The 57,671-nt window shown below is 64.4% G+C and carries 42 protein-coding genes and 6 pseudogenes (1 of these 48 running past the window's edge); 18 read left to right on the plus strand and 30 right to left on the minus strand.

Annotation, left to right across the window (positions count from 1 at the left end; translation table 11 throughout):
* Nucleotides 1-124 precede the first annotated feature (124 nt).
* The 8 genes from hslU to XBLMG947_RS07395 all read right to left on the minus strand — a co-directional run bounded on the left by hslU (nucleotide 125) and on the right by XBLMG947_RS07395 (nucleotide 8,381).
* Nucleotides 125-1,492 carry an ATP-dependent protease ATPase subunit HslU gene (hslU, locus tag XBLMG947_RS07360; RefSeq protein WP_065467324.1) on the minus strand — a complete coding sequence of 456 codons (1,368 nt, stop codon included), beginning with the start codon at nucleotides 1,490-1,492 and terminating at the stop codon, nucleotides 125-127.
* A gap of 100 nt (nucleotides 1,493-1,592) precedes the next feature.
* Nucleotides 1,593-2,144, minus strand: coding sequence for an ATP-dependent protease subunit HslV (gene hslV / locus XBLMG947_RS07365; protein WP_005997221.1), 552 nt, complete (start codon nucleotides 2,142-2,144; stop codon nucleotides 1,593-1,595).
* A gap of 404 nt (nucleotides 2,145-2,548) precedes the next feature.
* Nucleotides 2,549-3,466, minus strand: coding sequence for a tyrosine recombinase XerC (xerC, locus tag XBLMG947_RS07370; protein ID WP_065467326.1), 918 nt, complete (start codon nucleotides 3,464-3,466; stop codon nucleotides 2,549-2,551).
* A gap of 208 nt (nucleotides 3,467-3,674) precedes the next feature.
* Nucleotides 3,675-4,346 (minus strand): DUF484 family protein, encoded by a 672-nt coding sequence (locus tag XBLMG947_RS07375; protein WP_065467328.1) that lies wholly within the window; start codon nucleotides 4,344-4,346, stop codon nucleotides 3,675-3,677.
* A complete protein-coding gene (dapF, locus tag XBLMG947_RS07380; protein WP_065467330.1) occupies nucleotides 4,343-5,197 on the minus strand; it encodes a diaminopimelate epimerase in 855 nt (284 codons plus the stop codon). Before dapF ends, XBLMG947_RS07375 begins: the two co-directional genes overlap by 4 nt.
* Complete coding sequence (lptM, locus tag XBLMG947_RS07385; RefSeq protein ID WP_065467332.1) at nucleotides 5,187-5,432, minus strand: LPS translocon maturation chaperone LptM; 246 nt, start codon at nucleotides 5,430-5,432, stop codon at nucleotides 5,187-5,189. The genes dapF and lptM overlap by 11 nt, the downstream gene beginning before the upstream one ends.
* A 67-nt stretch (nucleotides 5,433-5,499) precedes the next feature.
* Nucleotides 5,500-5,898: a YbaN family protein gene (locus tag XBLMG947_RS07390; RefSeq protein ID WP_065467334.1), complete on the minus strand. Its 399-nt coding sequence runs from the start codon at nucleotides 5,896-5,898 to the stop codon at nucleotides 5,500-5,502.
* A gap of 368 nt (nucleotides 5,899-6,266) precedes the next feature.
* Complete coding sequence (locus tag XBLMG947_RS07395; RefSeq protein WP_065467336.1) at nucleotides 6,267-8,381, minus strand: S9 family peptidase; 2,115 nt, start codon at nucleotides 8,379-8,381, stop codon at nucleotides 6,267-6,269.
* Nucleotides 8,382-8,490: 109 nt separating this feature from the next.
* On the opposite strand from XBLMG947_RS07395, the gene XBLMG947_RS07400 reads away from it, so the two are divergent.
* Nucleotides 8,491-9,675 (plus strand): pyridoxal phosphate-dependent aminotransferase, encoded by a 1,185-nt coding sequence (locus XBLMG947_RS07400; protein ID WP_065467338.1) that lies wholly within the window; start codon nucleotides 8,491-8,493, stop codon nucleotides 9,673-9,675.
* Nucleotides 9,676-9,775: 100 nt separating this feature from the next.
* Here the strand turns inward: XBLMG947_RS07400 and XBLMG947_RS23570 are convergent, their stop codons facing one another.
* The 4 genes from XBLMG947_RS23570 to XBLMG947_RS07420 form a co-directional block, all read right to left on the minus strand.
* On the minus strand, nucleotides 9,776-10,318 hold the full coding sequence (locus tag XBLMG947_RS23570) for a P-loop NTPase family protein (RefSeq protein WP_065467340.1): 543 nt from the start codon (nucleotides 10,316-10,318) through the stop codon (nucleotides 9,776-9,778).
* 71 nt (nucleotides 10,319-10,389) lie between these two features.
* Complete coding sequence (locus XBLMG947_RS07410) at nucleotides 10,390-10,869, minus strand: hypothetical protein (RefSeq protein WP_065467342.1); 480 nt, start codon at nucleotides 10,867-10,869, stop codon at nucleotides 10,390-10,392.
* A 117-nt stretch (nucleotides 10,870-10,986) separates the two neighbouring features.
* Nucleotides 10,987-13,080, minus strand: coding sequence for a prolyl oligopeptidase family serine peptidase (locus XBLMG947_RS07415; RefSeq protein WP_065467344.1), 2,094 nt, complete (start codon nucleotides 13,078-13,080; stop codon nucleotides 10,987-10,989).
* A gap of 68 nt (nucleotides 13,081-13,148) precedes the next feature.
* Nucleotides 13,149-13,460, minus strand: coding sequence for a hypothetical protein (locus XBLMG947_RS07420; RefSeq protein WP_065467346.1), 312 nt, complete (start codon nucleotides 13,458-13,460; stop codon nucleotides 13,149-13,151).
* Between the two features lie 385 nt (nucleotides 13,461-13,845).
* On the opposite strand from XBLMG947_RS07420, the gene XBLMG947_RS07425 reads away from it, so the two are divergent.
* Entirely contained in the window at nucleotides 13,846-14,415 is a 570-nt protein-coding gene (locus XBLMG947_RS07425; RefSeq protein WP_065467348.1) for a lipocalin family protein, read from the plus strand.
* Between the two features lie 179 nt (nucleotides 14,416-14,594).
* Here the strand turns inward: XBLMG947_RS07425 and XBLMG947_RS07430 are convergent, their stop codons facing one another.
* Nucleotides 14,595-15,560 (minus strand): helix-turn-helix transcriptional regulator, encoded by a 966-nt coding sequence (locus XBLMG947_RS07430; protein WP_065467350.1) that lies wholly within the window; start codon nucleotides 15,558-15,560, stop codon nucleotides 14,595-14,597.
* A 390-nt stretch (nucleotides 15,561-15,950) separates the two neighbouring features.
* Between XBLMG947_RS07430 and XBLMG947_RS07435 the strand changes: the two genes are divergently transcribed.
* Nucleotides 15,951-16,763 carry a DUF481 domain-containing protein gene (locus XBLMG947_RS07435; protein WP_065467353.1) on the plus strand — a complete coding sequence of 271 codons (813 nt, stop codon included), beginning with the start codon at nucleotides 15,951-15,953 and terminating at the stop codon, nucleotides 16,761-16,763.
* Nucleotides 16,764-17,116: 353 nt separating this feature from the next.
* Here XBLMG947_RS07435 and hemC read toward each other — a convergent pair whose 3' ends face one another.
* From hemC to XBLMG947_RS07475, 8 genes and pseudogenes are all read right to left on the minus strand, one after another.
* Nucleotides 17,117-18,031: a hydroxymethylbilane synthase gene (hemC, locus tag XBLMG947_RS07440; protein WP_065467355.1), complete on the minus strand. Its 915-nt coding sequence runs from the start codon at nucleotides 18,029-18,031 to the stop codon at nucleotides 17,117-17,119.
* 30 nt (nucleotides 18,032-18,061) lie between these two features.
* Nucleotides 18,062-18,799, minus strand: coding sequence for a LytR/AlgR family response regulator transcription factor (locus tag XBLMG947_RS07445; RefSeq protein WP_065467357.1), 738 nt, complete (start codon nucleotides 18,797-18,799; stop codon nucleotides 18,062-18,064).
* Nucleotides 18,800-18,828: 29 nt separating this feature from the next.
* Nucleotides 18,829-19,881 carry a sensor histidine kinase gene (locus XBLMG947_RS07450; RefSeq protein ID WP_065467359.1) on the minus strand — a complete coding sequence of 351 codons (1,053 nt, stop codon included), beginning with the start codon at nucleotides 19,879-19,881 and terminating at the stop codon, nucleotides 18,829-18,831.
* Between the two features lie 4 nt (nucleotides 19,882-19,885).
* Nucleotides 19,886-20,554, minus strand: a complete 669-nt coding sequence (locus XBLMG947_RS07455) for an alpha/beta hydrolase (protein WP_065467361.1) — start codon at nucleotides 20,552-20,554, stop codon at nucleotides 19,886-19,888.
* A 134-nt stretch (nucleotides 20,555-20,688) separates the two neighbouring features.
* Nucleotides 20,689-22,626 (minus strand): glucans biosynthesis glucosyltransferase MdoH, encoded by a 1,938-nt coding sequence (gene mdoH, locus XBLMG947_RS07460; protein WP_065467363.1) that lies wholly within the window; start codon nucleotides 22,624-22,626, stop codon nucleotides 20,689-20,691.
* A gap of 807 nt (nucleotides 22,627-23,433) precedes the next feature.
* Nucleotides 23,434-25,083 (minus strand): annotated as a pseudogene (locus XBLMG947_RS07465) (M28 family metallopeptidase).
* Between the two features lie 173 nt (nucleotides 25,084-25,256).
* Nucleotides 25,257-26,237 (minus strand): GGDEF domain-containing protein, encoded by a 981-nt coding sequence (locus XBLMG947_RS07470; RefSeq protein WP_065467365.1) that lies wholly within the window; start codon nucleotides 26,235-26,237, stop codon nucleotides 25,257-25,259.
* 220 nt (nucleotides 26,238-26,457) lie between these two features.
* The gene (locus XBLMG947_RS07475) at nucleotides 26,458-27,945 is read right to left on the minus strand and encodes a SulP family inorganic anion transporter (RefSeq protein ID WP_065467367.1); all 1,488 of its coding nucleotides are present in this window, start codon (nucleotides 27,943-27,945) and stop codon (nucleotides 26,458-26,460) included.
* 207 nt (nucleotides 27,946-28,152) lie between these two features.
* On the opposite strand from XBLMG947_RS07475, the gene XBLMG947_RS07480 reads away from it, so the two are divergent.
* The 4 genes and pseudogenes from XBLMG947_RS07480 to XBLMG947_RS07495 all read left to right on the plus strand — a co-directional run bounded on the left by XBLMG947_RS07480 (nucleotide 28,153) and on the right by XBLMG947_RS07495 (nucleotide 31,951).
* On the plus strand, nucleotides 28,153-29,511 hold the full coding sequence (locus XBLMG947_RS07480) for a glycoside hydrolase family 5 protein (protein WP_065467369.1): 1,359 nt from the start codon (nucleotides 28,153-28,155) through the stop codon (nucleotides 29,509-29,511).
* Nucleotides 29,512-29,890: 379 nt separating this feature from the next.
* Nucleotides 29,891-30,175 (plus strand): annotated as a pseudogene (locus XBLMG947_RS07485) (cache domain-containing protein); the annotation flags it as partial.
* 62 nt (nucleotides 30,176-30,237) lie between these two features.
* Complete coding sequence (locus tag XBLMG947_RS07490; protein WP_167352009.1) at nucleotides 30,238-30,891, plus strand: TetR/AcrR family transcriptional regulator; 654 nt, start codon at nucleotides 30,238-30,240, stop codon at nucleotides 30,889-30,891.
* A gap of 172 nt (nucleotides 30,892-31,063) precedes the next feature.
* Complete coding sequence (locus XBLMG947_RS07495) at nucleotides 31,064-31,951, plus strand: SDR family oxidoreductase (RefSeq protein WP_065467374.1); 888 nt, start codon at nucleotides 31,064-31,066, stop codon at nucleotides 31,949-31,951.
* 175 nt (nucleotides 31,952-32,126) lie between these two features.
* Here the strand turns inward: XBLMG947_RS07495 and XBLMG947_RS07500 are convergent, their stop codons facing one another.
* The gene (locus XBLMG947_RS07500; RefSeq protein WP_425479258.1) at nucleotides 32,127-34,904 is read right to left on the minus strand and encodes a PAS domain S-box protein; all 2,778 of its coding nucleotides are present in this window, start codon (nucleotides 34,902-34,904) and stop codon (nucleotides 32,127-32,129) included.
* Nucleotides 34,905-34,962: 58 nt separating this feature from the next.
* On the opposite strand from XBLMG947_RS07500, the gene XBLMG947_RS07505 reads away from it, so the two are divergent.
* Both XBLMG947_RS07505 and XBLMG947_RS07510 read left to right on the plus strand, forming a co-directional pair.
* On the plus strand, nucleotides 34,963-37,842 hold the full coding sequence (locus tag XBLMG947_RS07505) for a M16 family metallopeptidase (RefSeq protein ID WP_065467378.1): 2,880 nt from the start codon (nucleotides 34,963-34,965) through the stop codon (nucleotides 37,840-37,842).
* Nucleotides 37,843-38,394: 552 nt separating this feature from the next.
* A complete protein-coding gene (locus XBLMG947_RS07510) occupies nucleotides 38,395-39,324 on the plus strand; it encodes a GAF domain-containing protein (RefSeq protein WP_065467380.1) in 930 nt (309 codons plus the stop codon).
* Nucleotides 39,325-39,361: 37 nt separating this feature from the next.
* Here XBLMG947_RS07510 and XBLMG947_RS07515 read toward each other — a convergent pair whose 3' ends face one another.
* Both XBLMG947_RS07515 and XBLMG947_RS07520 read right to left on the minus strand, forming a co-directional pair.
* The gene (locus tag XBLMG947_RS07515; protein WP_065467382.1) at nucleotides 39,362-40,366 is read right to left on the minus strand and encodes a hypothetical protein; all 1,005 of its coding nucleotides are present in this window, start codon (nucleotides 40,364-40,366) and stop codon (nucleotides 39,362-39,364) included.
* Nucleotides 40,367-40,733: 367 nt separating this feature from the next.
* Nucleotides 40,734-41,036, minus strand: a pseudogene (locus XBLMG947_RS07520) (endonuclease); the annotation flags it as partial.
* Here XBLMG947_RS07520 and XBLMG947_RS07525 point away from each other — a divergent pair.
* Nucleotides 41,020-41,265: pseudogene (locus XBLMG947_RS07525) on the plus strand (DUF72 domain-containing protein); the annotation flags it as partial. The pseudogenes XBLMG947_RS07520 and XBLMG947_RS07525 overlap by 17 nt on opposite strands.
* Nucleotides 41,266-41,532: 267 nt before the next feature.
* Nucleotides 41,533-43,206 carry an alpha,alpha-trehalase TreA gene (gene treA, locus XBLMG947_RS07530; RefSeq protein ID WP_065467386.1) on the plus strand — a complete coding sequence of 558 codons (1,674 nt, stop codon included), beginning with the start codon at nucleotides 41,533-41,535 and terminating at the stop codon, nucleotides 43,204-43,206.
* Between the two features lie 50 nt (nucleotides 43,207-43,256).
* Here treA and XBLMG947_RS23160 read toward each other — a convergent pair whose 3' ends face one another.
* A complete protein-coding gene (locus XBLMG947_RS23160) occupies nucleotides 43,257-44,765 on the minus strand; it encodes a type III effector (RefSeq protein WP_209437469.1) in 1,509 nt (502 codons plus the stop codon).
* Between the two features lie 279 nt (nucleotides 44,766-45,044).
* On the opposite strand from XBLMG947_RS23160, the gene XBLMG947_RS07535 reads away from it, so the two are divergent.
* The gene (locus tag XBLMG947_RS07535) at nucleotides 45,045-45,743 is read left to right on the plus strand and encodes an AIM24 family protein (RefSeq protein ID WP_065467388.1); all 699 of its coding nucleotides are present in this window, start codon (nucleotides 45,045-45,047) and stop codon (nucleotides 45,741-45,743) included.
* A gap of 115 nt (nucleotides 45,744-45,858) precedes the next feature.
* Entirely contained in the window at nucleotides 45,859-46,080 is a 222-nt protein-coding gene (locus XBLMG947_RS07540; RefSeq protein WP_083992944.1) for a hypothetical protein, read from the plus strand.
* Between the two features lie 58 nt (nucleotides 46,081-46,138).
* On the opposite strand, the gene XBLMG947_RS07545 is transcribed toward XBLMG947_RS07540, so the two are convergent.
* The gene (locus tag XBLMG947_RS07545; RefSeq protein WP_065467392.1) at nucleotides 46,139-47,050 is read right to left on the minus strand and encodes a CorA family divalent cation transporter; all 912 of its coding nucleotides are present in this window, start codon (nucleotides 47,048-47,050) and stop codon (nucleotides 46,139-46,141) included.
* Nucleotides 47,051-47,290: 240 nt separating this feature from the next.
* Between XBLMG947_RS07545 and xopV the strand changes: the two genes are divergently transcribed.
* Entirely contained in the window at nucleotides 47,291-48,283 is a 993-nt protein-coding gene (gene xopV / locus XBLMG947_RS07550; protein ID WP_167352010.1) for a XopV/AopV family type III secretion system effector, read from the plus strand.
* 82 nt (nucleotides 48,284-48,365) lie between these two features.
* Here the strand turns inward: xopV and cycA are convergent, their stop codons facing one another.
* From cycA to XBLMG947_RS07560, 3 genes and pseudogenes are all read right to left on the minus strand, one after another.
* Entirely contained in the window at nucleotides 48,366-49,796 is a 1,431-nt protein-coding gene (gene cycA / locus XBLMG947_RS07555) for a D-serine/D-alanine/glycine transporter (RefSeq protein WP_181093278.1), read from the minus strand.
* A gap of 399 nt (nucleotides 49,797-50,195) precedes the next feature.
* The gene (locus XBLMG947_RS22530) at nucleotides 50,196-50,414 is read right to left on the minus strand and encodes a hypothetical protein (RefSeq protein ID WP_167352011.1); all 219 of its coding nucleotides are present in this window, start codon (nucleotides 50,412-50,414) and stop codon (nucleotides 50,196-50,198) included.
* Nucleotides 50,415-50,440: 26 nt separating this feature from the next.
* Nucleotides 50,441-50,772 (minus strand): annotated as a pseudogene (locus XBLMG947_RS07560) (hypothetical protein).
* 201 nt (nucleotides 50,773-50,973) lie between these two features.
* Here XBLMG947_RS07560 and XBLMG947_RS07565 point away from each other — a divergent pair.
* Nucleotides 50,974-52,620 carry a glycoside hydrolase family 6 protein gene (locus XBLMG947_RS07565; protein WP_167352013.1) on the plus strand — a complete coding sequence of 549 codons (1,647 nt, stop codon included), beginning with the start codon at nucleotides 50,974-50,976 and terminating at the stop codon, nucleotides 52,618-52,620.
* A 412-nt stretch (nucleotides 52,621-53,032) separates the two neighbouring features.
* Nucleotides 53,033-54,805 (plus strand): expansin EXLX1 family cellulose-binding protein, encoded by a 1,773-nt coding sequence (locus XBLMG947_RS07570; RefSeq protein ID WP_065467434.1) that lies wholly within the window; start codon nucleotides 53,033-53,035, stop codon nucleotides 54,803-54,805.
* A gap of 278 nt (nucleotides 54,806-55,083) precedes the next feature.
* Here XBLMG947_RS07570 and XBLMG947_RS07575 read toward each other — a convergent pair whose 3' ends face one another.
* A complete protein-coding gene (locus XBLMG947_RS07575) occupies nucleotides 55,084-55,959 on the minus strand; it encodes a DMT family transporter (protein ID WP_065467398.1) in 876 nt (291 codons plus the stop codon).
* 197 nt (nucleotides 55,960-56,156) lie between these two features.
* Between XBLMG947_RS07575 and XBLMG947_RS07580 the strand changes: the two genes are divergently transcribed.
* Nucleotides 56,157-57,041, plus strand: coding sequence for a class I SAM-dependent methyltransferase (locus XBLMG947_RS07580; protein ID WP_065467436.1), 885 nt, complete (start codon nucleotides 56,157-56,159; stop codon nucleotides 57,039-57,041).
* Between the two features lie 215 nt (nucleotides 57,042-57,256).
* Nucleotides 57,257-57,671, plus strand: a pseudogene (locus tag XBLMG947_RS07585) (hypothetical protein) (it continues 136 nt past the right edge of the window).

The following is a 57,671-nucleotide window of genomic DNA, read 5'->3' on the forward strand; positions in this document are numbered from 1 at the left end:
GGGCACAAAAAATCCGATACCAGAGGTCTGGCATCGGATTTTGAAGGCATCAAATTCTTAAGTGAACAGCATTACGCCAACGGCGGGTCTTTTCCATCGCAAACGCGGGATGCAGTGCAACCGATCAGAGGATGTAGCGGCTCAGGTCCGGGTCCTGCACCAACTCACCTAACTGCGCGTCCACATAGGCAGCATCGACGGTGACGCTCTGGCCATCGCGGTCCGGCGCCTCGTAACTCAACACATCGAGCAGACGTTCCAGCACCGTGTGCAGGCGACGCGCGCCGATATTTTCCTGGCGCTCGTTGACCTGCGCGGCAATTTCGGCAAGCCGATCCACCGCGTCGGACGCAAACGTCAACGCCACACCTTCGGTCTGCAACAAGGCTTCGTATTGCTTGATCAACGCGGCTTTGGGCTCGGTGAGGATGCGCACGAAATCGGCCTTGGTCAGCGCAGTCAATTCCACCCGGATCGGGAAGCGGCCCTGCAACTCCGGAATCAAGTCGCTGGGCTTTGCCAGATGGAAGGCACCCGAGGCGATGAACAGGATGTGGTCGGTCTTGACCGTGCCGTACTTGGTCGACACGTTGGAGCCTTCCACCAGCGGCAACAGATCGCGCTGCACACCTTCGCGACTGACATCGCCGCCATTGGAGCCGGCTTCGCCGCGCTTGGCCACCTTGTCGATCTCATCGATGAACACGATGCCGTGCTGCTCGCACGCTTCGATCGCTGCGGTGCGCACGTCGTCTTCGTTGACCAGCGCGCCCGCTTCTTCTTCGATCAGCAGCGGGCGCGCCGCCTTGATGGTGAGCTTGCGCTTCTGCGACTTGCCGCTGCCCAGATTGGAAAACATCTGACGCAATTGCTGGCCCATTTCTTCCATGCCCGGCGGAGTCATGATGTCCATGCTGGCGTTGACGGCCACGTCCAGTTCGATCTCGCGCTCGTCCAGCTCGCCGTTGCGCAGCATGCGGCGAAACTTGATACGGGTTTCATTGTCCTGCGACGAGGGTTCATTGCGCGCCGCTTCCGGATCGAAGCCGATGCCGGCCGCGCGACGCGGCAACAGCGCATCCAGGATACGGTCTTCGGCACGTTCTTCGGCCTGGCTGCGCACGCGCACCTTGGCCTGCTCGCGATACAGCTTGACGGCGGTGTCGGCCAGGTCGCGAATGATCTGCTCCACGTCCTTGCCCACATAGCCCACTTCGGTAAAGCGCGTGGCCTCGACCTTGACGAACGGCGCATTGGCCAGCGTAGCCAGGCGCCGCGCGATTTCGGTCTTGCCCACGCCGGTGGGGCCGATCATCAGGATGTTCTTGGGCATCACTTCGTTGCGCAGTTCTTCCGGCAACTGCATCCGGCGCCAGCGATTACGCAGCGCGATGGCAACCGCACGCTTGGCGTCGTGCTGGCCAACGATATGACGGTCGAGCTCCTGCACGATTTCGCGCGGAGTCATGGTGGCGGTATCGATGTTTGGCATTGGGGGTCGGGGATTCGTAAAAGCGGAGTAGGAACGATCGGTGCATGTCCGGGTACAGGGAAAGGAGCGCTTTTGCGAATCCCCAATCCCCACTCCCGATTCACAGCTCTTCGACCACCACGTTGCGATTGGTATAGATGCAGATATCGCCGGCGATATTGATCGCTTCGGTGGCGATGGTCTTGGCATCCAGCTCGGTGTGCGCCAGCAAAGCGCGTGCGGCCGACAACGCGTACGAGCCGCCGGAACCGATGGCGATGATGCCGTCTTCCGGCTCAATCACATCGCCGGTGCCGCTGATGATCAGCGAAGTCTCTTTATCGGCCACGGCCAGCAGCGCTTCGAGCTTGCCCAGGCGGCGCTCGGTGCGCCAATCCTTGGCCAGCTCCACGGCGGCGCGTGTCAACTGCCCGTGCTTGTCGAGCTTGGCTTCGAACAGTTCGAACAGGGTGAACGCATCGGCGGCGGCACCGGCGAAACCGGCAAGCACCTGACCCTCGCGCCCGAGCCGACGCACCTTGCGCGCGTTACCCTTCATGACCGTATGGCCAAGGGTCACCTGACCATCGCCAGCAACGGCGACATGCCCACCACGTCGAACCGAAATGATGGTGGTGGCGTGAACGATGTTGGGGTTCTGACTGGGGTCCATGGATCCTCCGGGGGTTTCCAAGGAGGTGGGGACGCCCCTGCCGGGTTCAAGCGCGCTGCGTCCATGCGCCGCATCGAGCGGGCAAGCGCGCCCACACGCGAGCCAGGTGTGCGTGTGTCCGTTGCCGCCACCGGCACGTGTGCGGCAGATCAGTGCTCGCCGGCCTGCTTCGAGCAGATGTGCTGCAGGTTCCTGCGTGGCATCCGGCTTGCCGTTGGCCGATCCATCGCCCAAGCCCACTCTTGAGCCACACGTCTGGTTTTCAATCAGGCTCAGCGCCTGCAGCGCGATCCGCGCGATCCGCGCGACACGCGTAACAGCCCTGACGCGCGTTCGGTCAGCGACGTGCATCAACTCCTCCCGTTGCCCACCACGCAGCTGGCAGCGTCAGGCGCCGGCACCACTCACTCGGCAGCCTTCTTGCGCCTGGCCCGTGGATGCGCGGCATCGTAGACCTTGGCCAGATGCTGGAAATCCAGGTGCGTGTAGATCTGCGTGGTCGCGATATCCGAGTGACCCAGCAACTCCTGCACGCCGCGCAGATCGCCGGACGATTCCAGGATATGACTGGCGAAACTGTGGCGCAGCATGTGCGGGTGCACGTCCTTGAACATGCCCTGGCGCACGGCCAGTTGCTTGATCCGGATCTGCACCGCGCGTTGCGAAATCGCGCCGCCCGCACGCCCGGGAAAGACGTGCGTGTCGGCGCGTCCGCCGCTGTCGCGCTGCCACTCGCGCAAGGCAGCGATCGCGTGCGAGCCCACCGGCACCAAGCGCTGCTTGCTGCCCTTGCCGAGCACCATCACCAGGCCGCTGTCCAGATCCAGATCGCGCCAGCACAACGCGCACAATTCGCTCAGGCGCAGCCCGGACGAATAGAACAATTCCAGCAGCGCGCGATCGCGCAAGCCCAAGGGCGCATCGGTCGGCACTTCCACCAGACGCACGGCTTCGTCGGCATCCAGCACTTGCGGCAACTTGCGCGGCGCCTTGGGCGCACGCAGCGCCGCCGCCGGGCTGGCCGCAATGCGGCCATGCTTGAGCAACCAGGCGTAATAACTGCGGCATGCCGACAAGCGCCGCTGCAGGCTCTTGGGCGAGAGGCCACGTCGATGTTCTGCCGCAACGAACTGCCGCACGTGCGCGCTATCGAGTTGTGTGGTGTCGTCGGGCACGGCAGCTTGCTGGGCGCCATCGTCCGTCCTCTGCTCGGCCGTCCACGCCTCCAGCGCCGCAAGATCGCGCCGATACGCGTCCAGCGTGTGCGCCGACACCTGCCGCTCGACCTGCAGATACGTGAGGAACTCATCAACCGATGACACGTCAGGATTCTCGATATCGCAGCGTGCAGGCCGTCATCGGCGTATTCGGGCAGGCTAGAGACATGCGCGCACACCGCATCTCTTGCAGTTGCAGTTGCAGTTGCACGCGACATTCTTCGACTGCCAACACCTCACGCTCCCCGCCGCTGAAGCAGCGCAATCACCATTGGCAGCATGTCGCCAACGTCGGTGCGCGCAACCATCCCCATCACGCGTCGAAGCGTTGCAATGCCACGCCCAGCGATTCGCCCATCATGCGCAGGAACAACGTGCCCATCCCGGGATAGAACCGGTTGGCGTCGCTGCTGCCCACCGCGATCAGGCCGATACCCGGCAGCGGCAACAGCGCGGTGGATTGCACGTCGCCGGCCTGGGCGCCATAGAGCAGCGCGTGTTTGTCGGCTTGCAGACGGCCGCAGATAGGCTCGCCATCGCTCAGGCAATCGCGAAACGGGGCCAGCCGGGCATCATCGGTTGCGATGATCTGCAGCCAGTCGGCGTCCAGCGCGTCGACCGGCTTGAGCAGCACCAGGCGCACCAATTCGCCATTGAAATCCTCGGCCAACGAAGCCGCCATGGCCTTGAGCGTTTCGGCCACGCTGGTCTGGCGCATCAACGCCAGCGTCAGTTGATGCGTGCGCACCGCCAGCCGCTCGTTCTCCTGCGCATTGCTGCCCAGTTCGTGCAGGCGGCGCGACAGTTCGCGATTCTTGTCGCGCAGCACTTCGAGCTGGTAGGTGGCCAACGAGGCAGTGGGGCCGTCATCGCGCGGCACCAGCAAGCTCACTGCCAGATCCGGGAACTGCTTGAGGAAGGTCGGGTGACGTCGTAGCCAGGTGGCCACTTCATGCGCGCCGAATTTGTCCGTGTTCTCGCTCATCCGTTCCACTCTCCATCGAAAACGAACACAGCCGGGCCGGACATCACCACGTGCGCGTGATCGTCGGGCCAGCGGATGCGCAACTCGCCGCCTGGCAGGGACACCCGCACGTCGCGCTCGACGCGTCCGCGTTGCATCAGCACCACCGCAGCCGCACAAGCGCCGCTGCCGCAAGCCAGCGTCTCCCCGACACCGCGCTCGAACACGCGCAAACGCACGTGCGTGGGGTCGACCACCTGCACGAAACCCACATTGACCGAATCGGGAAACGCAGCGTTTTGCTGCAGTAGCGTGCCGACGCGTTCCACCGGCGCCGCATCCACGCGCCCGACCTCGACCACCGCATGCGGATTGCCCAGCGACAGCGCGCCAAAGCGCACGGTCTCGCCGTGCACAGGCAGCGCATATTCGTCGCGCGCATGCGCAAACCCGGCCAGCGGAATCCGGGTGGGCTCGAACTGCGGCACGCCCATCGCCACCGCGTAGCGGCCGCCATCGAGGCGTTCGACGGCATGCGCCGTGACTGGGCTATCGATGATGAAACGCTCGCCCTGGCCAGCGCCGTCACGCACCAGCCACGCGGCAACACACCGCGCCCCGTTGCCGCATTGGCGCGCGGGCGAGCCGTCCGAATTCCAGATGCCGTAGGCGGCCACCGCGCCTTCGCTGCGCGGCGCTTCGATGGTCAGGATCTGGTCGCACCCCACTCCGAAATGCCGGTCGGCCAACTGCGCCGCCAGCCCGGCATCCGGGAGCGGCGTGCCGCCGCGCAGATCCAGCACCACGAAGTCGTTGCCGGCGCCGTGCATTTTGGTAAAACGCAGACGCCCGCTACGACCGTCAGCGCTCATTGCCGCTGCTAGCGGGCTGGTCGGTGGTGGAAGCGGGCTCGGCGCTGCCGTCCACAGGTGCGGGCGTGGACTCATTCTGCGATTGCGGTGCGTCCGGCGGCGGCACGGGCTGGGCTTCCACCGGCACCGGCTTCTGCGGCATCACCAGCGGGCCCTTGTTGCCGCAGGCGGCAAGCAGGACAAAGGTCGCACCAACCAGTGCGAGACGAACAGACGGTCGGGACATGATGCTCATGGGGCGAAGTATAGCCAGAACACCGTTAGGGCCGTGCGCCCGCTGCACGCCCGCGCACTTTCTGTGTTCAGTGCGCGCCGGGCAGTGCGCGCGGCGGCGGCTCGGGGCGCAGCCACAACCAGATCGCCACCACGGCCATGCTGCCGATCGACAGGCACTTGACCCACAACACCGGCACGCACCACAGCATGATCGCGGCGCAGAGCGTCATGGTCAGCGTCGCCATCCACTTGGCCTTGCGGCTGACCGCACGGTAGGTCTGCCATTCCACGATCGCGGGCCCGAAGCGCGGATGCGACAGCAGCCAGTGATGCAGACGCTCCGAACCATGCGAGGCGGCCCAGGCGGAAATCAGGATGAAGACCGTGGTCGGCAAACCGGGCACGAAGATCCCGACGATGCCGGTGGCCAGGCTGGCGTAGGCCAGCAACCACCATGCCCAGCGGAATCGATTCGGTCGCGTCATGCGCAAATGATACGACCAGCGATGCGGTTTGGTGGATTGGTGGATTGGTCTTGCCGCGGGTGATGGTTTCGTCGCACAAGCCCGCGGGCTAAGCGGCAGGCGACGATGCAGCGCCCTGGACGCCATACGACATGGCGCCCAACTCGCTGCGATCAGATAAGCATGCCCATCCGCAGGCACGCCTGACTACAGTGCTCGGTTGGCGCTGAGGCGCCAAGGCAAACAAGAACGCTGACTACCCAACGCGAGGCGGGGAGCAGAAGGCGGAAGGCAACGTCAGTCGCTAGCATCCAGCCAACAGCCCGCCTAAATCAAGCCATCGGCCCTAACGAATCCCGCCTCCCCAATCCCGAATCCCAGCCCTCCAGCTACTTCACGCCCAACTGATCCAACACGAACGCATACGATTCAGCCAACTCGCGATAGCGGCGGAAACGGCCAGATTTGCCGCCGTGTCCAGCCTCCATGTTGGTGCGGAACACGATCGGCTGCGTGCCGGTGTTGTCGTCGCGCAGCTTGGCCACCCACTTGGCCGGCTCCCAGTACTGCACCTGCGAATCCCACAAGCCGGTGCCGACGAACAGTGCCGGATACGCCTGCTTGCGCACGTTGTCGTACGGCGAGTACGACAGCATGTAGTCGTAATATTCTTTGTTTTCCGGGTTGCCCCACTCGTCGTATTCGTTGGTGGTCAGCGGAATGCTGGCATCCAGCATGGTGGTGACCACGTCCACGAACGGCACCTGCGCGACCATCACGCGATAGTCCTGCGGGGCCAGGTTGGCGACTGCGCCCATCAACAGGCCGCCGGCGCTGCCACCGGACGCGGCCACGCGGTCCTTGGCAGCGTAGCCCTGTGCGACCAAGCCGCGAGTCACATCGATGAAGTCGTTGAAGGTATTTTTCTTGTGCAGCAGCTTGCCATCGTCGTACCACTGGCGGCCCATTTCCTGGCCGCCGCGGATATGCGCGATGGCGTACACCACGCCGCGGTCCAACAAGCTGATCGCCGGCAGATTGAAGGCCGCGTCCATCGACATGCCGTAGCTGCCATACGCATACTGGAACAACGCGGCGCTGCCGTCTTTCTTGAAGCCTTTTTTGTAGACCAGCGACACCGGCACCTTGACGCCGTCGCGCGCGGTGACCCATACGCGCTCGGTCACGTAGTGGCTGGCGTCGTAGCCGATCACCGGTTGCTGCTTGAGCAACCTGCGCTCGCCGGTCTGCGTATTGAGCTCGTAGGTGGTGGCCGGTGTGGTCAACGAGGTGTAGCTGTAACGCAGCCACGCGGTGTCCGGCTCGGAGTTGACAGACAGGCCCATCGAATAGGCCGGCTCGTCGGCCTTGACGTACTCATGGCTGCCGTCGCGCTTGAGCAGGCGCACGCGCTCCAGGCCGGCGGAGCGCTCTTCGATGGCGGTAAACCCATCGAACAACTCGAAACCTTCGATATAGACGCTGTCGTCGTGCGCCACCCAATCGGTCCACTGCTTGCGTGTGGTCGCATCGGTCGGCGCGATCACCAGCTTGAAGTTCCTGGCGTCATCGGCATTGGTGCGGATCACCCAACGGCCATCGAAATGGTCGGCGTGGTATTCCACATCGCGCTCGCGCTTGGCCAGCACCTTGAAGGTGTCTGGCTTGGCGGCCGGCGCGTAGCGCGTTTCCGAGGACACCGTACTTTCCATGCCGATCGTGATGTACTTTTCGTCGCGGCTGCGGCCGATGCCCAGGTAGAAGCTGTCGTCCTTCTCTTCGTACACCAGCGCATCGTCCTTGGACGGCGTGCCGAGCACGTGCTTTTTCACGCGCACGGTGAGTAGCGTTTCCGGGTCGTTTTCGATATAGAACAACGTCTTGTTGTCGTCGGCCCAGATCACGTTGGGCGAAACGCCTTCCACGGTATCCGGGTAGATCTCGCCGGTATCCAGATTCTTGAAGCGGATGGTGTATTGACGGCGGCCGACGGCATCCTCGGCCCAGGCGAGGATGCGGTTGTCCTGGCTCACTTGGGCATCGGCCACGCTGAAATAGCCCTTGCCCTCCGCCATCTTGTTGACATCGAGCAGGATCTCTTCCGGCGCCTCCATGCTGCCCTTGCGGCGCGCCTGGATCGGATAATCCTTGCCGGTTTCGAACCGCGTGTAATACCAATAGCCGCGCTCGCGATACGGCACGCTGGCGTCGTCCTGCTTGATGCGCCCGACGATCTCGGTATACAGCGTCTTTTCCAACGGCTTCAGCGGCGCCATCACCTTGTCGGTGTAGGCATTTTCGGCGTTGAGATAGGCAAGCATCGCCTTGTCTTCACGCTTGTCGTCGCGCAGCCAGTAGTAGTCGTCGTTGCGGGTGGCACCGAAGGGTGCCTTGACCACATGCGGATGCTTGGCGACGTCCGGCGGCGTTGGGAGAGCGGCAAGAGCGGAGGAGGCAGATGTCATCATCAGGCTGGCGATCAACAAGGTCAGGACAGGCTTCATCAGATTGGGGTCCGTTGGATGAACGCAATGCCATCCCAGCGCCCGAGTGTGGAAGAGCCCGCCGCCAACCGTCATGTGTCCTAGGTCATGCTGGTCTATCATCTTCATAATGGTTTCCACGCTTTCGCTCCCCAGCGGCTATAGCCGCCGCAGCCAGGACATCGCCCCGTTCCATGTCATGTCGCTGCTGGCGCGCGCCAATGCGCTGGAGCAGGCCGGGCACGATGTGATCCACCTGGAGATCGGCGAGCCCGATTTCACCACGGCCGCACCGATCGTCGCGGCCGGGCAGGCCGCATTGGCCGCCGGGCACACCCGCTACACCGCTGCACGCGGCCTGCCTGCACTGCGCGTCGCCATTGCGGAGTTTTATGCGCAGCGTTACGGCTGCGCGATCGATCCAGAACGGGTTTTGGTCACGCCCGGTGGCTCCGGTGCATTGCTGCTGGCTAGCAGCCTGTTGGTCGACCCGAGCAAACACTGGCTACTGGCCGACCCTGGGTATCCATGCAACCGCCATTTCCTGCGCCTGGTCGAAGGCGCCGCGCAATTGGTGCCGGTCGGGCCCGACAGCGATTACCAGCTGACTCCGGCACTGGTGGATGCGCGCTGGAACGCCGACAGCGTCGGCGCGCTACTCGCCTCGCCAGCCAATCCCACCGGCAGCGTGTTGTCGCGCGAACAACTGGCTGGGCTGTCCCATGCGCTGCATGCCCACGGCGGGCACCTGGTGGTGGACGAGATCTACCACGGGCTGACCTATGGCGTGGACGCGCATAGCGTCCTGGAAGTCGACGACAGCGCATTCGTCTTGAACAGTTTTTCCAAGTACTTCGGCATGACCGGCTGGCGTTTGGGCTGGCTGATCGCCCCGCCCGACGCCGTGCCCGAGCTGGAAAAACTCGCGCAGAATCTCTACATCAGCGCCTCCACCATTGCGCAACACGCGGCGCTTGCATGTTTTACACCAGAGAGCATCGCCATCTTCGAAGCGCGCCGCGCGCAGTTCCAGCAACGCCGCGACTATCTGCTGCCCGCCCTGCGCGGACTGGGCTTCGATATTGCGGTCGAACCGCAAGGCGCGTTCTATCTTTACGCAGATATCAGCGGGTTTTCGGACAACGCGCAGGCGTTCTGCGCGCACTTCCTGGAAACCGAGCACGTCGCCTTTACCCCTGGCATCGACTTCGGTTTCCACCGCGCCAACCAGCACGTGCGCATTGCCTACACCCAAAGCCTGCCGCGCCTGGAACAGGCGGTGGAGCGTATTGCGCGCGGGTTACGCAGTCTGTAGACGCATCCTGCATGACGCCGAGAGCACTGCACTCCAGCAGACGTGTTGCGCGCGGCCTTACGCTCAATCGCCGTCTGCCGGGAGACTCCGCTGAGAGCTGTTACTCGCGCAGACCTTGCGGGTTCGGATGTTCAAGGCGATAGAATCGATCGATTGCCGGCACCGTCAGCAATGCGATCTTCGGCAAGCTGCTGCGCTCCAATAGCGAGGCGAGGTCTGTTCGCTTTCTGCGTTCGGTGACCGCGATGTGGCGCAGCATCTCCCACCTCACCTGCTCCTTGGCGCCATCGAGCCCGCCGCAGCGGTGCTGCTCGAACCAGGTTCGGCGCAGATAACGCACTAGGCTGGTCGTCACCGGGATACCCAACAGAACAATGCCCGTTGCACGCGCCAGACGCTGCGAAAGGCACCCCAGATAATTGCCATCCATCACCCACTGCTGTTCGGCGATGGCGGCATCGTGAAGCGCAAAGAAGTCCTGCCTGGGACGAGGTCTCCAGGCAGTATTGGGGAGATGATGTAACCGATCCAGATGCACACACGAGCATCCGCGCTTGCGCGCTACTGCCTGCGCCAAGGTCGATTTACCGCTGTTGGACGGCCCAAGAATGCATAACCGCGGCCCCAGATCCTGCAGTTTCATTCCGCTCCCTCCACAGGTATCGCTCTTGGCCATCGCAGCGGCGAGGACAGGCCTGCACGTTTTGCACCGTCTTACATCGTTGCGCAGCTGTCCAGATCGAAGAACTGCCGTGCGATGGCTTGCCGCTGGCCTGGCGCCGCTCGGTACCACAGCGCTTCACGCAAGTCGGGCAACAGGAAATGCGCAGGCGCCGGCAGCCCGGCGCGGGGAACATCGCCCAGGACACGATAGCTCGCATCGGTCCCGATGTAGCCCACATCACCCAAAGGGCGCGGCCCGCCATCGGGATCCGGGGGCTGCCAACCCGGCGCGGTCACATCGGTGGTGGACGCCAGGTGCTGGCTGTCATCGCTGCCGCCGCTCCAGGGCAAAAACCATGCATCCGCTCCGGTGCGCGAAGCATGCAGCCGCAAGGCCACCTGCGCCGGCCAGTGCGGACCACTGGCGACCACCAGAAAGCGGGCTTGCACGTCGGCATCGTCGCGCAGCACGTAGCGTGCATTCTCGACCGTGCACGCGCCGACCGCCAAGGTCATCATCAAGCCCAACATCGCTCACACTCCGCGTCGTCCACGTTTGCTTTCGTTCGATCGCAAACGCCACGAGGCCGCTGCATCGTGCCGGCGGCCTCGTGGCGAACTGCGCATCATGCGGCCTGTGCCAACCGATCAGTCGGCCAGGCGCTCCCACAGAAAGCTATACGCCAATGCCGACATATGCGCTGCCTGCGCGTTGTTGGCTGCGCCGCCGTGGCCGCCCTCGATGTTCTCGTAATAGGTCACGTCCTTGCCGGCCTCGATCATCTTGGCCGCCATCTTGCGCGCGTGACCCGGATGCACGCGGTCGTCGCGCGTGGAAGTCAGGAAGATCACTGGCGGGTAGGTCTTCTTCGCATCGAACAGGTGATACGGCGAAAAGGTCTGGATGAACTTCCAGTCGTCGGTGTCCGGGTTGCCGTATTCGGCCATCCACGAGGCGCCGGCCAACAGGTGGCTGTAGCGCTTCATGTCCAGCAGCGGCACCTGCACCACCACCGCACCGAACAGCTCCGGATACTGGGTGAGCATGTTGCCGGTCATCAGGCCGCCGTTGCTGCCGCCCTGCACGCCCAGATGCTTGGTGGAGGTGATCTTGCGCGCGACCAGATCCTTGGCTACCGCAGCCATGTCTTCGTACGCCTTGTGGCGGTTCTGCTTGAGTGCGGCCTGGTGCCAGCGCGGGCCGTATTCGCCACCTCCGCGGATATTGGCCACCACGTACACGCCGCCCTTTTCCAGCCACGCGCGCCCCAAACCGCCGGAGTAATTGGGCGTCATCGAAATTTCGAAACCGCCGTAGCCGTACAGCAACGTCGGCGCGCTGCCGTCGAGCTTCAAGGCCTTCGGGCGGACCAGGAAATACGGCACGCGGGTGCCGTCCTTGCTGGTGACAAAGTGCTGCTCGATGCTGTCCTTGCCGGCATCGAAGAACGCCGGCATGGTCTTGAGCGGCTGCGGCGCGGCGCCCACGTCTACCCACGACAACGTGGTCGGGGTCAGATAATCGGTGACGGTGAGCCACAGCGCATCACTGTCGTCGCTGTCCACGGCACTGACGTCCACGGTGCCGAAGGCCGGCGCGCCGACGAAGGCGCTCTTCTTCCAGCCGTCCTGCGTCGGGGTGACCACGCTCAGGCGGTTCTTGACGTCTTCCAGCACGTTCAATACCAGGTGCGACTTGGTCCATGCCACACCGGCCAGCGAGGTGCTGTCGGTAGGCTCGAACAGCACATCGAAGTTGCGCTTGCCGGCCATGAAGTCGTCGAAACGCGTGGCCAGCAGCGAGCCGGGCTTGTAGGTCTTGCCGCCCACGGTCCACGGTTCGCGCAGCTCCAGCGTCAGCCACTGGCGCTTGACCGACTTGCTGGCCGAATTGGGCACATCCACCTTGACCAGCTTGCCGTCGGCGCCTTTGAGATACAGCTCGTCGTTGTAGAAGGCCAACGTCCGGCTGACGAAATCGTGCTCGAATCCGGGCGTGTCGTCATGCATCGCCGCAATGTACATATCGGTCGGCTTGCCTTCGTAGACCACGCTGGCCGCGCTGAGCGGCGTGCCGCGCTTCCACTGCTTGGCGATGCGCGGGTAGCCGGAGCTGGTCATGCTGCCGGCGCCGAAATCGGTGAACACGTAGACGGTGTCCTGGTCGATCCAACCCAACCCCCCCTTGGATTCGGGGCGGAAGAAGCCATCCTTGACCCACTGTTTGCTCCCCAGATCGAACTCGCGCGTGACATCGGCATCGGCACCGCCGCGCGACAGCGCGATCAGGCAGCGCTGGTAATTCGGGCGCAGGCAGTCGGCACCATGCCACACCCAGTTTTCGCCTTCGGCCTTGTTGAGCGCGTCCAGGTCCAGCACCGTTTCCCACTTGGGCGAGGCCTTGCGGTATTCGTCCAGCGTGGTACGCCGCCACAGGCCGCGTTCGTGCTGCTTGTCCTTCCAGAAGTTGTAGTAGTAAGCGCCCATCTTCTGCACGACAGGAATCTTGGCATCCGAATCCAGCACCTCGCGGATGCTGGTTTCCATCTGCTTGAACGCCGGCGTGCTGGCCAACCGCGCTTCGGTCTTGGCGTTCTGGGCCTTGACCCAGTCCAGCGGCTTTGCGCCGGTGACATCTTCCAGCCAGGCGTAGGGATCGTTGGACACGGCGGTTTCCTCTGCAGAGACGGCGCCAGCGGTGATCAGGCCGGCAACCAGGCAGATCGAGGCGAACTTGGGCATGAATGTTTCCGGAAAAACGAATGCCCGGAACGTAGCACAGCCCCCCCGCCGGCCAACCCTGCCGAAGGTCAGGCTGCCCGCGCCTGTGTCGCCGTACGCGAAGGAGTGCGCCGGCGCTGTGCCTGCGGACCACGCCGGCGGGGCGAAACACGGCCCACGCCGCGCACCGCCAGGGTGGGCAAGGCAAACCGGTACAGGCTCCACCACGCCAGCATCGGCATGCCGACCAGCCACAGCGGCAGCCAGCCGATCCACTCGCTATGGCCGCGTGCGGCCGGCCAGACCAGCACCAGGGCCAGCCCGGCCAGGGCGATTTGCCGCACCGGGCGCAGCACGCGCGGGTCGGGACGTTCGGAACGGGAAGAAGGACGATGCAACATGGCGGCGCTCCGTGGCAGGAAGGATCACAACAGGCCCTCAGGATTGCCGCAGCCCATCTCACCGGCTGCGACCTTGACGCGGGCCTGTGCGGCGCGCGCTTCGGCCGCCGTCTCAGGCGCCCCTCGGTCCCCTTCGGGGGCGCAACTGCCGACAGCTACGACCTCGCGCCTCGACACCCCTTGGGCCAGCGACGACGGCCCTGCCCCCGCGCTGCGCAACCATCGGGGGCGCGGCGCCAACGCCTGATCGCCACCCTCGGCCAGTCCCAGCTGCCCACACTCTGCCGTAGACACGCCGGCGCCAATGCCAGACCCGATCGTTGACGCGAACTTGCCCCCTGCATGCGGTAGTGTGCTGCACTTATTGCCCCTTTGTGATGTTGCGATGCGCCTGACCGTTACGATCGCCCTCGCTTTTCTGCTCGTCCTCGGCCTGCCCGTGGCACACGCCAAGGATGCATCCACCACCGAGCCGACAGTCGATCTGTCCAAGATCATGGGCACCTGGTACGTGATTGCGCGCATGCCCAACGCGGTCGAGCGCGGCCATGTCACCAGCCGCGACGAATACACCCTGGTCGAAGACGGCAAGGTGGCGGTGCGCTATCTGTACCGCGACGGGTTCGGCGAACCGGAAAAACAAGTCAACGCGCGCGCCTCGGTGGATGCCGACAGCGGCAACCGCGATTGGCGGGTGTGGTTCTACAAGGTGATCCCGGCCAAGCAACGCATCCTGGAAATTGCCCCCGACGGCTCCTGGATGCTGATCTCCTACCCGGGCCGCGATCTGGCCTGGATCTTCGCGCGCAAGCCGGACATGAGCCGCGAGCAGTACCGCACGCTGGTCAACAAGATGCGCGACGACTATTCCATCTACACCGACAAACTCAAGCGCGTGCCGCAGCTGCGCGAGCAGGTGGACCGCCTGGGCTTTGAAGTGCCGAACAAGCGCTGAGCGCGGTGCTGCCGATACGTTCCGGCGCTTGATGCGATCGGCTGGTCACTGAAATCAGCAACGCGCTGCAGGCGCGTGCTCCCGTCGAGCTGTCAGATTTGGATCGGCAACAGAACGACTGCAAGCCGTCAGGCACGCTCGTGGTTGCTCCGAAAACCCGCGCATGCGGCCAACTTGGCTCAGTCGTAATTGCTCAATGCCAGCGACAACAACGCCTTGGCCTGCTCGCGCAACGACATCGGTTCGACGATCTCCGCATCCGAACCGTAGTGCAGCACGTCCATCAGTAGTTCGCGCGAGTTGCTGTACGGCAACTTGAGCTCGTAACGGCCATCAGGCAAGAAGCGGCCCTGCTGCTTGGAATGCCAATGTTCGTCGGCCACCCAACGCGCGGCCTTGGCGCTGAACACGATGGTCGCCCAGCCCTTGGGCGCCCCGGAAAAAATGCCGTAGCTGGCGGCGAGTTGCTCGTCCAATTCGCTGTCGGGCACATCCCGCGGCGCCGCATCGAGCAGACGCGCGTGGTTGATGCGGTCCACCGCGAAGCTGCGGACGCCATCGCGGCCGTGATCCCAGGCATCCAGATACCAGTTGTCGCGGTAATGGGTGATGCGCTGTGGCGACACGGTGCGCTTGGTCGATTCGTCGGTGGAACGCGCACGGTAATCGAAGCTCAGCTGCTTACGCTCCAGCACCGCGGAGGCCACGGTGCGGAAGCTGGATTCGTCCAGCTTGCGGCCGCGGTGCGGAATCACCCGCACCCGATCCACTGGCCATTGCGAGACACCGGCCTGCGCAGCCAGCAAGCCCTCGATGCGTTGCTGCAGCGGCGCCAGCATCGAGGACAGCACTCCGCCACCGGTACGCGCAAGCAGTTGCTGCGAGGCCAGCAGCGCGTGCAATTCTTCCGAGCTCAACCACAGACCGGGCAATTCGAAGCGGTCGCTTTCGCCGGAGAGATAGCGGAAGCCCGATTCGCCATCGCCTTCCACCGGCGCCATCAGCGCATCGCGCAGGAACGCCAGATCGCGGTAGACGGTTGCGCGGGAACAGCTCAGCTCATCCTGGAGCCGCGCCACCGTGACCGGGTAGCGTGCCGATTTGAGCAAGCGATGCAGGGAGTTGATGCGTTCATAGCGGTCCATGCGTCGATTATGTCCGAGTCTTTGCGCGGCGGGGTGAGCATCGCCATGTGACGGCGGCAGATAGCGGCAAGCGCCCAGATTACGTCCGGCGCCGGTCCGTGGTCTGTCGGGTCGGTCGCAACCTCCACAGCGCGCCGGCGTCGAAGCGCCTCGTCCGAACCAGCGTCCCCCACTGCCGTCTGCGCGCGCCCTCACGGGCCATTCCGGTCACGTGACCTGCCCCAAGCCCGCCCCCTTGCTGCCGCGTCCAGCCAGGCCCCTTGGCAAGACGCGGCGTCTGCGCCCGAACCCTCAATGAAGCGGGACGTTCACTTGGCAATGACGTCACCGCACAGTCCGTTATCATGAAACCGCTTCCACCCGTCCCCCGCCCTCCAAAGCGAGTTGCCCATGTCCCGCCGTGCCCCGTTGTCCGCCCCGTTGTCCGCCCTGTTGCCGCTGTTGTTGATCACGCCCTCCGTCTGGGCCCAGGCAGTCGCACCGGAACCGGCAGACCCGGCCGCGGCGGTGATGCCCTCGCCCTGGGGCGGCAGTAGCGGCGAGTTCGGCTACGCTGCCGCGCATGGCAACAGCACCACCGATAGCCTCAACGGCCGCGTGCGCCTGCGCTACACCGACGGCGACTGGATTCACAGCCTGGATGCCACCGCGCTGCGTTCAAGTTCGGAATACACCAACACCAACGACGACGGCAGCACCACGCGTGAGCGACAGACCACCGCCGAGCGTTACACCGGCAGCGTGGGTAGTGCGTTGCAGCTGGGTGAGCATCGCCAGCTCACCGCCACCGGCCGCTACGAACACGACGACTTCGCCACCTACGATCGGCTGGCTACCTTCGGTATCGGCTACGGCACGCGCCTGATCAATGCCGACCGGTTCTATCTGGATGCACAGGTGGGCCCGGGTGTGCGCCGTGCGCACAACAGCAACGAAGACCGCAACGAGACCGGTCTGATTGGCCGCGGCCTGTTCGACCTCAAGTACACCGTCACCGACAACACCGATCTGATCAACACGCTGCTGGTGGAATCGGGCGAATACAACACCTATGCGCAAAACGACTTCGGCGTGCAGGTCAGCATGAACTCGCACTTTGCGCTGAAGGCTGCGTGGCAGATGCGTTACAACAGCGAGGTCAGCGACGGCGACAAGAAGACCGATACGCTGACCACGGTCAATCTGGTCTACACGTTCAAATAAGCACACGCGCTTAGCGCACGCGCTCGCATGTGGAGAGGCGGCCCTGGCCGCGACGGGCTTGCCGGTATAGCCCTCGCGGCCAGGGCCGCAGCTACGAAGCGCAGGCTCTGCATGTCCGCGGCAGACCGACGACACGAAAACAACTGGGGCGCTGCTCAGTCAATCTGATCGGTGCGTTCAAGCAAGCGCCCGCGCTCCCGCACAGGCGCGGCACCGGCTGCAGTTGCCTTCCCGCTGGAGCCCGCGCAGCCGGGACGCTCCTATCGACGCGCAGGCTCTGCATGTCGGCGGCAGGCTGGAATGACGAAGACGACCAGGACGCGGAACCGAGACGAGTTCCGACCGGACGGGTGCTACAGCTCGGCCAGCAGCTGCGCAGCACCCTTGTCGAACAGGCCTTGCGCAACGCGGCGGCCGAGGTCTTCGGTGTCTTCGGCGCTGCCGTGCGCCTCGGCATGGATCAGCCGCCCGTCGCTGGCGCTGCCGACCATGCCCTGCAGGAACAGGCCCTCGCCTTCCCAGTGCGCAAAGGCGGCCACCGGCACGTGGCAACTGCCATGCAGCGCGCGATTCATGGCGCGCTCGGCTTCCACGCAGGCGCGTGTGCGACCGGCATCCAGCACCGCCAGCACGCTATGAATACGGGCGTCGTCGCCACGGCATTCCACCGCCACCGCGCCCTGGGCCGGTGCCGGCAACCATTCCGGCGCGTCCAGCCGCGCGCTGATGCGGGCGTCAAGCCCAAGCCGCTGCAGACCGGCGCACGCCAGCACGATGGCGTCGTAGCCGCCGTTGTCGAGCTTGGCCAGACGCGTGTTGACGTTGCCGCGCAGGTCGATCAATTCCAGGTCCGGGCGCGCGGCGCGCAACTGCGCCTGGCGACGCAACGAGGACGTGCCCACACGTGCACCTAGCGGCAGCGCCTGCAGGCTGGCATAGAGATTGGACACCAGCGCATCGGCTGGATCGCCGCGCTCCAGGATCGCCGGCAGCACGAACGGGTCGTCCAGTTCCATCGGCACGTCCTTGAGCGAATGCACGGCGCAATCGGCCTCGCCGCGCAACATCGCCAGCTCCAGCTCCTTCAGGAACAGGCCCTTGCCGCCGATCGCGGCGAGCGAGCGGTCCAGCACTTCGTCGCCGCGGGTGCTCATCGGCACCAGCACCACCTCCAGTCCGGGATGGTGCTGACGCAGCGCGGCGGCGACGTGTTCGCTCTGCCAAAGGGCGAGCGGGCTTTTGCGGGTGGCGATACGGAGCTTGGTCATGCCGGCATTATCGCGGAGCCGGCGCGGAACTCACAGTTGCCGTAATTGATCGCGCAGGCTGGCCACGCAGCGACGGCTCACTTCCAGGGTCTGCGGCACGTTGCGCAGCACCGCGTGCACCTGGCCATCGCCGCTGCGGCGCAATTCCACCAGTTCGTCGCGGGCCACCAGACAATTGCGATGGATACGCACCAGGCGCTCGGCGAATTCGTCTTCCAGCGACTTGAGCGACTCTTCGATCAGGTCCTCGCCGCGGGTGTGATGGACGATGACGTACTTCTCTTCGGCCTGCAGGTAGCGGATGTCGCCGATGGCGATCAGCCGCAGGCTGCCGCGCAGGCGCGCGCACAGATGGGTACGCGACGGCCGCGGCGCGGTGCCGGGCACGCGGCCGGCCAGGAAGGTGGCGACCTTTTCCAGCGCCGCAGCCAGGCGTTCCGGGCGCACCGGTTTCATCAGGTAATCCAGCGCGGCGGCATCGAACGCCGACAGCGCATGCTGGTCGTAGGCCGTGCAGAACACCACCGCCGGTGGCGGCTGGCTTTGCCGCAGTAAACGCGCGGTTTCCAGGCCGTCGATACCGGGCATGGCGATGTCCAGCAACACCAGATCCGGGTGCAGGTGTTCGCACTGCTGCAGCACCTGCTGGCCGTTTTCGGCCTCGCCGATCACCTGCACTTGCGGATGCTCGCCCAGCAACATGCGCAGGCGCTCGCGCGCCAGTGGCTCGTCATCGGCGATCAGCACCCGCACTTGCGTGGCCGTCATGGACTCCCCCTAGCTGCAGTGACTTCCCCTCACGGCAGCGGCAATGTGATCTCGCAGGCATAGTAGCCGTCAGCCCAACTGGCCGCCATCCGTGCCCCGGCACCGAACTGAAATGCCAGCCGGTGCGAGATGCTGGCCTGGGCATGCCCGGCGCCGGCCAGCAGCGGCAACTGGGTTCCCGGTTGCGGGGCCGGGTTGACGATACGGATCTGCAGCTGGTTGCCGCGCTGGCGCAGCGACAGGTACAGCGTGCCGCCCTCGGGCATGCGCGAGACGCCGTGCAGCACCGCGTTTTCGACCAGCGGCTGCAGCACCAGGCGCGGCATCGGCAACTCCCAGGGCAGCGGCTCCTGGCGGTGCCAGCGCACCTGCAGGCGCTCGCCCAGGCGCAACGATTCGATCGCCAGATAGCGCTCGGCCAGTTCGCATTCGGCGCGCAAGGTGGACACGCCCTCGCCGGCGCCGAGCGCGGCGCGGAACAGATCCGACAGATCCAGCACCGCCTGCTCGGCCACCACCGGGTCGCGCCGCAGCAGGCTGGCGATCAGGTTCATGCTGTTGAACAGGAAATGCGGGCGAATACGCGCCTGCAACGCATCGGCCTCGGCGCGCGCGTTGGCCTGCACCTGCGCCTCCCAGCGGTCGCTGACATAGAAGTAGCGCAACGCCAGTGCGGTGATCAGCACCACAGTGGCCGCGCTACCCAGGGTGAATCGCCAGAAGCCGACCAGGCGTCCGAACGGAGCCTGCTCGAGCGCCGCATACAGGGCGTACACGATCCCGGCCCCGAGCGTTGCCACCACCGCGGCGATCGCCAGCGCAGCCAACCCGCCCAGCCGCGGCGGCAACCGCGACAGCAACGGCCGCAGCACGCACAGCAATACCGTCACTGCCAGCGCCAGCCACAACGCCAGGCCGCTGGCCGACACGAAACGCGAAAGGGTGATGCTGCGCGCGGCGTCGGCATCGGGCACCAGGGTCACCACCAGCACCACCAGTTCGGCCAGCCCCAGCATCGCGCCCAACCTGGGCAGCCGGCACAGGTCCGGCATCCAGGCGATCTTGGGCGCGCCGGCGGCCATCGGCTCAGGCGGCGGCGAAGCGCGCCTGCATCCAGTCGCGCAGGGCCTCGATCTCTTCCAGGCAGACCTGGTGGCCCATCGGGTAGGTGTGCCAGTCCAGTGCGAAGCCGAGCGTGCGCAAGGTCTGCATGCTCGCCTGGCCGGCGGCGAACGGCACCACCGGGTCGGCCGTGCCATGGGCAATGAACAGCGGTTGGCCGGTCGCGGCCGACTGCAATTGGGCCGCGGCGGCGGCCGGGTCCGGCAGGTAGGTCGACAGCGCGATCAACCCGGCCAGCGGCACGCTGCGCTGCAGGCCGACCGCCAGGGTCACGGCGCCGCCTTGCGAGAAGCCGGCCAGCAGGATGCGTTCGGGGGCGATACCGCGCGACTGCTCATGCGCGATCAAGGCCTCGACCTGGGCCACCGATTCGGCAATGCCGGCCTTGTCGGCGCGCTCGGCGAAATCCATGCCGACGATGTCGTACCAGCCGCGCATGCGCACGCCGTTGTTGATGGTGATCGGGCGGATCGGTGCGTGCGGGAACACGAAGCGCAGCGCCGGCCACTGCGGCCGCACCAACTCCGGCACCATCGGGGCGAAGTCGCTGCCATCGGCGCCCAGGCCGTGCAACCACAGCACGCTCCATTGCGGGTTCGGTCCGGTCTCGCGTTCGATCACTTCCAGCATCATCCAGCTCCGCTTGCGGGCTGGGCATTATGCCTTGTGCGACCGCCAGGCCAGATCACCGGGGCGAGACTGCCGCGCTGTGCAGCCCCCACACCGTCACACCGGCGCTGGATACGGGGACCAGCGCCGCTGCGCACTCAGATCAGCGACGGTTCCAGCGCCGCGGCGCGGCGCAATTCGGAGGCACGCACCAGCACCTTGGGCGGGTCGAGCTCTTCGGGGATGCAGAAGATGCCGGCACGGCGCAGCGCCATGCCGCTACGACGCAGCGAGGTCAGCGCCACCACCGGGATCGACACCGCCATGCCCACAATCACCGGCCCCATCCACGCAGCCAACGACGGCGACACGGTGTACGCCACCGCGCCCATGAACAGGCCGAACACGGTCAGCCCGCCATAGCTCCGCAACAGCGCCGGCCACGACAGCTTGCCGTCGTCGCGCACCTGCGCGTCCCAGCCCGAATCCTTGCCGGCCAGCACCTCGAACACGCCGCGCGACTGCAGGTACATCACCACCGGCGCCATCAGGGCGGCCAGCACGGTTTCCAGCAGGATGCTCAGCAGCGCGCGAATGGCGCCGCCGCAGGCCTTCATCTCGCGCGGGTTGAGCATCAGGGCGATGTAGCCCAGCAGCTTGGGCGCCAGCAGCACGAACATGGTGCAGACGAAGATCCAGATCGCATTGCCCTGGCTGCTGCCGTGCCAGTAGCGCGCCGGCGAGAACGGCAGGTTGCCGGCCAGATCGATGCCGCCGCCAGCGAGCGGGATGCCGATGCCGATCAGCATCAACAGGCCCCACATCGGCGCGGTGAAGTAATGGCCGATGCCGATCAGCATGTGCATGCGGCTGATCCAGTGCAGCCCCTTGGCGCTGACCACCTTGGCATGCTGCAGGTTGCCCTGGCACCAGCGGCGGTCGCGGATCAGCAGGTCGGTGAGTGTGGGCGGGCCCTCTTCATAGCTGCCCTGCAGGTACGGCACCATGTGCATGGCCCAGCCGCCGCGCCGCATCAGCGCCGCTTCCACGAAGTCGTGGCTGAGCACATGGCCGCCGAACGGCTTGCGCCCGCGCAGCGACGGCAGGCCGGCGTGATCGGCGAAGGCCTGGGTGCGGATGATGGCGTTATGGCCCCAGTAATTGCTCTCGGCGCCATGCCACCAGGCCACGCCGAAGGCGATGATCGGCCCGTATACGCGGCCGCCGAACTGCTGCATGCGGGCGAACAGGGTCTGGCCGTTGACCACCGCCGGCAGGGTCTGGATCAGGCCCACGTCCGGGTTGTTTTCCATGCCCGCGACCAGCCGCACGATGGTGTCGCCGGTCATCACGCTGTCGGCGTCCAGGATCAGCATCTGCGGGTAGCTGCCGCCGAAGCGGCGCACCCAGTCGGCCACGTTGCCGGCCTTGCGCGCGGCATTGTCGGCACGGCGGCGGTAGAAGATGCGGCCATGTCCGTCGACGCGGTCACACAGCTCGTTGTAGACCATTTCTTCGGCACGCCCGATGTGCTCGCGGGTGGTGTCGCTGAGTACGAAGAAGTCGAAGTGCTCCAGCTGGCCGGTTTCGGCCACCGATTCGTAGATGGCCTGCAGGCCGGCCAGCAGCCGGCGCGGGTCTTCGTTGTAGGTGGGCATCAGCAGCGCGGTGCGCGAGCGCAACGTCGGCAGCGGCTCTTCCGGGTCGATACCGAGCTTGCGCCCGGCACGCGCCACCACGGTGACGAAGCCGGCCACGGCGCTGGCGAAGGACATCGCGATCCAGGCGAACAGCAGCACGAATAGCCCGAGCAGGCAGCCTTCCAGCACGCTGATGCCGTCGGGCCACAGCACGCTGAGCATCACCCACACCGCGATGGCGGTGGTGGCGAAGGTGCCGCCGATCAGATAGAAACGGCGCAGCCCGATACCGGGCGGCGAGGTGCGCTGGTGCGGAACCTTCAACTGGCCCTCGCGCAGCGATTGTTCGGGCATCGCCAACGGCGCTTCCGGCGGCAGCGTGGGCTGGCCGGCATCGAGCACGGAGATGGGGGGGAAGTCGGTTGGTGCGGGGGAAAGGGTCACGGTACCGTCCATCAGGGCTGCCCGTCGCATGAGTGCGACAGTGCGGGCTGCAGCGAGAGGTCCATCCCCGCCACGCGTAGCGAACGTGCAAAGCGCGTCACACGGGCAAGGTGCCCGGGAACGGGCAACCAGGTCGCGGTATTGGCAGCTATGAAACCACTCCGATGCACAAACTCTCCTAGCGGCGACGCAACGTCGCAGCTCATCCTAAAGAATCGACCGTTAAAGGAAGCGAAGACCATCGTGCAGTCTTCGCCCCTCCCGACGAGGACCGCGCGGCAGACTACGCCGTGGCAGCCGAACGCAACCCCAACAGATTGCAGGCTACTACACACATTGTCACGGGCCGCCTGCCCCGCATTTACGCGGGAAGCGTGCAATTGGTATGCCAGCACCTGCAATCGCTTGCAGTGACGGGGATTGGCGTTGCCTTGTCTGGAGGCGCTCAATGGCTTGGCGGCAAGCGCTTGGCGGGTTGCGCTGATCGCTTCAAGACGATCGGAAGCTCCAGGCGCTGCGGTGGCCGGATGTGCTCAACGGCATGAGGCAAACGCTTGGTTGGTTGAACACACCGTGCGCTCGTCGCTCGCAGGACACGCCCTGATCCCGTGCAGGGGGGGGCTCGTTGGCGGCATCCATGCCGCCAACGAGCCCTGCAAGCGGCGAGGGCAGGGCACGGGGACGTTCGTCGGTGGCCAGTCAAGCAATGGGCTCGCGGCAGGCCAGGCCTACTCAAAGGCGGCATGTCCATGTGGTACACGCCGCATCGAGCACGTGCAGACGCTGCCCGATCGCCGCGCAGCAGCGTTGCGGCCGTTGTCACTTCCGTGCCGCCTCACTGGCATCGCGGGTGGCGCGGAATTCCGAATCGCTGCTCCAGTTCGGCTACTGGCGCGAATCGGCCAGCTGCTGGCCCAGCGCATACAACACGCCAAGATCGCGCGCGGCGCCGGCGAAGGTCCAGTCCGGCTTCCACTCATCGCCCTGCTGGTGATAACACTTGGCGGTGTAGTCGTCGGATGCGGCCTTGCCTGCCGCCACGCCGCCCACTTCCCAATCCTGCCCAGCCGCATACGACAGCGCCGGCACGCCGCGCTTGGTGAAGGAGAAGTGATCGGAACGGAAGAAATACCCGGCCTGCGGTTTGGGATCGGGCGTGTAGCGCAGTTTGGATTGCGTGGCCACGGTCTTGAGCTGGTCGAGCAGTTCGAGCTTTGCGGTGCCGTAGATGCCGAAGTCGCGCGAGGGCACGAACGGGTTCATGCCGTCCATGTTGATCACCGCCACCGTGGTCTCCAACGGGTACAGCGGCCTGGACGCGTAGAACTCCGAGCCCAGCAGGCCCTTTTCTTCTGCGGTGACGGCCAGGAACACCACCGAGCGCTCGGGCTTTGGCCCCTTGGCGAAACCGCGCGCCAGCTCCAGCAACGCGGCGGTACCGCCGGCATTATCCAGCGCGCCATTGAAGATGGTGTCGCCACGTGCATCCGGCTTGCCGACGCCGATGTGGTCCCAGTGCGCGCTATAGATCAGCGTTTCGTTCGGGTGCGTGCTGCCTTCCAGCCGCGCCACCACGTTGTGCGAGGTGATCACGTCGGACTTGACCTGGTAGCTGGCACTCAACCGCTGGTCCTTGAGTTCCACCGGCTTGAAGCCGCGCGTCTGCGCCTGCTTCTTCAAGGTCTCGAAATCCGGTCCGGCCTGCTTGAACAGTTCGGTGGCCAGATCGCGCTGGATCCAGCCTTCCAGCGTGGGATGCGCGCTGCGCGGGTTGTCGCGCACCACATCGAACATGCTGTTGGTGTTGGAGCTGGCCACCGTATCCCAGCCATACGAGGCCGGCGCGGTTTCGTGGACCACCAGCACGCCGAGCGCGCCCTGGCGCGCGCCTTGTTCGTACTTGTAGGTCCAGCGGCCGTAGTACGTCATGCCTGTGCCGTCGAAATCGCCCTTGCCGGTTTCGAAATCCGGGTCGTTGATCAGCACCACGGCGATCTTGCCCTTGAGATCGACACCCTTGACGTCGTCCCAGTGGCGCTACGGCGCCTTGACGCCGTAGCCGACGAACACCAGCGGCGCATTGGCGATGTCGACCTTGGACGAACCGTCCAGTGCGGCGCGGATGGCGATCTCCTTGCCCTGGGTCAGCGCGTGCGGCTTGCCAGCGTTCTGCACGGCGATGGTCGGCGTCCCCACGATATCGGCGCGCCGCAGCGGCACGGCCTGGGTCCAGGCGCGCTTGCCGTTGGTCAGATCGCCGCCCGGCTGCAGGCCGGCGGCAGCGAACTGCTTGCTCAGGTAGGCGATGGTCTTCTCTTCGCCGGCAGTGGCCGGGCCGCGGCCTTCATAGGCGTCGGAGGCCAGCTCCTTGACGTCGCGCGAGATGCGCGCGTCATCAAGGCTCGGCGTGGCCGCCATCAGTGCGGTCGAGACCGCCATCGCCAGAAGTCCTACGGCAACTCGCTTCATTGCATACCCCACAGCATGGATAGCCCTGGAGTGTAGCCAGCATCGCGTGCACGCCGATACTTGCACGCACCGATGCGTGCACGACGATTGCGATGAGCACGGCTGCAGGTCTGCATGTCTGTGCCTGCGTCTACGGCACGTGGCCGCTGGTCCGTTCGACGCGGCGCTGCGGCTCAGAACAGATCGACGCTACCCACTGGTTGCGCAACCTGCTGCAAGTGCCCGCCGGCAATCAGCTCGGCATAGACCGCCGCGCGATTGCGACCGTTCTGCTTGGCCCAGTACAGCGCCTTGTCGGCCTCGTCCAGCATTGGGCTGATCAGCCGGCCGTGGGTCAGTTCGACGATGCCGGTACTGAGCGTGACCTGCCCCACCTGCGGAAACAGGTGCTGGGCCACGGCCAGCCGGAACCGTTCGAACAGACTCACAGCGGTATCGCGGTCCACCTCGCGCAACACGATCACGAACTCTTCGCCGCCGAAGCGGAACAGCAGGTCGTCTTGGCGAAACGCACGTTGCATCAGCTGTGCGACCAACAGCAGCACCTCGTCGCCGTACAGATGTCCGAAGGTGTCGTTGACGCGTTTGAAGTGGTCGATGTCCACGATACCGAGCCACACGTCCTGGCCAGCGGCGGACTCGGCAGCGCCCGCAAACAGCCGCAGGATCACATCGTCGAAGGTCTTGCGGTTGCGCAGGCCGGTCAGTGCGTCGCGCTGGGCGTCGTCGAGCAGGCTGCGGTAATTCTGGAAGAACCGCGCAAATCCCTGCAGCATCGCTTGCTCGGCCATGCCAGGAATCCGCACGCCGCCCACCCGCAGGCAGGTGAGGATGCCGCGTGCTTCCATCATCGGGTAGACCAGCAAGGCGCGGCCGCCTTCCTGCAGTTGCACCACATCGCCCGGCCGATGCACCTCGGCCAGCTGCGTACGCGTCTGCGCATCGTGGATCTCGGACACCGTCAGCGACAGCAGGCCGTCGTCGCGCAGGCGCGTTTCGGCCATGCTGTTGCCATCCGGGGCGATGCGCAGCAGCGAGAGTTCTTCGGCAGCGCACACCTCGCGTACGGTGCGCAACAGACTCAGATCGAGCAGATCGGCATCGCGGATGGCCGTCAGGTCCACCATCCGTTCCAGCAACGGTGCGTTGGTCATGGCTGCGCCCGCCCGCGGACGGTCACGGGCCAGAAGCGCCGGGCACGGCATGCAGGCGCACATCTCGGGCTGGAACGCACTGGCATCACGGCAACGACCGTCAATGTGGATGCCGGGTCATCGGCGTCGCCCACTCGAACTTGAGTTTGCTCGCAGCTGCGCTCAGCGCACGGACAGCGCGGTACTGCGTGCCGGTCGCGTCCTGCCGCGCGACCGCAGCTCAGGGCAACGCGGACTCTAGCGCGTCCTCGCCCAACGCATGCCGCTGCATCAGGCGCCGGCTGCCGGCATTCAATCCTTTGACCTGCACATCCAGATCGTGATGGCGCAAGCGCTGCACCACCTTGTCCAGTGCCGCCACCGCGGTGATGTCCCAGAAGTGCGCGCGGCTGACGTCGAGCACCACCGCGCGGCCAGGCACCTCGCGCGCATCGAAGGCGTCGATGAACACATCGGCCGAGGCGAAGAACACCTGCCCGCGCACGCTGTAGATGCGCACGCCGTCGCTGCCATCGCTGTGCGTGATCTGCAGCAGCCCGGCCACCTTGAAGGTGAAGAACACTCCGCTCAGCAGCACCCCCACCGCCACGCCCGCTGCCAGGTTGTGGGTGAACAACGTCACCGCCACGGTGGCCAGCATCACCACGCTGGACGTGCGTGGGTTGGTCACCACGGTGCGCAACGAGCGCCAGTCGAAGGTCTCCGCCGACACCATCACCATGATCGCCACCAGCGCCACCACCGGCACCTGCGACACCCACGGTTTGAGCAGCACCATCAGGATCAGCAGGAACACGCCGGCAAACAACGTGGACAGCCGGCCACGGCCGCCGTACTTCACGTTGCCCACGGTCTGGCCGATCATGCCGCAGCCTGCAATACCGCCGAACAAACTGGCCGCAGCGTTGGCGATGCCCAATCCGGTGCATTCGCGGTTCTTGTTGCTGGGCGTGTCGGTGAGTTCATCGACCACGCGCGCGGTCATCATCGATTCGAGCAGGCCCACCATGGCGATCGCCAGGGCCGGCATCGCGATGATGCGCAGCGTCTCCAGCGTCAACGGCACCGCCGGCCATTGCAGGAACGGCAGTGCGTTGGGCAGCTTGCCTAGATCGGCGACGGTCTTGAGCGGCAGATGCAGCGCGGTGCCGGCAACGGTGAGCAACAGAATGCACAACAGTGGCGAGGGAATCGCCGACAGCCCCGGCACGCGCAGACGCGGCAGGCCGTAGATGATGGCAAGGCCTACACCCAGCATGACCCAGGTAGTCAGATTGGCGCCCAGCAGATGCGGCAATTGCGCGGCAAAGATCAACACCGCCAGCGCGTTGACGAAACCGGTACGCACCGAGCTACTGACGAACCGCATCAGCACGCCCAGCCGCAACAGCCCGAACAGGATCTGCACCGTACCGGCCAGCAAACCGGCGGCCAGCAGATACGGCAGCCCATGCGCGGCCACCAGCGGTGCAGCCACCAGCGCCACCGAGCCGGCTGCTGCAGAAATCATCGCCGGGCGTCCACCGCAGAACGCAATCACGATGCCGATCACAAAGGAGGCGAACAGGCCCACCTGCGGGTCCACCCCGGCCACGAACGCGAACGCAATCACTTCGGGAATCAAGGCAAACGTGGCGACCGCGCCGGCCAGCAGTTCGCGCGCGGGCGAGGCGCGCCATTGCGCCAGTTCGGCACGCAACAAGGACATTGGGAACACTCCGGGGACAGAAAAGACAGCCTGCGAACAGCACGCAGCAGCAATAGTGTGCGGGAAAGCGACCGCGCCCGCAGCCTGGGGGTGATCGGTGCGCCACTGCGCACTTCTGTGGCAGCGGTCACGCCACGCAGCGCGGCCGCAGACCAAGATGCCTCCCACGGGCTCCATGGTCGAGTCCGCTTATCCGGAGAAAACACCATGTCCATTTTCAGAACTGCAAGTAGGCTCGCACTGGCCACTGCGTTGGCGCTCACCGCCGCACCGGCCTTCAGCTATTCCATCAGCAAAAACAAGGTTGTCGACGACAGGGGCAAGGTGGTGCAGCTCAAGGGCGTCAATGTGTCTGGCTTCGAGACCAGCGACCATGTCATGCATGGCCTGTGGGCGCGCAACTGGAAGGACATGATCGTCCAGATGCAGGGCCTGGGCTTCAATGCGGTACGCCTGCCGTTCTGCCCGGCCACGCTGCGCAGCGGCACCATGCCAAGCAGCATCGACTACAGCCGCAACGCCGACTTGCAGGGCCTGAGTTCGCTGCAGATCCTCGACAAGGTCATCAGGGAATTCAACGCACGCGGCATGTATGTGCTGCTGGATCACCACACCCCCGATTGCGGCGCCATTTCCGAGCTGTGGTACACCGGCTCGTATTCCGAAGCGCAATGGCTGAACGACCTACGCTTCGTCGCCAACCGCTACAAGAACGTGCCGCGCGTCCTCGGCGTGGATCTGAAGAACGAGCCGCACGGCGCCGCCACCTGGGGCACCGGCAGTGCTGCCACCGACTGGAACAAGGCCGCCGAGCGCGGGGCGGCCGCCGTCCTGGCGGTCGCGCCGAAGTGGATCATTGCGGTGGAGGGCATCACCGACAATCCGGTCTGTTCGACCAATGGCGGCATCTTCTGGGGCGGCAACCTGCAGTCGCTGGCCTGCACCCCGCTCAATATTCCGGCCAACCGTCTGTTGCTGGCACCGCATGTGTACGGCCCGGACGTGTTTGTGCAGTCATACTTCAACGACAGCAACTTCCCCAACAACATGCCCGGCATCTGGGAACGTCACTTCGGTCAGTTCGCCGGCACTCACGCGCTGCTGCTGGGCGAGTTCGGCGGCAAGTACGGCCAAGGCGATGCACGCGACAAGGTATGGCAGGACGCGCTGGTGAAGTATCTGCGCAGCAAGGGCATCACCGAAGGGTTCTATTGGTCGTGGAACCCCAACAGCGGCGACACCGGCGGCATCCTGCGCGACGACTGGACCAGCGTGCGCGACGACAAGATGACCCTGCTGCGGATGCTGTGGGGTACCGTGAGCAGCGCCGCACCGACTCCGACACCCGCGCCTGCTCCAATGCCGAGCGCCGACTTCAGTACCCAGGTGATCCCGGACAGCACGTGGAATGGCGGTTATTGCAATCGCGTGCAGGTCACCAATACCGGCACCGCCAGCGGCACCTGGTCGCAGAGCGGCAGCACGCTCCAGACCAGCGGCGTGGACTTCAACCGGACCCTGGCTGCAGGTGCAACGGCCGCGTTCGGCTTCTGCGCGGCAAGCTGATCGACATGCGACGGGCAAACAGCGAGGCCGCCTACCAGTACATCGCAGACCTCGCAGTTTGCACGGCACGAGGTAGGCTGTCGTGCCGCGCTGTTGACCGCTGCCACTGTGTTGCGAACGGGCCGAATACGGCAGATGTCTTGAGGACGAAGTAGACAGTACGGGAGCGCCATTAGACGCGATCAGTTGTGATCGATCACCCACATCGCAACCAAGGGCGCTCTCTTACTTATATCGGCACGTCGTCGTTGAGCAGCAATGCCTCGAATAAGCAGACGCTGCCGCAGATAACGTTCAACACCGGCATGTCTCTGCCGTTATCCAAAGCATGACGCTTGCGCGCGTTTTGGACATCGTTTTCATCCCTGTTGTTTCCCTGTTGCGTCGTTACGTTGCCAATCTCACCCATAAGTTCGTCCTGGTGTGCACGCGATTGACCGAGGGCGTGATCCTGCTGGCGATGGCCGCCGCGCGTCTGCAATATCTGGATCTGCTTGAGGCGCGCACGCTCAGCGTCAAGACCGAGGTGGAGATGGGCCTGACCGTGATGCAGCACGACGCCGACAAGGTCAAAGCCGGCGAATTGACGCTGGAACAAGCCAAGGACGCCGCACGCACCACGCCGGCCGCCATGCGCATCAACGACGGCATGGACTACTTCTTCCCCAGTGTGCGGCAGGCAATATCGGTAGCATATGTGGCACCTGCCGCTGATGGCCCGCGATCGTGACCAAACAACAGCCTTCTCCGGTGCGTCCACGCAAGCTGCCGCGGCAATCGCGGGCTGCATACACCGTGGCTACGTTGCTGGAAGCGGTGGCATGCCTGTTGGAGAGCGAGGGGAACGAGCGCCTGAGTACCAATCGCGTGGCGCAGCGTGCCGGGGTCAGCATCGGCTCGCTCTATCAATATTTCCCTGGCAAGGACGCGTTGATCGTGGCGCTTTGCCAACGCGAGCGCGGTGCGTTTCTGGCCGAGGCCCAGGCCGCGCAGCAGGCGCCGGACGGCCGTGGCGCGTTGCTGCAACTCATCAGCGCCGCAGTCAGGCAACAACTGCATCGGCCGACATTGGCACGCCTGCTCGACTACGAGCAGACGCGCCCGGTCATCGCCAGCGAGCTGGCGCCGTTCATCGTCGCGATGAGCGCATTGGTGGGGCAATTGCTGGCACGTGCGGATATCCCCTCACAGCCGGATACAGCGAAGGCGATCGACGATGTCATCGCCATCGTGCGCGGCATGGTCAATACGGCAGGCGATCGGGACGAACACGATCGTGCCGGGCTGGAACAGCGCATTGGCCACGCCGTGTTCGGCTATCTCGGCATGCATCCCCTGGGTCCACAAGACCCGCACACCACCGGCTTATCGCCTGCCTAGCGTCGCCTGGCGGCGTCGAAATGCGAGCAGTCATGGCAGCAGACTGCACAGCCGCCGCATGGATCCACCGCTATTGCAGGCGTATTGCAGGCGCGGCCAATGCGAGTTTCGCAAATGGCAGATTGCTCTCAGCATGGTCGCTCTCGCCCCCCTTCCTCAAAGAGCACACGCAATGCGTATTTTCGTCACCGGCGCGACCGGATTCATCGGCACTGCCGTCGTCGCCGATCTCCTCCATGCCGGCCACCACGTCATCGGGCTCGCACGCTCGGACACTGCCGCAGCCACGCTGGTGGCAGCCGGTGCACAGGTACAGCGCGGCACACTCGAGGACCTCGACACGCTGCGCCAGGGCGCAGCGCAGGCCGATGCCGTCATCCACACCGCGTTCAATCACGATTTCTCGCAGTTTGTGGCCAATTGCGAGGCAGACCGCCGTGTCATCGACGCGCTCGGCTCGGCACTGGTCGGCTCGCAACGCCCGTTGGTGATCACCTCGACCACCGGCACCGCAAATGCCATTGCGGGCGAGCCGGCGTTGGAAACCAACAAAATCGCCAGTTCGAGCGCGTTACCGCGCGCCGCCTCGGAAGAAGCCGCGGGATCGTTGCTGCAGCGTGGCGTCAACGTGTCGGTGGTGCGGCTTGCGCAGGTACACGACCAGATCAAGCAAGGTCTGGTCAGCAACCTCATCGAGCTGGCGCGCGCAACCGGGCGCTCGGCGTTCGTGGGTGATGGCAGCAACCGCTGGCCGGCAACCCACTTGCTGGATGCTGCGCGCTTGTACAGGCTGGCGGCGGAAGCAGGCACGGCCGGCAGCAATTATCACGCGGTTGCCGAACAAGGCGTGCCGCTGCGGGAAATCGCCGAGGCCATTGGCCGTGGCTTGGACGTGCCGGTGGCCGCGTTGCCGCTCGAACAGGCGCAGGCGCATTTTGGCTGGCTGGCGCGCTTCGCCACGCACGACCTGCCCGCCTCCGGCGCGCAGACCCAGCAGCGACTGGGCTGGCATCCGATCGGTCCGAGCCTGCTCGCCGATCTTGCGCTGATGCGCGACTGAGCCAAGCGACGCGCCCCCTGCCTGCAGCTGTGGGCAGTGTTGGAGCGGCAAACAAAACGTCGCGAGCGGTCGTCAGGTGGGTGCGGAGTCACCGGAGGGTACACGTGCACCGACCGTCCCTGCCTGGCGGCCGCGCAGTCGCTTTGGCAGATGCTCTTCGCTCAGCGCAACGCGATCAATGCCGGGATGTTTCTTGCCCACCCGGCGAACGCGCACGTTTGGCCGCGTACATCGCTTCGTCTGCCGCATGCATCAGGCTGGCGGCCTCGGCCTGTTGGCCGTGTTGCCAGGCCACGCCGATGCTTGAGTGGATCGGAAGCTGTTGCTCACCGAACACGGCGCCCGCTGCGGCCGCGGTGCGAATCCGTTCTGCCACTGCAGCGCATTCGGTCTGCGGATCGTGCAGATCGTCCAGCAGCACCACGAATTCATCGCCGGCCAGGCGTGCCACCAGATAACGCTCGCCCGCCGCGCGTTGCAGGCAACTGCCGAACGCCACCAGCACCGCATCGCCGGCACGGTGGCCGTAGACATCGTTGATGCGCTTGAAGCCGTCCAGGTCCAGGAACATCACCGCCACCGCGCGTTGCTGCTGTTGTGCCTGCGCAACCGCCACCTGCAGCGCTTCGGACCAGGCATGCCGGTTCGGCAAGCCGGTCAATGCATCGCGGGTGGCGCGCTCGTGCATCAGGCGGTGCAGCGTCTTGTGCGCAGTGACATCGTGCACCATCAGGAAGAAGCCTTGCGCCGGCGTCGCAGCGCCCTGCGTTTCCGGCACCAGGGTGACTTCCACATCGCGCGGCGTGATGCCGCCACGCAAGACATGTTCGAAACCGGCGCGCTGCCCTGCCACTACCTGCGCCAACGCAGCGTGCGCGGCGGTGCTGAGACCGTCACCCAACACCTGGGTGATATGGCGACCGACCAGGCTGGCAGGCGCCACGCCGAGCCAATCGCGGTGCGCTTCATTGGCGAACAGGTAGCGCTGCCTGGCATCGAACTGGGCGACCAAGGTCGGCGTGGCATCGCTGATCGCGCGCAGGCGTGCTTCGCTGACGGCCAGCCGTTCGGCGGCCACGTGGCGCTCGGTGACGTCCTGTATCTGCGAGACGAAATGCACCGGCGCACCGCTGCTATCGCGCACCAGCGAGACCGACAGCTGGGCCCAGATCACCGCGCCCTGCTGGCTGATGTAGCGCTTGGCCAGGCTGTAACTGCCGCGTTTGCCGTCGATGAGTTCCTGCACCAATTGCCGGTCTATCTCCAGATCGTCGGGATGGGTGATCTGTTGAAAGCTCGTGCGCAGCAACTGCTCGCGCGAATAGCCCAGGATGCTGCACAACGCCGGATTGACGTCGCGCCATTGGCCTTCCAGCGAAAGGATCGCCATGCCTTGTGGCGCTGTTTCGAATGCGCCGGTGAAGCGCTCGGCGGCCAGCTGCGCGGCGGCTTGCGCCTGCAATTCGGCAGTGACGTCGATGGCCATCGCCAGATACCCGGCCAGGCCTTGCTGCGCATCATGGATGACGTTGAAGCACAGGCGCACGCGACGCAGATCGCCGTCCTTGCGCACCAGCGTCCAGAGGTCTTCGGTCAGCACATCGCCAGCGGCGGCGGCAGCCAGCTTCACGTACGAGGGCGCTACTGCCAGCGTCGCCATATGCCGTTCGAGTTCGGCCGGCAGATGGAACCGTTCCGCACAGGTGCCCAGCACCTCGTCGGCGCTGTAACCGAGCAGGCGCTCGGCACCGGGATTGAAGAGTTCGAGACGGCCCTGCGGATCGAACGCCATGATTGCGACGTCTTGCGAAGCGTCCACCAGCGCCTGCAGCCGCGCGCGTTCGCCTGCCAGTGCCGCTGAAGCGTCCCTGAGCTGGGTGATGTCGTGCATCACGCACACCGCGCCCAACGCGGTGCCCTTGTCGCCGATCACCGGGTCTGCGTTGCATAGCACGCTGCGCGGCGGCTGGCCGGTCGCACGGATCACCAGTTCGGCATTGCGTACGTGCTCGCCGCGCCACGCGCGCAGCAGCGGGATGGCCTCGGTCGGCAGCAGGTGATTGCCATCGGCGGTGTACAGATCGAAATGCAGCGCCCATTGCGCCGGCGGCAGCACGCGCGGATCGGTGCCATGCCATTGCCGGGCGGCGTGATTGAACTCGCGCAGCAATCCGTCGGTGCCGCAGGCCACCACCCCGTCGGGCATGGCTTCCAGCAACCTGCTCAAGGTCTGTCGCTGCGCCTGCGCGTCCAGCCGGTCGCGCCGCGCTTCCAACTGGTTGGCCGCCTGCCGCGCGAGACGGATCAACGCTTGCTTCTGGTTCTCGTCGAGCACGCGCGGCTTGGTACTGAGCGTGCACAAAGTGCCGTAGGCGTAACCTTCGCGCCCGATCAACGGCACCCCCACGTACGACCGCACGCCGGGGGTAGCGACCACCAACGGGTTGTTGGCGAAGCGTGGGTCGGCTTCGGCATCGGGCACTTCCATCAGCTCGGTGCCCATGATCGCGTGGGCGCAGAACGAGGCGCTGCGCGGTGTGCCCTCCAGATCGGTGCCGCAGCGCGCCTTGAACCACTGGCGGTCGGCATCCAGCAGCGACACCAGCGCCATCGGCGCGCCGCTGACATGTGCCGCCAGCCAGGCGATGTCGTCGAATTCGGCCTCGTCCTCGGTGTCCAGTACTCCCAGCCGACGCACGGCGTCCACGCGCAAGGCGTCGTCGACGGGGATCGGCACGGGCGGCAACAGGACAGTCATGGCGTAATCGGCGGGCGGCGTCTGGTCAGAATGGGTCGCTCCAAGTAACGGCAAGGCGACGGGCAACTTGAGCCACGCGCGGCCGAGCTCGCTCCAGCGATCAGGTTCTAGAAAGCGACCGCGCCAATCCGCATGGCGGCCGCCTCCATGGTTCCATCCGCAGCAAACCCTGCACGCCCTCCTGCCCATCAGCATTTGCGGCGCCGCCGAGCAGCCACTACCCTCGCCCGCTTGTCCTGTGCTGGAGTGTCACATGCTGCGTCCGCTGTCCTTGTTGATCGCCGGTGTGCTCGGCGTCGCTACCGGTTCCGTTGCCCCCGCCGTCGCTGGCGCGCCGGCCAGCCTGTCCAAGCCCGCGGCCAGCAGCGCCATTCCCGATATCGCCTATACCCGTTTCACCCTGCCCAACGGCCTGACCGTGGTGGTGCACGAAGACCACAAGGCGCCGGTGGTGGCGGTGAGCATCTGGTACCACATCGGTTCCGGCGACGAGCCGGCCGGCAAGACCGGCTTCGCGCACCTGTTCGAGCACCTGATGTTCTCCGGCTCGGAGAACAACAAGGGCAGCTTCTTCGCGCCGCTGGAAAAGGTCGGCACCACCGACATGAACGGCACCACCTGGTTCGACCGCACCAACTATTTCGAAACGGTGCCGACCACGGCGCTGGACACCGCGCTGTGGCTGGAATCGGACCGCATGGGCCACTTGCTCGGCGCCATCGGCCAGCAGGAACTCGATACCCAGCGCGGCGTGGTACAGAACGAAAAACGCCAGGGCGATAACCGCCCGTATGGCCGCGTGGACCAGAACATCCTGTCCAACCTGTTCCCGGCCAACCACCCGTACCAGCACGACACCATCGGCTCGATGGAAGACCTGGACGCGGCCTCGCTGGCCGACGTCAAACAATGGTTCAACGACAACTACGGCGCCGCCAACACCACCCTGGTGCTGGCCGGCGACATCACCGTGGCGCAAGCGCGCGCCAAGGCCGAGCAGTACTTTGGCGATATCCCGTCCGGCAAGCCGGTGGCGCGTCAGCAGCCGTGGGTCACCCCGTTGGCCGCACAAAAGCGCGGTGTGCAACACGACCACGTGTCCCAGCCACGTATCTATCGCACCTGGGCCGCGCCGCAGCTTGGCACCGACGACATGATCCAGCTGGATCTGGCCACCACAGTGCTTGGCGGCGGCAAGACCTCGCGGCTGTACCAGCGCCTGGTCTATCAGGACAACCTGGTGGACGACGTTTCCGCTTCGGTGCAGCCGTTCGCGCTGTCCAGCCAGGTGCAGATCCAGGCCGACGTGAAGGACGGCGTGGACCCGGCCAAGGTGGAAGCGGTCATCGACGAAGAACTCAAGAAATTTATCGCCCAAGGCCCGACTGCCGACGAGTTGCAGCGCGCGCAGGTGGCCTACCGCGCTGGCTTCGTGCGCGGGCTGGAAAAGGTCGGCGGTTTCACCGGCAAGGCGGTGCTCCTGGCGGAAGGTCAGGTTTATCGCGGCGACCCGGCCGCCTACAAGAAAGACCTGCAGCGCGCCCTCGGCGCTAGCGTGGACAGCGTCAAGCAGGCGTCGGCGACCTGGTTCGGCAAGGGCGATTACCTGCTGACCGTGCTGCCGGCCGGCAAGGACTTCGACCCGGCCGCCGAAGACAAGGCGGTGATCGCACGTGGCGAAGAGGCCGGAAGGCCGGCGCCGAAGCTGCCCGCCGCGGGCAAGTTCAAGCTCACCGCCTCCACGCTGGACCGCAGCAAGGGCGTACCGCAGACCGATCAGTTCCCGGACCTGAGCTTCCCCAAACTGCAGCGCGGCAAGCTGAAGAACGGCATCGAGGTGATCCTGGCCGAGCGCCACACCATCCCGGTCACCCAGGTGGAGCTGCTGTTCGACGCCGGTTATGCCGCCGACCAGGGCGGCAAGCTCGGCACCGCCAGCTTCAGCGCCGCACTGATGAACGAGAGCACCGCCGCACTGGATTCGGTGGAAGTGGCGCAGCGCCGCCAGCGCCTGGGCGCAATCACCGCGGTGGGCTGCGATCTGGACAGCTGCAGCGCCTCGCTGGATGCGCTCAACGACCAGTTGCAGCCGTCGCTGCAATTGTTCTCCGACATCGTGCGCAACCCGGCCTTCAAGGCCGCCGACATCGAACGCATCCGCGGCCAGTGGCTGTCCGGCATCGCGCAGGAAAAGACCCAGCCCAACAGCCTGGCGCTGCGCGCACTGCCGCCGTTACTGTTCGGCAGCCAGCACCCGTATGGCATCCCGCTCACCGGCAGCGGGACCGAGGCGGCGATCAAGAGCCTCAACGCGCAGGATCTGCAGAATTTCCACAGCCAGTGGCTGCGTCCGGACAACCTGCGCATCCTGGTGGCCGGCGACACCACGCTGGCGCAGATCATTCCGCAGCTCGATGCCGTGTTCGGCGACTGGAACGCCCCGACCACGGCGTTGCCGAAGAAGAACCTGGCCAACGTCGCCGCCCAGCCCAAGCCGCGTGTGTACCTGATCAATCGGCCGGACGCACCGCAGTCGGTGATCCTGGCCGGCCTGCTAGCCCCGTCCACCAAGGCGCCGGATAACCTGGCCATTGGTGTGGCCAACGGCGCCTTCGGCGGCACCTTCACCTCGCGCCTGAACATGAATCTGCGCGAGAGCAAGCGTTGGGCCTATGGCGCCGGCACCCGCATGATGGATGCGCAGGGCCAGCGCCCGTATCTGTTTTCGGCACCGGTACAGACCGACAAGACCGCCGAATCGGCCAACGAGATCTTCAAGGAAGCGACCGCCATCGTCGGCGACAAGCCGCTGACCACCGATGAGATCGAGAAGATCAAGAACCAGCGCATCCGCGCCCTGCCCGGCAGCTTCGAAACCGCTGACGCGGTGCTGGGTGCGATCGAAGGCATCGTGCAGTTCGACCGCCCCGACGACTATGTGCAAACGCTCAAGCCACGCCTGGAAGCGGTCGACCAGCCGGCCGCGCAGAAAGCCATCAAGGAGATCATCAAGCCCAACGCGATGACCTGGGTGATCGTCGGCGACCTGAAGAAGATCGAAGCCCCGGTGCGTGCGCTCAAGCTGGGTGAGGTGCAGGTGCTGGATGTGGACGGTAAGCCGGTCAAACGCTGATCGCCCATCTGCCGCATCGGCTGCGCTGCTGCACGCAGCGCGGCTGGTGCTGGCAGGGATCTGGGTTGATGCCGGCGTGTGGTGGATAGCGCGGCAGTCGTTGTCGGGTCGTCGTGCAGCCGTGGCGGTACAAACCACGTTGTTGCAGCGCCAGGGGCCCAGGCGCATGGTCTGCTGACCTGCGGTCGGTGTCTGCAGACGTGGTCGACGCAGCAAGCGCGCACGTCGTACTGCGTGGCTTTGAAGCAGCAATGCGACTGGCCGGTCGTCGTCAGGCGAGCACAGCCGATGACACGCAATTCCTGCCGCATACGTCCTGACGGCACTCGCCAGGGCATGCTGTGGATGCCGCGCCTGTTGAGTAGGCCGCCTTGTGTTTCGCCACCGCAACGACCTGCCCCATCGGCACGCAACGACGATTTTAGAGCGGCGTGATCCTCACGCGGCGTTGGCTTATGAGCACGTGCCGTCCGCGTGGCAGCATCCACGCTGCATTACCTGCGCTGCAGGTATCCTTGCGCCTTCCTCGTTCGTGCTTGCCTGGCTTATTCGATGAAAGACATGCCCTTGGCTGACGAAGCCTCCCGTCAACAAGTCCTGGACGGCTATCGCATCGTCGACAGCCTGCCGGAGGACACCTATCAAGACGTGGTGCAGATCGCGGCCTCGCTGTGCAACACACCGATCGCACTGATGTCGCTGGTGGACCGCGACCGCCAATGGTTCAAGGCCCAGCTGGGCCTGGGCATGCAGCAGACCGACCGCAGCCAGGCGGTGTGCGACCACGCCATCCGTAGCCCCGATCAGCTGATGGAAGTGCCCGACCTGCGCAATGACAGCCGGTTTGCCGAGATCTCGGTGGTCACCGGCGACACCGGCGCGCGGTTCTATGCCGGCATGCCCCTGGTCACCGACGAGGGTGTGGCATTGGGCACCGTCTGCGTGCTCGACACCGAGCCACGCACGCTCACCGACATTCAGCGCACCGGCCTGCAGGCGCTCGCACGTGTGGCCATGCGCCTGCTCGACGAACGCAAGCGCGAACTGCAAAGCGAGCGCGACGCCATCCTGCGACCGGTCGCCCCGATCGCCAGCCAGGCCGTTGCCGACACCGGCTACCACCTGGTGATTCTGGAAGTGCAGGAATTGGCTGCACTGGCCGAACGCCAGAGCGAGCGCCTGCTCGGGCGCACTTTGCAGCAGCTCGACCAAGCGTTCGCGGCATTGGTGCAAGGGCCCGGCAACAGCATCGACCGCGTCACCGAAAGTGCGGAATTCATCGCCGTGCTGCGCGGCCCGGACGCCGAGCGCACCTTGCAACGCCTGCGCGAGATCGCCCAGCAACAACATGCGCTGGGCCTGACGGTCTTGTTGGGCGAAGCGCAATCCACGCGCCCGGACGAAGCCATCGGCCAGGTGTTTCTACGCGCCGAGATCGCGCTGAGCGCAGAAAAGGATCGTTACCGGCAGAGCCTGGCCTGAGGCCTGCGAACCGATCCGCTTCTTCGCGCGCGTCCCCTCATCCCATCGCGCACTGCTTCAACTGGCGATCGGCGTACCACAGCGCGCGGCGCGCCAGATCGTAGGCGCTGTCGGCCTGGCGCGGCAGCATCTGTGCCGCCATCACCGGGTCGGCGCCATTGTTCAAGGCATGCTCGGCGCGTTCCAGATCCGACAGATGCGTGCGCACCGGCGACAACAGCGAGGCGCGCTTGGATGCATCGCAACGCGCACTGCGCTGTTCCAGCGCCGCCAACGCCTCGCGGATGCGACGACTGGCTTCGCCCTTGAGGTCGGGCAACGTTTCGTGCGCGATCGGCGCCGATTTATAGGCATCGCCGGTCGCCTCGCTCCCCATGTCGGCCTGATTGCCGGCTAGCGCGGGATTGAAGCGCACGTCCGGCGGCGGCCGCGCCTTGGCGACCTGCGTCTGCGGTCCATTGAGCATGTCGTTGAACTTTTTCATGCCGCGATTCATTTCCTGCATCGCCACATCGCCCAGCGTGCCGTCGCTCTTCCAGTCCTTGGCGAAGCGGGTTTCCTGGTACTGCACCGGATTGACCCGTTCCATCACATTGCGCGCCTTGGCCTGCGCGCGCTCATCGGTCATGCCCGGCGGCGCCGCGTTGCCGGTCTGCGCCATCGGGTCGACTTGCGCCATGCGCAGGCGTCCCTCGCCGGTATACAGCTGGGCCGACATGGAGTCGCTGGCCGGCGCATTGGCCGCAGCCACCTGCCGCAGCGGAGGCGGAGTGCGCGTCGGTGGCGGTGCCGTGCGTGCAGCCGATGCGGAGGCGGAGGCGGCACGCGGTTTACGCTCGGGCTCCTGCTGCGGTGCCTGCGGTGCCGGAGGCGTTTGTTGCGGCCGCGGCAGGAAATACACCTGCAACCTGTCGTCGTGTTGCGCTGTTTCGCGCGGAGGCGGCATGTACAGCAACAGGCAGGCAAGAAAGAACAGGATGGCGCCCGTGCATGCGGCAGCGGCGACATGCGGGACAAGCGCTTCCTTCCTGCGGGTAATCACAATGCGGGAGACCGATGAGATGAGAGTGCGGATGCCACACCATGAACCCCGGTGTGCGACGCGCAAATCTAGCGGGCGCGGCGCGCGCACGCGTTTGTAATTCGTTGTTTGGCCGGAAAGGACCAGCCGCCATTCACATTGAGCCGCAGGTAGGCGCGCGTGGATTGGCGGATAAGGTGCGCAAGGGATGGCGCGTCCACTGACCGTATCCGGTAGAACGCAGTCAAGAAAGTAGGAGGGAAAGGTGAGCGCCTGTTATCAGATGCGCAGGCGCGCGTGCATGCCAGGCCTACCTGTCGCAAACCCATCAACAAGCGATCGACACCCCAAGGCCAGCACCGCTTTCCAGGGCGCGCCACTGCACACATCATGCTTCGGCGGCGCGGTACAACCGCTGGCACACCTCGCAGAAAAACGCACGGCACGCGGCCTTGCCCAGATGCTTGCGGTACTGCAGTGGCGCACCATCGCGCGGGCAGCTGGTCTTGGTATGCACCTGGTAATGCTTCTTCAGCACGAGGGCTTTTTCCAGGTGTAGAAATCGCAACTGTCGTCGCGCGCCCACCGCGCGCTGCGGACGGATGCGCTGCAGCACTTCGTTCTTGTTGATGTTGCCCACGCCGACAAAGATGGTCTGGTCGAGCAATGCGTCGGCGGCCAGCATTCCAGGCCCGGCGGTACCGCTGTATTGGCGCTGGCATGGCGTGCCGCGCGTCTACTACAGCAGTGATGAGCGCACCGCATTGCAGACACTGGCCGCCGCGGTGCGCGCCCGCCCACCCGACACCCCGCAGCCGCTGGCCGAACGCCGGGGGATCTTCGACAACACCGCAGCCGGGTGGGCGATTCCCAATGCGCTGCAATTGCAGCGTTTGCTTGGCGCCGACCGAAGGCGCTAGCGCGGGTAGGCGGCGGCAATCCGACACAGACCGGTGGCGCGCATCTTGCAGCGGCAGGGTGCACGGACGCAGGCGCGCCACCATTCAAGTGCCTGGATTGGCGCCGATACGCCTGAAGCGACGCAGGTTGCGGCAAGACGCCGGGGTCGCTTGCTGAATCCAGTCGTTCCCGTGCGAAGCCTGTCGGCGTGCCGGCACCTCGTTCGGTCCCGCCCGCCACTTCGGTCGTTTACCATGCCCTACGCCACTGCACGTTCTGGAGATGTCATGAGTTCTGCCGCGCCCCCGTGCTGCACGTCGCTGCTTGGCCTGTCGCTGAGCATGTTTGTTGCGCCGGGCACGCTGACAGCCGCGCCGCTGGACACACCGGTGGTCAATGCGCCGGCGCCCACGCCGCCCACGCCCGACCTGGCCTACCCGGAACTGTTCCAGGCCGTGCAGAGCGGCGAACTGTTCGACGACCAGAAACACTTCGTCGACTTCCTGCCGCTGCGCGACCCGGCCCTGATCAATGCCGACTATCTGGCGCAGCACGATCACCCGGGTTTCGATCTGCGCAAGTTTGTTGACGCCAATTTCGAAGAATCGCCGCCGGTGCAGACCGACGCGATCCGCCAGGACACCGCGCTGCGCGAGCACATCGATCTGCTGTGGCCCAAGCTGGTGCGCAACCAGACCCACGTGCCGCCGCACAGCAGCCTGCTGGCGCTGCCGCACCCGTACGTGGTGCCGGGCGGGCGCTTCCGCGAGGTGTACTACTGGGATTCCTACTTCACCATGCTCGGCCTGGTGAAGAGCGGCGAGACCACGCTCAGCCGCCAGATGCTGGACAACTTCGCCTACCTGATCGACACCTACGGGCATATTCCCAACGGGAACCGCACCTATTACCTCAGCCGCTCGCAGCCGCCGTTCTTCTCCTACATGGTCGAGCTGCAGGCCAGCGTGGAAGGCGAGGCGGTCTATCAGCGCTACCTGCCGCAGATGCAAAAGGAATACGCCTACTGGATGCAGGGCAGCGATGACGTGCAGCCCGGCCAAGCGGCGCGCCACGTGGTGCGCCTGGCCGATGGCAGCGTGCTCAACCGCTATTGGGACGAGCGCGACACCCCGCGCCCGGAAGCCTGGCTGCACGACACCCGCACGGCTGCCGAGGTCAAAGACCGCCCGGCCGCCGAGGTCTACCGCGATCTGCGTGCCGGCGCCGAGAGCGGCTGGGATTACACCAGCCGCTGGCTGGCCGACGGCCAGAACCTGCGCACCATCCGCACCACCGCGATCATCCCGATCGACCTCAACAGCCTGCTGTATCACCTGGAGCGCACCCTGGCCCAGGCCTGCGCGCAGCCGGGCGCGGAGTGTACGCGCGATTACGCCGCACTCGCACAGCAACGCAAGCAGGCCATCGATGCGCATCTGTGGAATGCAGCAGGTTATTACGCCGACTACGACTGGCAGACGCGCACGCTGAGTACTCAGGTCACCGCCGCAGCACTGTACCCGCTGTTCGCCGGCCTGGCCTCGGACGATCACGCCAAGCGCACCGCCAGCACCATGCGCAACACGCTGCTGCGCCCGGGTGGCCTGGCCACTACCGCAGTCAAGACCGGCCAGCAATGGGACGAGCCCAATGGCTGGGCGCCGCTGCAATGGGTGGCCGTGGACGGCCTGCGCCGCTACGGCGAAGACGCGCTGGCACGCACCATCGGCGAGCGCTTCCTCGCCCAGGTGCAGGCGCTGTTCGCACGCGAACACAAGCTCGTTGAAAAATACGGACTGGAAACCGATGCGGCGGGCGGCGGCGGTGGCGAATACGCCTTGCAGGACGGCTTCGGCTGGACAAATGGCGTCACCCTGATGCTGTTGAACTTGTATCCAGGGAAGGTGGCCAAGGCGGCGCCGGCAAAGCGTGTGCGCAAGCCCGAAGCGGCAACGCGCTGAATGTTTGGACCCACCCTCCTTATAGAGAGGGTGGGAAGCAAACAGTTCGGCTATCCACCGGAGGTACCCACATCAGTCTCAGGTTCTTCTGGTGTCCTTGTCAGTGGCCCCAGAGATTTTTGATTAGACGAGACTTTCAGTGGATCCCATATAGCTAGTCGATGACCCGAACCAATACCGAAAATACTAGCTGCAGATACTTTTTCTGGAATTGAGTCATTCTTTTCAGCATATTTGTCTACCGCTCGCTGCAAAAGAGATGATGCACCGGTATTGCAATTTCCTACCTTGTCAGATTGATGAGGTGGCAGCCGCTTAAATCTTAGGGTGGATGCGACCAGATGATCGCGAATCTGGGGGGTAGCTCTCGGTTCAGAGAGTTCGGAGGGGATCCCGGTTCCATTGCGACCCAGCAGCTCGTCCTGGTAAAGACGATGAAGCATGAATTGTCGCTTGGCTTCTAATAAGTCAATACTATCTATCTCACGTATTTTCTTCAGCCTAACCTTGCGCCGGATACCTTTGGGAAAGCTCTCAAACGCTCTAAGATCCCGCTCGGGTGCGGCTGGCTTTGCGGCTCGGTAATCATCGGCAATTTTTGGCCACATTTCCATCGTAGACATGGGCAAAAGACGATATATGGAAGAAATCTCAGCATTCAGCACCAACCGATCGACTGCCCCTCCCCTGGCTCGAGAATATGCATTGTAAAATTCCTCGCGACTAGCAAAGGACTCACCAGCTAGTGTAGAAATCGCTGCCCGGATAGGCTCCGACAACTTGAAGCCGACCTTCGCATTTACCCTAGCGACAAGGCGAGCGAGCAGCTTGTCATCGAGAACAACAGGGCCACGTTTCGGATCGCCCCCAACTCCATATAAAGTTGCACCGCTTTTACGTCCCCGGTTTGGGTCACCAGCAACGACGTAACCATGCGTAGGAATCACGTAACCCCGCGTATTCCTGTTGACGTAATACACAGGAACACTACGCAGTGCATCAGCACCTCTAAATTTTAGCTCCTGAAGTACTGTCTCAAAGGCTTCCCGCCCTTTTCCTTCTGGGAGCAGCGGGAACTTACCGGGATGTCGTGCATCTACCACTTGTCCATCTTCGTCGCAGCGGAAGTCGATCAAGGCTGTTTTTTCATTGACAACACGCGTAGCCCTCATCCAGCCATCGCCTAGATCGAGGATCGTTGCACCCGGCCGACCGTTTCCATCAGCCATAAATGCGACGAAAGCCTGAACGCGAGATTCGGGATCCCGCATACCCAATAAGGATTCAATCTTGTGTCCAATTTTACCGAAAACTCCAGACGCCCGAGTCCAATTGACACGCTTTTTTTCTGAATGAAGATCACATTGTTGCTTACTGCTTAATCCGCCCTTTAATTGCATCGTGCGACTTTCAGAATAGCCAGGAGATGCACGTCTGGGAGCAGTACCTAAACCTTCAAAATGAAATTTCTCAGAATTTAAATCCTTGCCAGGAAGGCCTTCGACTGAGGAAGAAGATGCATCGCTAACAATACCTTCATTAGCATTGGAAAAATTCATAGACCTCTGAGGGTTATTTCTAATATCCATAATATATTATTTATTATATTGACTTTATAATTAAAATTTTTACGATCCGCTTAATAATAGATCAGCGAATAAAGAATAAATCTCCCACGTAGAAATGTGCCATTGCATGCGCAAATCCATCAACTTGAGCGAACGTACTCGTCTCTGCGCCGTCGAGATGGCCTGCATTCTTTGCGTCGGAGTCTACGAACGCAGGCGCCTCATCGAACCGCCGCGTATCATGCGCACTCTTTCATTCCAGGACGGACCATGGCCGTACGCACGCTCAACGACTTTCTCGCCCATTCCAAGGAAAAGGACGTCAGCGCCGATCCGTTCGAACTGGAAAACCCGCATCTGCTGGAAGTGCGCCTCAACGGCATGGTGTGGTCCAAGGCAGGCGCCATGGTCGCGCGTACCGGCAACGTCAAGTTCACCCGCGAGGGCTTGCTGGAACAGGGCCTGGGCAACATGCTGAAAAAAGCCGTCAGCGGCGAAGGCATGCAGCTGATGAAGGCCGAAGGCCAGGGCCGCGTGTATCTGGCCGACCTCGGCAAGCTGGTCACGCTGCTGCGCTTGAATGGCGAGGCGATCTTCGTCAACGGCAACGATGTGCTGGCGTTCGAATCCGGCGTCGAACACAAGATCACCATGATGCGCAAAGTGGCCGGCATGCTCTCGGGCGGCCTGTTCAACGTGCGCCTGGGCGGCCACGGCATCGTGGCGATCACCTCGCACTACGAGCCGCTGACGCTGCCGGTCACTGCCGCCAGCGGCCCAGTGTTCACCGACCCCAACGCCACCGTGGCCTGGTCGGGCACGCTGACACCGGAGCTGGTGACCGATGTCTCGATTGGCACGCTGTTCGGCCGCGGCTCGGGCGAAAGCCTGCAGATGCGCTTTGCCGGCGAAGGCTGGGTGGTGGTGCAGCCGTACGAAGAAGCCAGCTTCCAGCAGTCCAAGGGCTGATGATCGGCGCCCAGCTGCGCGCTGCGTGGCTGGACGATACCTGCCGCGATCGGTTGCCACTCAGATGAGAAAGAGCGTCTGGCGATGGGGCATCACAGGCGTGATGCTGGCCTGCATGGTCGTCGTGCTGGCGGTGTTCGGCGCAGTGCAGTCTCCGGAATGGGCTTGCAACTGCGATGGCATGGACCGTTGGCGCTATGTCGGCCCAGACGGCATCAAAGAGAGCGAATCGCATCTGCGCTCGACCGGACATGCGACCTCCTGTCGACGAAACGACCGCGCCGCGAAGATCACCGATCGTCTGTATGGCCTGATCTTCGCCGACCTAAAACGCTAGCGTCGCATCGACGCAGCACAGCTTCGGCAGCCGGATCGCTATCGGCCACAGCACCGCATCACACCCATCCACGCTTGCGAAACCACGCCAGCGGAATCACCACGCTCAGCGCGATCGCGCCCAACGCCCAGAAGTAGTGGTCGTGGCCCTTGAGTTCGGGCATGTAGGCGAAGTTCATGCCCCAGATGCCGACCAGCACGGTGGGCGGGATGCCGACGACCGACGCCACCGCCATCACCTTCATCACGTTGTTCTGATCCATGTTGATCATGCCCAACACGCTGTCGAGCAGGAACTCGATCCGGTCGTCCATGTGCTGCTGGAATTCGCTCAAGGTGGTCAGGTCCTTGTGCAGCAAGGTGATGCGTTTGGCCGCATCGGCGCCGAACCAATCCGGGGCGGCGCCATCGAGATAGGTGACCAGACGCAGCAGGCCCTGCCCGGCGTTGTGCAGGCCGCCGAGCTGGCGGCCCATGTCGCCGACCTGATGCAGCATGTGCTCCAGATCACGGGTCTTGTGTGGGCTGTCGAACACCTGCCGCGTGGTCTCGGTGACCGCCGCTTCGAGCGCCTCGAGTCGGTCTGCCAGACGCCCAATCAGTTGATCGAACATGCGTAGCAGCAAATCGTCCGAACGATGGCAGGGCTCGTGTTCCAACCGCGCGGTCAACGCGTCCAACGAGCCGATGCGCTGCTCGCGCAAGGTCACCAGCATGGTGGGCGACAGCGCAAACCCCAGCGGTGCGGTGGGGACGTCCTCGTCCTGGAACCGCGGCACATTGAGGAACAACACATCGCCCTGGCGCCGCACCCGGCTGCTGAATTCGATCTCGCCGATCGCCGCACGATCGGGCAACGTAAACCCCACCTGCTCAGCGGCCTGGGCCAACTCCTGCGGGCTCGGCTGGCACAGGTCGATCCAACACCCTTGGGTGTGCTGGGTTCCGGCAATCGGGTGGATCGTGATCATGCATCGGCCGGCAGATGAAAGAGCCCAAGCATCCTCCGCGTCCACCATGGCGTCAACGCCGGCACATGTCCATCTGTCGACGGCGACGATGACCGTGCCTGGTCACGGATGCCATCGCCCTGCTGTATTTGCAAGGCAGAAGGATAGCTTTCGCCAAATCGCACATCGATTCTGCTGTGAGCGATATGCACGTTCTCGCTGGCTTACATTTTTCGCTCACGCATCCATAGGAGTAAGCACATGAAAATCACCGGTGCCGCGTCTCGCGAGCCACACCAGCATATTGGTCACGTTGATCCGCTGCATGCCCCATCGGTTCGCAACGACACCCAACTCGGCGGCGACGCCACGCTTCGTGGGCTGCCTCGCCTGCGCCGTAGCGCATCAGCCAAGGAGCAATCGCCGGCGTTCGTGGCAGACAGCGGCCATCTCGATGCGCTGTTCGGAAGCACGCAGCCCGCGCGCGGAAAGCACGTGGAAGGCGGTATCCACCGGACACCGATCCAGACTCAGGAAATCGAAACGCTTACTGATGGTCATACGCGCGTCAAGATCAATCCAACACGCCTGTTCGTCTCGACCGCGCCGGCACTGGAACTGCCGCGCCGGCACGATCCAGCCAAGCTATCCAAGGATCTCGGGCTGAGCGAGGACGCCATCGATCGCATCAGGAGCACCCCGACGTTCCATGAACAGACCGCAAGCGGCGCCCCGCCCGCTGCGCCGCTCGCTCAGCGGCTGCGTCTGGGCGATCTGCGCGACAAGAAAGTGGAGTACAAATGGAACATCGCCAGTAACGGCAGCCTGGTCATCGGCGAAGCACATCCTGGCGTGGCCTTGGACGAGCCGATGACAAACAAGTCAGCGCGAAAGAAGAAACAGCCATACACGCAAGGTCACGTCACCCTCGTGGGCGGCCAACCATGGAAGACCCCCTGGCAGGAAAATCGCCTGATGCCCCAAGCGCGCCTCAGTGGCACGCTTTACTACAACCCGGACAGCAAGCTCTGCATCGATAACGACTCAGGTCGATTCAGCGAATATGCCGACCGCATGCCAAAGCATCTCGAAAACGTCGCCAATCTCTTTCAGAGCTATGGTCTCCCAGTGACGCCGGAATGGAAGGAAAAGAAACAGATCCCGTTGCAGAATCTGCCCGCCGGCGCGGCGGCAGCTTCGCCGAGCCCGGAAAAGGGAGCCGCGGGAACGCATTCCGGTCTGGACCGTACATGATCCACCGGAGCATCGGCATGACCGCGTGCAGCGTGCGGCCACCGCCGCACGCTGCACGCCGGATGCGTCCCGCACGGACCGCTCAGCGCTGCCGGTTTTCCCGGCGTCTGACCCCGTAACCGATTCCGAGGATCAGGAACCACACCGGGCTGGCCAGCAATGCCTGGCGCGTGTCGTCCTGCAAGGTCAACAGCACGATGACGAAGGCGAAGAACGCCAGGCACACGTAGCACATGAACACGCCGCCGGGCATCTTGAACGCCGAAGCCGCATGTTGCTCCGGACGCTTGCGGCGGTAGGCGATATAGGCGCACAGGATCAGCGACCACACGAACATGAAGAGCACCGCCGACAAGGTCGTGACCAGCGTGAACGCAGTGACCAGGTTCGGAATCAGGTACACCAGCATTGCGCCCAGCAGCAGGCACAGGCAGGAAAACAGCAGGCCGCGCGCCGGCACCGCCGCACGCGACAGCTTGGCGAAGCCCTTGGGCGCATGCTGTTCTTCAGCCAGGCCGTAGAGCATGCGGCTGGTGGAAAAGATGCCGCTATTGGCCGACGAGGTGGCCGACGTCAGCACCACGAAGTTGATCAGGCTCGCCGCCGCCGGCACGCCGGCCAGCACGAACAACTCCACGAACGGGCTCTTGTCGGCCACCACCTGCCGCCACGGCGTCACCGCCATGATGGCGATCAGCGCCAGCACGTAGAAGATCAAAATGCGTACCGGGATCGAGTTGATCGCCTTGGGCAGATTGCGGCGCGGGTCGGCGGTTTCGGCTGCGGTGGTACCCACCAGCTCGATACCGACGAAGGCGAACACCGCAATCTGGAAGCCGGCAAAGAATCCATCAATGCCCATCGGGAACATGCCGCCGTCGTTCCACAGATTCGACAACGAGGCCACGTTGCCCGATGGCGAGCGGAAGCCCCAGGCCACCAGGCCGGCACCGGTGACGATCAACGCGGCGATGGCGACGATCTTGATCAGCGCAAACCAGAATTCCATCTCGCCGAACAATTTCACCGTGACCAGATTCAGGCTCAGCAGCAACACCACGCACAAGATCGCGGGAATCCACGGCGCCAATCCCGGAAACCAGAACTGCGCATAGGCCGCCATCGCGATGACATCGGCGATGGCGGTGATGATCCAGCAAAACCAGTACGTCCACCCGCAGAAGAAGCCGGCCCACGGCCCGAGCAAGTCGGTGGAGAAGTCGATGAACGACTTGTACTCCAGGTTGGACAGCAGCAGCTCGCCCATCGCGCGCATCACGAAGAACAGCATCGCGCCGATGATGAGATAGACGAACAGGATCGACGGCCCGGCCAGACTGATCGTCTTGCCCGAGCCCATGAACAGGCCGGTGCCGATCGCTCCGCCGATGGCGATCAGCTGCAGATGGCGACTGGACAGGCTGCGTTGCAGATGATCGGGCGCGGACGGGTCAGACATGGGCACGGCACCGGAGGAGTGGGCAAGCGAGCCAACATACGAGATCGCGCCCATGCGTGCCAGGGGGGCGCGCCTTATGTCAGGCCGTGGTGGACAAGTCCTCGGCAACGACCTGGGTAAGAGCCGCGTCGCGGACCTGCACAGCGCCCAGACCGGAACCAGCGTTCGGGCCGTACCGCGCTCCCCGGGGAAACAATCCGTCCTGCCTGCCTGCCTGCCTGCCTGCCTGCCTGCAGCTCAGTCTGCCGGCACCTGCTCACGCCTGCCATCTCGACCTTAGCGATCTCGCCTCACATCGTCCCGAGGTCTTCCGAAACCGGCATCCAGGTCGGACGCGCTGATTCACGCTCACCGCCGGGCACCGGAAGCTGTGGCGTAACGCCCCGAAACCACGACGCCAGTCGAGACTGACATCCAACATAATCCGCGGAAAAATATACTTTATTGCCACCCTCATAAACTCAACGCATAAAATATTTCAGGCAGCATAATAATATTTTTTGATATTATTTTTATGAATCTCCTCTCCGAACAACCAATATCCGCCAGCGTTGGCGCCGCCACATAATCGGTATCTGCAATAACGCCAAACCCTTCGCGGATTGTAAGCGTAGTCGTCGACAGTTCCAGGATCCGCTTTATGGTAGCGCTCGCTTTTTGGATGCTGCGCACGGATTCGCGCCAACGATGCTGTTCTTCTACGTTCGTCGCCTCGCCACGCAGGCTCCCATGCATCTCCACCCGCACCGTGCCTGCAAGACCTGCTGCCGTTGTCGATCGATGCGCCGACCATGGCGGTCGATGGCTGCGGCTGGCGGGTCGACGAAAGCGGTCATGAGCCGCAACGACGCGGCACACCATGACCCGGTGCGTGGGCGTCAGCCGTCTGCAGCTGGCGCTCGAACGGGCAACGACATCGGCGCATTGCGCCGACCGATGCGTGAATACGGCGAGCCGCTTGAATGCGACATGCCGCTTCATCTCCTGCGCCGATCGCCCCCGGCGCAGGGCCACCGATGCACGCGCGCATTTGGAGCGCGTTCGATTGCGCACATGCATCACTCGCCCCGCACGGGCATCCATCGAGAGGAACCACCAGTCACGGCGAATCACGCGACATCTTGACATCTCGCTATTACACACCGTTTCACCACTTCCCATCTCAAGGCGAAATTCAATGCCATCTTCGATAAACCCCCGACCCAGCGTCACCTCCAAGCTCGCCGTTTCGTTGCTGACCGGCGCGCTGCTCGTTCCCGTTGCCGCGTCCGCCCAGACCCATGTCGACAACCCGTTCGTCGGCGCGAGCGGATATGTCAATCCCGATTATTCGAAGGAAGTCAACTCGTCGATCGGCAAGGTCAAGGATGTGCAACTGAAAGCCAAGATGCAGGTCGTCAAGTCCTATCCGACCTCGGTCTGGCTGGATTCGATCAATGCGATCTACGGCGGCTCGCGCAACGCCGGCCGTCTCAGTCTGCAAGGCCACCTGGATGCGGCATTGGCGCAGAAAAAGGCCAATACGCCTATCACAGTCGGCTTTGTCATTTACGACATGCCGGGGCGCGACTGCCACGCGCTGGCCTCCAACGGCGAGTTGCCGCTGACGCAAGCCGGCTTGCAACGCTACAAGACCCAATACATCGACGTCATCGCATCGACGCTGGCCAATCCGAAGTACAAGGATCTTCGGATCGTCAACATCATCGAGCCGGACAGCCTTCCGAATCTTGTCACCAATCAAAGCACGCCCGCCTGCGGCCAGGCGGCATCCAGCGGCCTTTACGAGGCCGCCATCAAGTACGCGCTCGACAAGCTCCATGCCATTCCCAATCTTTACAATTACCTGGATATCGGCCATTCCGGCTGGCTGGGGTGGGACAGCAACCGTAACCCGGCGATTTCGCTGTACACGCGGGTCGTGCAGGGAACGGTAGCCGGTTTCGCCAGTGCGGATGGCTTCATCACCAACACCGCCAATTACACGCCGCTGCATGAGCCGAACCTGCCCAATCCGGACCTGACGATCGGTGGCCAGCCGATTCGCTCGTCCAACTTCTATCAATGGAACAGTTTCTTCGACGAATCGACCTATGCGGAAGCGCTCTACAACGGCTTCGTCGGCGCGGGTTGGCCCAGCAAGATCGGCTTTCTGATCGACACCGGTCGCAACGGCTGGGGCGGCAGCGCGCGCCCTGCGTCTGCCAGCGGCAATGACATCAACACCTACGTGGACTCCGGACGCGTGGACCGTCGCCTCCATCGCGGCAACTGGTGCAATCAGAGCGGTGCGGGGATCGGCATGCCGCCGACCGCGGCGCCCGGCGGACATATCCACGCCTATGTGTGGGGTAAGGGAGCGGGCGAATCCGACGGCTCCAGCAAGTCGATCCCCAACAACCAGGGCAAGGGCTTCGACAGATACTGCGACCCGACCTATACGACGCCAGACGGCACGTTGACCGGGGCCTTGCCGAACGCGCCGATCGCCGGTAGCTGGTTCCACGCGCAGTTCGTCCAGTTGGTCGCCAACGCGTATCCCGCCATCGGCACCTCGACCAAGGCGGCGCTGCAGTCGGCTTCGACCGACGCGGTGCCCGCCAGCCCGCTGACGGCAACCAAGGGGCTGACCGCCAATGCAGCGGATGGCAAGGTCAGGCTCAGCTGGTCGTCCGTTGACGGTGCCACGGGTTACACGGTGCAACGTGTCGCCGACGCAGCCGCCACTCCCATCACCGTCGCATCGGGCCTGACCTCGCCCTCATATGTGGACCGGGCGCTCACCAACGGCACCACGTACTACTACAAGGTAACGGCCAACGGCGCATCGGGTGCAGGCGCGAGCTCGGTCACCGTGAGCGCGACGCCGCATCGGTGATGCGATAACTGCGTTGCTACAGAGCGGTAGAGGCTAGTCTGCTCTACCGCTCCGCGGACGCGGGAGGATCGCTGCAACAACGATGGCGGCGCCTCGCGGCCGCCATTTCAATCCCTGCCGTGCTGTTCGACCTCTGTCTAGAGCGTGGCAAGCACATCGGAATGAGACGACATCGGAGGAGATGCCCTCGTCGGCGGAACGGGCGCTGCGTGGCGCAGGCCCGGTGGCGCCACGGCAAGCGACGCGGCGACCACACCGTGCCGCTGACGGCCCACTCGGACGGGAGGCGGCCTGTGGGACGCCGGGACTGCATTGCGCGCGTTACCTGGGTAGCTGCGCCTTTTTGTTTCCACCCGCCACAGGCCGCTTCGCACTCAGCTAAACATGCATAACACGCTGCCAGGAGATGTCCATGCTGTCACACAAGCATTTATCGATCGCACTCGCAACGCTCATCCCGGTCACCGCGCCGGCGATGCAGGTCAGTACGCGAGCTCCCCTTGTCGATGCAACAGGTCAGGCGCTGCAGATTCGCGGGGTCACCTGGCCCGGCTTCGATCGCGCCGGGTTGGCGGCCGCCGGCATGCGCAACGATACACTGGCGCAAATGCTGGATCGGATGCAAGCGTCGGACATTAACGCCGTGCGTGTGCCGGTCTGCGCCGCTGTACTGCAACGCGTCCCTGTGGCAGCTGCAGAAGTTGCCGGCGATCCCACGCTGCGCGGATTAGATTCCTTGCAACTGCTCGACGCAGTGGTGCATGCCGCAACCCAGCGCGGGATGCAGGTGATGTTCGCGTTTGCAGATGGAGGCTGCGATGACCGCGCACCACTGCTGGGCGCACAGCAGCAAACATGGACGCGCGGCCTGGTCACGCTGGCACGCCGCTATGGCGACAACACCAATGTCCTGGGTATCGACCTTGGCAGCAGCGGCTATCGCAATGCCAGCTGGGCAGGAAACGCGGCGGATCAGGATTGGAACCGGGTAGCCTCGCGCGCAGCTGCAACCGTGCTGGCGCAGGCACCGCGCTGGGTCGTGGGTGTGGAAGGTGTGGGCGGCAATGCGGTGTGCAGTGACCCAGGGCGCAAGGCGCCTGGCAGCAATCTTCAGCCGTTGGCGTGCGTGCCGCTGGACATTGCACGCCGACACCTGGTGTTGATGCCGAAGTTGGCGGGCCCGGATCGCGATGCGACCGATGCCTTCGCCGCACCCGGAGTTGCGCAGGCACTGCCTGCCATGTGGCAACGCGACTTCGGCCAATTCGCAATCGACCACGCAGTGGTACCCGTCAGCCTCGGTGGTGGACTGGGCGACGGCGACCCGCGCGACCCGGCGTGGCAAACCGCATTGAGCGGTTATTTGGCAAACGCAGGACTGCGCAGCGCGTTTCTAGGCAGTTGGGAAACGGGCAATGCCAACAACGGCGGCCTGTTGGCGCCGGATGGCAGACCCCGCGCAGACAAACTGCTGATCTTGCGTCATGCCTGGGGCACGGCACCCGTGACGCCCACCATTGCGCCAGCAACTGGCGACAGCACGAAGAATGCGAGCGGGACGAAGGCGTGGAATAGTACCTTCACCGGCACAGCCACCATGACCAACTCCGGCTACGCTGGCGGCGCGCTCCTGCTGGACCCCATTCCGAGTAATGCCTTCATCACCGCGCTCAACGCCACGCAGCTGAACTTCGGCGGGATCAAGGCCGCGCTGGCTGGTGCCTATCTGGAAGTGACCGGCCCCAAGGGAAAGACGACCGTATATGTCACCGACCTGTATCCGGAGGGCGCCTCCGGCGGCCTGGATCTGTCGCCCAACGCCTTCGCGGCGATCGGCAACACGGCAGACGGGCACATTCCGATCAGCTGGAAAGTCGTACGCGCGCCGATTACCGGCAATGTGCAGTACCGCATCAAAGAAGGCAGTTCACGCGATTGGGCCGCGATCCAGGTGCGCCACCACACCTATCCGGTGGTCAAGTTCGAAGTCAAACAAGGCAGCACCTGGACCAGCCTGCCGAAGGTGGATTACAACCATTTCGTAGGCAAAAATCTGGGCAACAAGCCGCTGTCCATCCGCATCACCGACATCCGCGGCAAGGCCATCGCGGACAAGATTCCCGCGCTGAAGGAATACGGTAGCTCTAAGGCGTATTTCGAGCCCGGCAACGTACAGTTTCCCTGATGTACGCCTCCGACCCGAGAACGGCCAGTACGCTGGGGCGCTGCGGCCACACCGGCAAAACGTCTATCGCGTCGCGACTGCATCCGAACAACGCCGGCGACGATGCGCACCTGATCGAGCGCTGGCGCGTTCCGCGTGCGGCACCGGGTTCTGGTCGGCGATGGGTCGGGAGGTGGGATTGGGGATCGCAACTGCCTCGATGTCTGTGCCCCTGACGGACCGGCGCTTTTTCGAATCCCGCCCCCACTGCCAGTCAGCCGGCCGGCACGACGCAGCACTTATACGATCTTCGTCCGCCGCCACCACCGCGACACCTGTTCCTCGCGCACCAGGGTGAACAAACCCGCACCCAGAATCAGCGCGATACCCACGGCCATCGGCCAGTCCAGATGATCGTGAAAGAGCAGGTAGCCAAAGGCGATCGCCCATAGCATCTGGCTGTATTGCGTGGGCGCGACCACGCTGACCGGCGCCATGCGCGTGGCGTACATCATGCAGATGGCAGCCAGTCCGGCGAGCAGGCCGTAGCCTGCCAACAAGCCCCATTGGGACAGCGTGGGCCACACGAAGCTGGGCAACATCATGATCCCGCCCAGCACCAACGGGCCGATCACCCCGGCACCATACAAGGTCAACCGCTTTTCGCTATGCCCGGCCATGCGCAAGGCGATCACCGAGATGGCACCTACCAATCCACACACGATCGCCGCCACATGTCCTTGGGTGAGATGACGAAAGCCCGGGCGCAGCACGATCAACACGCCGATGAAACCGACGATCACCGCCGACCAGCGCCGCCAGTGCACTGCTTCCTTGAGAAAGATCACCGACAGCACGGTGACGAAGATCGGCATCAGGAAGATCAGCGCGAATGCTTCGGCCATCGGCAAGGTGGTGAAGGCGATGACCGAAGTGAGATTGCCGATGGCGCTGGTGAGCGCGCGCAGCAGCCACAATGCGGGCTGTTTGGCCATCACCAGCCCGCGCAGCTGGTCGTCGGGCTTTTTCAGGAACGGCACCGCCAGCAGCATCAGCAGCGCGCCAAGAAACATGACCTCGTAGACCGGCAGCGTGCCTTCGAGCAGCTTTACAAAAGCATCGCTGATCGAATAGGCCGCATAGCAGGCGAACCCCAACAACACCCCCTTCAGCATGACCTACGCTCCACGGTTGACGCCGATCGGACGAGGTGTCGATGCGGACCGCATGCAGTATGCGGTGCGGTGTGTGTCAACGGAACGGGGGCGGCCGTCGACCTCGGCGGCACGCGGACGCGGCGGCGTCCCGGCGGCGGATGCCCGGCCGCAACAGGTCGGTTACGATGCCGGTCTCATCCTTGCATCCGCGCGGTATCGTCCGCGCACCACACACAGAGCCGTCAGCCGTGCCCCATTATTCCGGCCCCTTACTCGTTCTCGCCGATGCCCAAGCGCTGCTTGCCGCGCGCGGAAGTGGTCTGACGCACTGGACCGGATCGCTCGACCTGGGCCGCAGCACCGACACCGCCCAGCTCGATGCACAGACCTGGCAATGGCGTGGTCGGGGTTACCCGTATCCGGGCAAGCTCAAGGACCGCACGCTGTACTTCTGGGGTGGCGATGACTTCGCGCCGATCTCGCGCTACAGCGGCGCATTGATCAAGCTGGTACCTACCGAATGGGGCGCACCCACCTTCGAGATCGACGGCATCAAGATGCTGCCCTCGGCGCAGCTGTCACCGTTCGAGGATGCGCGGCGCAAGGTGGCGTTGGTGGACCCGCGCGGCAAGACCGTGCTGGACACCTGCGGCGGCCTGGGCTACTTCGCCGCCTGCTGCCTGGAGGCCGGCGTCGCACAGGTACGCTCGTTCGAAAAGAATGCCGACGTGCTGTGGCTGCGCACGCTCAATCCATGGTCGCCGGATCCGGACTCCACCTCTGCCGATGGGCGACTGCAGCTGACCCATGCCGATATCGCGCAGCACATCGCCACGATGGCTGACGCGTCGGTCGATGCCATCCTGCACGATCCGCCGCGTTTCGGCATTGCAGGCGAGTTGTATTCGCAGGTCTTCTACGATCAGTTGGCACGCGTGCTGCGCCGTGGCGGGCGGCTCTTCCACTACACCGGCGCGCCCAACAGGCTCACCAGCGGACGCGACGTGCCCAACGAAGTGAGCAAGCGTCTTGTCAAGGCCGGTTTCACCACGCAGCTTGCGCTGGATGGCGTGCTGGCGATCCTGCCTGCGCGGCGCTGAGTACGTGTCTCGGCACTCTTGAAGCCGGCAACAGGACGCAGCACGTCATCGCCTGGCAGATGCGAGGCAGCACGCGCCAGCTACGTGTGCGCAGCGCTGCCTGACGACTCAACACGCATGTGACGCCGGCACGGCAATCACCGCAGCGGTTGCCTGGTTGCACCTTGCCGCTGGACGGATCTGCGATACTGCCCCGCCCTCGACACGGACGTTGCATGCGCCTCCAGTTGATCGCTTTCTTGCTGGCCTCGCTGTCGCTGGTTGCCACTGCATCCATCCGCGCGCAAACACCAACGGCATCGCCAAGCGCACCACCGCCGCCGAGGTCTGAGGTGATCACGCGCTATCCGGTCACCACCGCAACACTGGCAGGGCAGACGATCCATCTGGGCGAACACGAGGGCAAGTGCGCCGTGTTGCGCAATGGCGACGTGCTGGTGCTGGGCATCGGCGCACCCTGCTACTTCAGCACCGATCATCGACATGCGGCGCAAGTCCATCGCTTCCAAGGCAGCGAGATCGTGCTGGTACAGCACGCACATCCCACCTCGCAAGCGGACTGGGACGTGGCCGTCTACGGGCCTGTCTGTGCCTTCGAAGCGCAAGCGGTGCGCGAAGTCGGCGGTGTGC

It is taken from the genome of Xanthomonas bromi, from assembly GCF_900092025.1.
Lineage (GTDB): Bacteria > Pseudomonadota > Gammaproteobacteria > Xanthomonadales > Xanthomonadaceae > Xanthomonas > Xanthomonas bromi.

Coding starts and splice junctions, on each gene's coding strand:
- hslU (WP_065467324.1), bottom strand. CDS start 1,492: ATGCCAAACATCGATACCGCCACCATGACTCCGCGCGAAATCGTGCAG.
- hslV (WP_005997221.1), bottom strand. CDS start 2,144: ATGGACCCCAGTCAGAACCCCAACATCGTTCACGCCACCACCATCATT.
- XBLMG947_RS07375 (WP_065467328.1), bottom strand. CDS start 4,346: ATGAGCGAGAACACGGACAAATTCGGCGCGCATGAAGTGGCCACCTGG.
- dapF (WP_065467330.1), bottom strand. CDS start 5,197: ATGAGCGCTGACGGTCGTAGCGGGCGTCTGCGTTTTACCAAAATGCAC.
- lptM (WP_065467332.1), bottom strand. CDS start 5,432: ATGAGCATCATGTCCCGACCGTCTGTTCGTCTCGCACTGGTTGGTGCG.
- XBLMG947_RS07390 (WP_065467334.1), bottom strand. CDS start 5,898: ATGACGCGACCGAATCGATTCCGCTGGGCATGGTGGTTGCTGGCCTAC.
- XBLMG947_RS07395 (WP_065467336.1), bottom strand. CDS start 8,381: ATGAAGCCTGTCCTGACCTTGTTGATCGCCAGCCTGATGATGACATCT.
- XBLMG947_RS07400 (WP_065467338.1), top strand. CDS start 8,491: ATGGTTTCCACGCTTTCGCTCCCCAGCGGCTATAGCCGCCGCAGCCAG.
- XBLMG947_RS23570 (WP_065467340.1), bottom strand. CDS start 10,318: ATGAAACTGCAGGATCTGGGGCCGCGGTTATGCATTCTTGGGCCGTCC.
- XBLMG947_RS07410 (WP_065467342.1), bottom strand. CDS start 10,869: ATGTTGGGCTTGATGATGACCTTGGCGGTCGGCGCGTGCACGGTCGAG.
- XBLMG947_RS07415 (WP_065467344.1), bottom strand. CDS start 13,080: ATGCCCAAGTTCGCCTCGATCTGCCTGGTTGCCGGCCTGATCACCGCT.
- XBLMG947_RS07420 (WP_065467346.1), bottom strand. CDS start 13,460: ATGTTGCATCGTCCTTCTTCCCGTTCCGAACGTCCCGACCCGCGCGTG.
- XBLMG947_RS07425 (WP_065467348.1), top strand. CDS start 13,846: ATGCGCCTGACCGTTACGATCGCCCTCGCTTTTCTGCTCGTCCTCGGC.
- XBLMG947_RS07430 (WP_065467350.1), bottom strand. CDS start 15,560: ATGGACCGCTATGAACGCATCAACTCCCTGCATCGCTTGCTCAAATCG.
- XBLMG947_RS07435 (WP_065467353.1), top strand. CDS start 15,951: ATGTCCCGCCGTGCCCCGTTGTCCGCCCCGTTGTCCGCCCTGTTGCCG.
- hemC (WP_065467355.1), bottom strand. CDS start 18,031: ATGACCAAGCTCCGTATCGCCACCCGCAAAAGCCCGCTCGCCCTTTGG.
- XBLMG947_RS07445 (WP_065467357.1), bottom strand. CDS start 18,799: ATGACGGCCACGCAAGTGCGGGTGCTGATCGCCGATGACGAGCCACTG.
- XBLMG947_RS07450 (WP_065467359.1), bottom strand. CDS start 19,881: ATGGCCGCCGGCGCGCCCAAGATCGCCTGGATGCCGGACCTGTGCCGG.
- XBLMG947_RS07455 (WP_065467361.1), bottom strand. CDS start 20,554: ATGATGCTGGAAGTGATCGAACGCGAGACCGGACCGAACCCGCAATGG.
- mdoH (WP_065467363.1), bottom strand. CDS start 22,626: ATGGACGGTACCGTGACCCTTTCCCCCGCACCAACCGACTTCCCCCCC.
- XBLMG947_RS07470 (WP_065467365.1), bottom strand. CDS start 26,237: ATGACCAACGCACCGTTGCTGGAACGGATGGTGGACCTGACGGCCATC.
- XBLMG947_RS07475 (WP_065467367.1), bottom strand. CDS start 27,945: ATGTCCTTGTTGCGTGCCGAACTGGCGCAATGGCGCGCCTCGCCCGCG.
- XBLMG947_RS07480 (WP_065467369.1), top strand. CDS start 28,153: ATGTCCATTTTCAGAACTGCAAGTAGGCTCGCACTGGCCACTGCGTTG.
- XBLMG947_RS07495 (WP_065467374.1), top strand. CDS start 31,064: ATGCGTATTTTCGTCACCGGCGCGACCGGATTCATCGGCACTGCCGTC.
- XBLMG947_RS07500 (WP_425479258.1), bottom strand. CDS start 34,904: ATGCTGATGGGCAGGAGGGCGTGCAGGGTTTGCTGCGGATGGAACCAT.
- XBLMG947_RS07505 (WP_065467378.1), top strand. CDS start 34,963: ATGCTGCGTCCGCTGTCCTTGTTGATCGCCGGTGTGCTCGGCGTCGCT.
- XBLMG947_RS07510 (WP_065467380.1), top strand. CDS start 38,395: ATGAAAGACATGCCCTTGGCTGACGAAGCCTCCCGTCAACAAGTCCTG.
- treA (WP_065467386.1), top strand. CDS start 41,533: ATGAGTTCTGCCGCGCCCCCGTGCTGCACGTCGCTGCTTGGCCTGTCG.
- XBLMG947_RS23160 (WP_209437469.1), bottom strand. CDS start 44,765: ATGAATTTTTCCAATGCTAATGAAGGTATTGTTAGCGATGCATCTTCT.
- XBLMG947_RS07535 (WP_065467388.1), top strand. CDS start 45,045: ATGGCCGTACGCACGCTCAACGACTTTCTCGCCCATTCCAAGGAAAAG.
- XBLMG947_RS07540 (WP_083992944.1), top strand. CDS start 45,859: ATGGTCGTCGTGCTGGCGGTGTTCGGCGCAGTGCAGTCTCCGGAATGG.
- XBLMG947_RS07545 (WP_065467392.1), bottom strand. CDS start 47,050: ATGATCACGATCCACCCGATTGCCGGAACCCAGCACACCCAAGGGTGT.
- xopV (WP_167352010.1), top strand. CDS start 47,291: ATGAAAATCACCGGTGCCGCGTCTCGCGAGCCACACCAGCATATTGGT.
- cycA (WP_181093278.1), bottom strand. CDS start 49,796: ATGGGCGCGATCTCGTATGTTGGCTCGCTTGCCCACTCCTCCGGTGCC.
- XBLMG947_RS07570 (WP_065467434.1), top strand. CDS start 53,033: ATGCTGTCACACAAGCATTTATCGATCGCACTCGCAACGCTCATCCCG.
- XBLMG947_RS07575 (WP_065467398.1), bottom strand. CDS start 55,959: ATGCTGAAGGGGGTGTTGTTGGGGTTCGCCTGCTATGCGGCCTATTCG.